Annotated in this window: 59 protein-coding genes, 1 pseudogene and 1 other annotated feature (1 of these 61 cut by a window edge); of the genes and pseudogenes, 33 read left to right on the plus strand and 27 right to left on the minus strand. The window is 44.8% G+C overall.

Annotated features, from left to right (window positions below):
• Positions 1-300: the beginning of a catalase/peroxidase HPI gene (gene katG / locus EYS00_RS15000; RefSeq protein WP_373995576.1), read on the minus strand. It extends 1950 nt beyond the left edge of the window; the window shows 300 of its 2250 coding nt (coding positions 1-300); the start codon lies at positions 298-300; its stop codon lies off the left edge, out of view.
• A gap of 292 nt (positions 301-592) precedes the next feature.
• A complete protein-coding gene (locus EYS00_RS15005) occupies positions 593-1579 on the minus strand; it encodes a LysR family transcriptional regulator (RefSeq protein ID WP_130638044.1) in 987 nt (328 codons plus the stop codon).
• A 432-nt stretch (positions 1580-2011) separates the two neighbouring features.
• Here EYS00_RS15005 and EYS00_RS15010 point away from each other — a divergent pair, with 432 nt between their 5' ends.
• From EYS00_RS15010 to EYS00_RS15020, 3 genes are all read left to right on the plus strand, one after another.
• Entirely contained in the window at positions 2012-4642 is a 2631-nt protein-coding gene (locus EYS00_RS15010; protein ID WP_130638046.1) for a TonB-dependent siderophore receptor, read from the plus strand.
• Between the two features lie 120 nt (positions 4643-4762).
• Positions 4763-5584, plus strand: coding sequence for a sulfite exporter TauE/SafE family protein (locus EYS00_RS15015; protein WP_130638048.1), 822 nt, complete (start codon positions 4763-4765; stop codon positions 5582-5584).
• A 32-nt stretch (positions 5585-5616) separates the two neighbouring features.
• Positions 5617-6786 carry a histidinol-phosphate transaminase gene (locus EYS00_RS15020; protein WP_130638050.1) on the plus strand — a complete coding sequence of 390 codons (1170 nt, stop codon included), beginning with the start codon at positions 5617-5619 and terminating at the stop codon, positions 6784-6786.
• A 38-nt stretch (positions 6787-6824) separates the two neighbouring features.
• Here EYS00_RS15020 and EYS00_RS15025 read toward each other — a convergent pair whose 3' ends face one another.
• The gene (locus EYS00_RS15025) at positions 6825-7835 is read right to left on the minus strand and encodes an MBL fold metallo-hydrolase (protein WP_130638052.1); all 1011 of its coding nucleotides are present in this window, start codon (positions 7833-7835) and stop codon (positions 6825-6827) included.
• Positions 7836-7959: 124 nt separating this feature from the next.
• Between EYS00_RS15025 and EYS00_RS15030 the strand changes: the two genes are divergently transcribed.
• Both EYS00_RS15030 and EYS00_RS15035 read left to right on the plus strand, forming a co-directional pair.
• Positions 7960-10329 carry a DNA polymerase II gene (locus EYS00_RS15030; protein WP_242618787.1) on the plus strand — a complete coding sequence of 790 codons (2370 nt, stop codon included), beginning with the start codon at positions 7960-7962 and terminating at the stop codon, positions 10327-10329.
• A 190-nt stretch (positions 10330-10519) separates the two neighbouring features.
• Positions 10520-11341, plus strand: a complete 822-nt coding sequence (locus tag EYS00_RS15035) for a leishmanolysin-related zinc metalloendopeptidase (RefSeq protein ID WP_130638054.1) — start codon at positions 10520-10522, stop codon at positions 11339-11341.
• A 38-nt stretch (positions 11342-11379) separates the two neighbouring features.
• On the opposite strand, the gene EYS00_RS15040 is transcribed toward EYS00_RS15035, so the two are convergent.
• The 18 genes from EYS00_RS15040 to EYS00_RS15120 form a co-directional block, all read right to left on the minus strand.
• Entirely contained in the window at positions 11380-11916 is a 537-nt protein-coding gene (locus EYS00_RS15040) for a PH domain-containing protein (protein ID WP_130638055.1), read from the minus strand.
• 170 nt (positions 11917-12086) lie between these two features.
• Positions 12087-15095, minus strand: a complete 3009-nt coding sequence (locus EYS00_RS15045) for a hypothetical protein (protein ID WP_130638056.1) — start codon at positions 15093-15095, stop codon at positions 12087-12089.
• Positions 15092-18397, minus strand: a complete 3306-nt coding sequence (locus EYS00_RS15050; protein ID WP_130638057.1) for a phage tail protein — start codon at positions 18395-18397, stop codon at positions 15092-15094. Before EYS00_RS15050 ends, EYS00_RS15045 begins: the two co-directional genes overlap by 4 nt.
• Positions 18397-18804 carry a hypothetical protein gene (locus EYS00_RS15055; RefSeq protein WP_130638058.1) on the minus strand — a complete coding sequence of 136 codons (408 nt, stop codon included), beginning with the start codon at positions 18802-18804 and terminating at the stop codon, positions 18397-18399. The genes EYS00_RS15050 and EYS00_RS15055 overlap by 1 nt, the downstream gene beginning before the upstream one ends.
• Positions 18801-19409 carry a hypothetical protein gene (locus EYS00_RS15060; protein ID WP_130638059.1) on the minus strand — a complete coding sequence of 203 codons (609 nt, stop codon included), beginning with the start codon at positions 19407-19409 and terminating at the stop codon, positions 18801-18803. The genes EYS00_RS15055 and EYS00_RS15060 overlap by 4 nt, the downstream gene beginning before the upstream one ends.
• A complete protein-coding gene (locus EYS00_RS15065; RefSeq protein WP_130638061.1) occupies positions 19402-19998 on the minus strand; it encodes a hypothetical protein in 597 nt (198 codons plus the stop codon). The genes EYS00_RS15060 and EYS00_RS15065 overlap by 8 nt, the downstream gene beginning before the upstream one ends.
• Positions 19995-22763, minus strand: coding sequence for a tape measure protein (locus EYS00_RS15070; protein ID WP_130638063.1), 2769 nt, complete (start codon positions 22761-22763; stop codon positions 19995-19997). The genes EYS00_RS15065 and EYS00_RS15070 overlap by 4 nt, the downstream gene beginning before the upstream one ends.
• Entirely contained in the window at positions 22764-23120 is a 357-nt protein-coding gene (locus tag EYS00_RS15075; protein WP_130638065.1) for a DUF1799 domain-containing protein, read from the minus strand. It lies immediately after the preceding gene.
• The gene (locus EYS00_RS15080) at positions 23081-23398 is read right to left on the minus strand and encodes a hypothetical protein (RefSeq protein WP_130638067.1); all 318 of its coding nucleotides are present in this window, start codon (positions 23396-23398) and stop codon (positions 23081-23083) included. The genes EYS00_RS15075 and EYS00_RS15080 overlap by 40 nt, the downstream gene beginning before the upstream one ends.
• Positions 23399-23405: 7 nt before the next feature.
• Positions 23406-24326, minus strand: coding sequence for a hypothetical protein (locus tag EYS00_RS15085; protein WP_130638069.1), 921 nt, complete (start codon positions 24324-24326; stop codon positions 23406-23408).
• A complete protein-coding gene (locus EYS00_RS20575) occupies positions 24326-24481 on the minus strand; it encodes a hypothetical protein (protein ID WP_165399396.1) in 156 nt (51 codons plus the stop codon). The genes EYS00_RS15085 and EYS00_RS20575 overlap by 1 nt, the downstream gene beginning before the upstream one ends.
• Positions 24474-24929 (minus strand): hypothetical protein, encoded by a 456-nt coding sequence (locus tag EYS00_RS15090; protein ID WP_130638071.1) that lies wholly within the window; start codon positions 24927-24929, stop codon positions 24474-24476. The genes EYS00_RS20575 and EYS00_RS15090 overlap by 8 nt, the downstream gene beginning before the upstream one ends.
• Positions 24926-25369 carry a phage virion morphogenesis protein gene (locus EYS00_RS15095; RefSeq protein ID WP_130638073.1) on the minus strand — a complete coding sequence of 148 codons (444 nt, stop codon included), beginning with the start codon at positions 25367-25369 and terminating at the stop codon, positions 24926-24928. Before EYS00_RS15095 ends, EYS00_RS15090 begins: the two co-directional genes overlap by 4 nt.
• On the minus strand, positions 25366-25857 hold the full coding sequence (locus tag EYS00_RS15100; RefSeq protein ID WP_130638075.1) for a phage protein Gp36 family protein: 492 nt from the start codon (positions 25855-25857) through the stop codon (positions 25366-25368). The genes EYS00_RS15095 and EYS00_RS15100 overlap by 4 nt, the downstream gene beginning before the upstream one ends.
• Positions 25857-26204 carry a hypothetical protein gene (locus EYS00_RS15105; RefSeq protein ID WP_130638077.1) on the minus strand — a complete coding sequence of 116 codons (348 nt, stop codon included), beginning with the start codon at positions 26202-26204 and terminating at the stop codon, positions 25857-25859. The genes EYS00_RS15100 and EYS00_RS15105 overlap by 1 nt, the downstream gene beginning before the upstream one ends.
• A gap of 70 nt (positions 26205-26274) precedes the next feature.
• Positions 26275-26335: a sequence feature (23S ribosomal RNA rRNA prediction is too short), on the minus strand.
• Positions 26336-26344: 9 nt separating this feature from the next.
• Positions 26345-27274, minus strand: a complete 930-nt coding sequence (locus EYS00_RS15110) for a hypothetical protein (RefSeq protein WP_130638079.1) — start codon at positions 27272-27274, stop codon at positions 26345-26347.
• Between the two features lie 10 nt (positions 27275-27284).
• A complete protein-coding gene (locus tag EYS00_RS15115) occupies positions 27285-27641 on the minus strand; it encodes a capsid cement protein (RefSeq protein ID WP_130638081.1) in 357 nt (118 codons plus the stop codon).
• Positions 27642-27643: 2 nt separating this feature from the next.
• Entirely contained in the window at positions 27644-28834 is a 1191-nt protein-coding gene (locus EYS00_RS15120; protein WP_130638083.1) for a hypothetical protein, read from the minus strand.
• A 189-nt stretch (positions 28835-29023) separates the two neighbouring features.
• Between EYS00_RS15120 and EYS00_RS15125 the strand changes: the two genes are divergently transcribed.
• A complete protein-coding gene (locus tag EYS00_RS15125; protein WP_130638085.1) occupies positions 29024-29257 on the plus strand; it encodes a hypothetical protein in 234 nt (77 codons plus the stop codon).
• A gap of 345 nt (positions 29258-29602) precedes the next feature.
• Here EYS00_RS15125 and EYS00_RS15130 read toward each other — a convergent pair whose 3' ends face one another.
• Both EYS00_RS15130 and EYS00_RS15135 read right to left on the minus strand, forming a co-directional pair.
• On the minus strand, positions 29603-30070 hold the full coding sequence (locus EYS00_RS15130) for an ImmA/IrrE family metallo-endopeptidase (RefSeq protein WP_130638087.1): 468 nt from the start codon (positions 30068-30070) through the stop codon (positions 29603-29605).
• 3 nt (positions 30071-30073) lie between these two features.
• Positions 30074-30442 carry a helix-turn-helix transcriptional regulator gene (locus EYS00_RS15135; protein WP_130638089.1) on the minus strand — a complete coding sequence of 123 codons (369 nt, stop codon included), beginning with the start codon at positions 30440-30442 and terminating at the stop codon, positions 30074-30076.
• Positions 30443-30637: 195 nt separating this feature from the next.
• On the opposite strand from EYS00_RS15135, the gene EYS00_RS15140 reads away from it, so the two are divergent.
• Together EYS00_RS15140 and EYS00_RS15145 are read left to right on the plus strand one after the other, a co-directional pair.
• Positions 30638-31204 carry a hypothetical protein gene (locus EYS00_RS15140; protein WP_130638091.1) on the plus strand — a complete coding sequence of 189 codons (567 nt, stop codon included), beginning with the start codon at positions 30638-30640 and terminating at the stop codon, positions 31202-31204.
• 24 nt (positions 31205-31228) lie between these two features.
• Positions 31229-31933 (plus strand): hypothetical protein, encoded by a 705-nt coding sequence (locus tag EYS00_RS15145; RefSeq protein ID WP_130638093.1) that lies wholly within the window; start codon positions 31229-31231, stop codon positions 31931-31933.
• Positions 31934-32046: 113 nt separating this feature from the next.
• Here EYS00_RS15145 and EYS00_RS15150 read toward each other — a convergent pair whose 3' ends face one another.
• A complete protein-coding gene (locus tag EYS00_RS15150; RefSeq protein ID WP_130638095.1) occupies positions 32047-32469 on the minus strand; it encodes a hypothetical protein in 423 nt (140 codons plus the stop codon).
• A 36-nt stretch (positions 32470-32505) separates the two neighbouring features.
• Positions 32506-32781 carry a hypothetical protein gene (locus EYS00_RS15155; RefSeq protein WP_130638097.1) on the minus strand — a complete coding sequence of 92 codons (276 nt, stop codon included), beginning with the start codon at positions 32779-32781 and terminating at the stop codon, positions 32506-32508.
• Between the two features lie 249 nt (positions 32782-33030).
• Here EYS00_RS15155 and EYS00_RS15160 point away from each other — a divergent pair, with 249 nt between their 5' ends.
• The 4 genes from EYS00_RS15160 (at position 33031) to EYS00_RS15175 (ending at position 34818) form a co-directional block, all read left to right on the plus strand.
• A complete protein-coding gene (locus tag EYS00_RS15160) occupies positions 33031-33291 on the plus strand; it encodes a helix-turn-helix domain-containing protein (protein WP_130638099.1) in 261 nt (86 codons plus the stop codon).
• Positions 33288-33995, plus strand: a complete 708-nt coding sequence (locus EYS00_RS15165) for a hypothetical protein (protein WP_130638101.1) — start codon at positions 33288-33290, stop codon at positions 33993-33995. The genes EYS00_RS15160 and EYS00_RS15165 overlap by 4 nt, the downstream gene beginning before the upstream one ends.
• Positions 33996-34080: 85 nt before the next feature.
• Positions 34081-34428 (plus strand): hypothetical protein, encoded by a 348-nt coding sequence (locus EYS00_RS15170; RefSeq protein WP_130638103.1) that lies wholly within the window; start codon positions 34081-34083, stop codon positions 34426-34428.
• Between the two features lie 180 nt (positions 34429-34608).
• Positions 34609-34818, plus strand: coding sequence for a hypothetical protein (locus EYS00_RS15175; RefSeq protein ID WP_130638105.1), 210 nt, complete (start codon positions 34609-34611; stop codon positions 34816-34818).
• Positions 34819-34850: 32 nt separating this feature from the next.
• On the opposite strand, the gene EYS00_RS15180 is transcribed toward EYS00_RS15175, so the two are convergent.
• On the minus strand, positions 34851-35228 hold the full coding sequence (locus tag EYS00_RS15180) for a helix-turn-helix domain-containing protein (RefSeq protein WP_130638107.1): 378 nt from the start codon (positions 35226-35228) through the stop codon (positions 34851-34853).
• A 127-nt stretch (positions 35229-35355) separates the two neighbouring features.
• Between EYS00_RS15180 and EYS00_RS15185 the strand changes: the two genes are divergently transcribed.
• Positions 35356-35622: a helix-turn-helix domain-containing protein gene (locus tag EYS00_RS15185; RefSeq protein ID WP_165399397.1), complete on the plus strand. Its 267-nt coding sequence runs from the start codon at positions 35356-35358 to the stop codon at positions 35620-35622.
• Positions 35623-35646: 24 nt separating this feature from the next.
• On the opposite strand, the gene EYS00_RS15190 is transcribed toward EYS00_RS15185, so the two are convergent.
• Entirely contained in the window at positions 35647-36024 is a 378-nt protein-coding gene (locus EYS00_RS15190) for a hypothetical protein (RefSeq protein WP_130638111.1), read from the minus strand.
• Between the two features lie 102 nt (positions 36025-36126).
• On the opposite strand from EYS00_RS15190, the gene EYS00_RS15195 reads away from it, so the two are divergent.
• From EYS00_RS15195 to EYS00_RS15285, 20 genes and pseudogenes are all read left to right on the plus strand, one after another.
• Entirely contained in the window at positions 36127-36573 is a 447-nt protein-coding gene (locus EYS00_RS15195; protein ID WP_130638113.1) for a hypothetical protein, read from the plus strand.
• Between the two features lie 4 nt (positions 36574-36577).
• Entirely contained in the window at positions 36578-37594 is a 1017-nt protein-coding gene (locus EYS00_RS15200) for a hypothetical protein (RefSeq protein WP_130638115.1), read from the plus strand.
• Complete coding sequence (locus tag EYS00_RS15205; protein WP_130638117.1) at positions 37594-39309, plus strand: Mu transposase C-terminal domain-containing protein; 1716 nt, start codon at positions 37594-37596, stop codon at positions 39307-39309. Before EYS00_RS15200 ends, EYS00_RS15205 begins: the two co-directional genes overlap by 1 nt.
• Positions 39299-40327 carry an AAA family ATPase gene (locus EYS00_RS15210; protein WP_130638119.1) on the plus strand — a complete coding sequence of 343 codons (1029 nt, stop codon included), beginning with the start codon at positions 39299-39301 and terminating at the stop codon, positions 40325-40327. Before EYS00_RS15205 ends, EYS00_RS15210 begins: the two co-directional genes overlap by 11 nt.
• A gap of 71 nt (positions 40328-40398) precedes the next feature.
• Positions 40399-41064 carry a DUF3164 family protein gene (locus tag EYS00_RS15215; RefSeq protein ID WP_130638121.1) on the plus strand — a complete coding sequence of 222 codons (666 nt, stop codon included), beginning with the start codon at positions 40399-40401 and terminating at the stop codon, positions 41062-41064.
• A 44-nt stretch (positions 41065-41108) separates the two neighbouring features.
• Positions 41109-41426 (plus strand): HU family DNA-binding protein, encoded by a 318-nt coding sequence (locus EYS00_RS15220; RefSeq protein WP_165399398.1) that lies wholly within the window; start codon positions 41109-41111, stop codon positions 41424-41426.
• Positions 41427-41469: 43 nt separating this feature from the next.
• Positions 41470-42162 (plus strand): DUF2786 domain-containing protein, encoded by a 693-nt coding sequence (locus EYS00_RS15225; protein WP_130638125.1) that lies wholly within the window; start codon positions 41470-41472, stop codon positions 42160-42162.
• A 9-nt stretch (positions 42163-42171) separates the two neighbouring features.
• Positions 42172-42396: a hypothetical protein gene (locus tag EYS00_RS15230; RefSeq protein WP_130638127.1), complete on the plus strand. Its 225-nt coding sequence runs from the start codon at positions 42172-42174 to the stop codon at positions 42394-42396.
• Positions 42374-42784, plus strand: a complete 411-nt coding sequence (locus tag EYS00_RS15235) for a hypothetical protein (protein WP_207301715.1) — start codon at positions 42374-42376, stop codon at positions 42782-42784. Before EYS00_RS15230 ends, EYS00_RS15235 begins: the two co-directional genes overlap by 23 nt.
• Positions 42785-43549, plus strand: coding sequence for a hypothetical protein (locus EYS00_RS15240; RefSeq protein WP_130638131.1), 765 nt, complete (start codon positions 42785-42787; stop codon positions 43547-43549).
• On the plus strand, positions 43546-43719 hold the full coding sequence (locus tag EYS00_RS20580; RefSeq protein ID WP_165399399.1) for a hypothetical protein: 174 nt from the start codon (positions 43546-43548) through the stop codon (positions 43717-43719). The genes EYS00_RS15240 and EYS00_RS20580 overlap by 4 nt, the downstream gene beginning before the upstream one ends.
• Positions 43720-43725: 6 nt before the next feature.
• The gene (locus tag EYS00_RS15245; protein ID WP_165399400.1) at positions 43726-44127 is read left to right on the plus strand and encodes a regulatory protein GemA; all 402 of its coding nucleotides are present in this window, start codon (positions 43726-43728) and stop codon (positions 44125-44127) included.
• Positions 44124-44528 (plus strand): Mor transcription activator family protein, encoded by a 405-nt coding sequence (locus tag EYS00_RS15250; protein ID WP_130638135.1) that lies wholly within the window; start codon positions 44124-44126, stop codon positions 44526-44528. The genes EYS00_RS15245 and EYS00_RS15250 overlap by 4 nt, the downstream gene beginning before the upstream one ends.
• Positions 44529-44617: 89 nt before the next feature.
• Positions 44618-44938, plus strand: a complete 321-nt coding sequence (locus tag EYS00_RS15255) for a hypothetical protein (protein WP_130638137.1) — start codon at positions 44618-44620, stop codon at positions 44936-44938.
• A complete protein-coding gene (locus EYS00_RS15260; RefSeq protein ID WP_130638139.1) occupies positions 44922-45365 on the plus strand; it encodes a M15 family peptidase in 444 nt (147 codons plus the stop codon). Before EYS00_RS15255 ends, EYS00_RS15260 begins: the two co-directional genes overlap by 17 nt.
• Positions 45353-45880: a hypothetical protein gene (locus EYS00_RS15265; RefSeq protein ID WP_130638141.1), complete on the plus strand. Its 528-nt coding sequence runs from the start codon at positions 45353-45355 to the stop codon at positions 45878-45880. The genes EYS00_RS15260 and EYS00_RS15265 overlap by 13 nt, the downstream gene beginning before the upstream one ends.
• Positions 45873-46091, plus strand: a complete 219-nt coding sequence (locus tag EYS00_RS15270) for a hypothetical protein (protein WP_130638143.1) — start codon at positions 45873-45875, stop codon at positions 46089-46091. The genes EYS00_RS15265 and EYS00_RS15270 overlap by 8 nt, the downstream gene beginning before the upstream one ends.
• On the plus strand, positions 46092-46589 hold the full coding sequence (locus tag EYS00_RS15275) for a DUF1804 family protein (RefSeq protein ID WP_130638145.1): 498 nt from the start codon (positions 46092-46094) through the stop codon (positions 46587-46589). It begins immediately after the preceding gene.
• Positions 46582-48213, plus strand: coding sequence for a phage terminase large subunit (terL, locus tag EYS00_RS15280; RefSeq protein ID WP_130638147.1), 1632 nt, complete (start codon positions 46582-46584; stop codon positions 48211-48213). Before EYS00_RS15275 ends, terL begins: the two co-directional genes overlap by 8 nt.
• Positions 48203-48752 (plus strand): annotated as a pseudogene (locus EYS00_RS15285) (hypothetical protein); the annotation flags it as partial. The gene terL and the pseudogene EYS00_RS15285, both read left to right, overlap by 11 nt.

Genomic DNA, 48752 nt, shown 5'->3' on the forward strand with positions numbered 1-48752 from the left:
GAAAGGTCCATAGTTACCATAGTCTGCTGGCCACCAATCTTGAGATGTGGTTAGCAGTGTATTCAAGTCTGCTTTCACAGCGTCTAGGTCAAGGCTGGCAAAGGCTTCTGCGTAGTTGAAGTCCTCTCCAAGAGGGTTAGAGCGAGCATCATGGTCACGAAGCGGAGAGAGATCGAGTTGATTAGGCCACCAGAATTGGTTGGATTTAGCTTGGAATGGTTGAACATTTCCACTACCCACTGCACCGGATGGTTTACTTATTTCATCGTTAGCTATTGCACCCGTTGCACCAAGCAACATGGCGATAGCACTGGCTACTACGGTTTTTTTAATACTCGTCATTGTTGTGTCCTATGTTAGTTGTCTGTGTGGTACGTACAAAAAAGCACGACCTGACCAACCGCTTCGTTAACATTTTGATAACGTTGGCTTGAACACAAAGATAGACCTAGGGCGTAAAATTCGACAGTGAATAAATTGAATGAAGGTGATAGGAATTTTTCATTAAAAAAAGTGATCGATAAGCTAAGCGATCAATCTTGCGATGAGAAACTTATCCTAGACAAAGCGTGTAGCAGAACTAAAGTAGGTGTTACCCCGTCGCTAGTCCGCTCATTGAGGCTGTATTTATGGCAGATAGCGAACCTCTCCAGTGCGAAAGCGCCTGTTCCTTTTTCACCGTTGTCTGAATAATTCTTAGCATTCTTAGCACAGAATCACCCAAAGGAGATGTCTTGTTAGTTGCGGCAATAACAAGCCTTTGCATTTGAGGTTCGATAATTCTAATCGATTTTAACAAGCCAGCCTCTTCGAGGTGAAAAACAGCGGATGATGGCAATATCATGACACCTTCCCCTTGCATCACTTGGCGCAACCCAGTCATTAACTGTCCCGAGTATGCCTTATCATGTTTAAGACTGACGCCAGTGGATGTCTCATATTGAGCAATGAGCTTACCTAGTGCATCTTTTGTCCCAGGAGAAAGTAACGGCAACTGGCTCAATTCCCAAAAAGCAATTTGCTCTCGTCCATGCAAAACGTCGTATCCTTCACTGATTGCGTTTGGGGAATAGACCAAATGAAGGTCCTCGTTGATGAGTGGCGTTACGGTCATAAAACGAGAATCAATATCTTGTTCGTAAGTAAGAGCAATATCGACCTGTTTGCTCTCTAACCACCCCTTGACAGAATATGACGGCCCAGTGCTGATTTCTAACTTCAATTTAGCACCTTGCTGATTAACCTCCTCAATGAGAGGCATTGAGAGTACATTGCCAATCGACGGCAACATAGCAACTTTCACCACGCCAGTTTTTTGTGCCCAGAAAGGTTGCATCGCTGACTTTGCTAGGTTCATCGCTTCTATAAGATTAGTTGCGTGACTAAAAAAGACTTCACCAGCGGGAGTAAGAGATACACCCGAAAAGCTTCTTTCCAGAAGCTTTGCGCCCATCTCTCGCTCAAGTGTTGCCAGTTGTTGGCTTACTGCAGGTTGTGCAATGTCCATTTCTCTTGCTGCAGAAGCGATGCTGCCTTTGTGCACCGTCGTAAGAAAATACTGCAATTGCTTCGAATTCACGCCCCATGCCCCTCATTAAATTGTGAATACTTTGCTAGCCGCTAATTAATCACTGAAATTTAGAGAATAAAAAATAAAATCAGCAAGTTACATGCCACTGAATTTAAAATTTAAAAGTTTTAATGTGACCATTTTGTAAACAAACAACGCGTAATTTTTTTTAATTTTTCTAAAAAATTTCAAAAACCCAATAAAATTAAGGCACTGACCACAGGGTCAACATTTTCCTTATACCCCTAAATATTCTTTTTTCTTCCGCTGGCGCTCAAGACTTTTTAGCCTGAACAGGAGCATAGGTACTTCCATAACTCCAACAATAAGGTGCAGATTGCATCAAGGTAGTGCTTGTGTGCGCCATGAACGCCGGCGAGACACAACCCTCGCAATACACTGGAAAACAAAAATCTAAATTGCACGTATTAGGGAACACCCATGAAGAAAAACAAACTTTACACCGCCATAGCATCGGTTCTTACCGGTTTATCCTTGTCGTGTGCAGTGCCTGTAGCATTTGCGCAAGAAACAGAAACTCCTGACGAAGCTAATGTTGAAAAAATCGCCGTTGTTGGTGCCCGTGGTGCACCTCGCTCGGTAACCAGCTCACCGGTTCCGGTTGACGTATTAAGTGCTGAGGACCTAGCCGCAGTTGCCTCGGCAGACATGAACGACATCATGATGACTTTGGTTCCTTCGTACACACTAAGCCGTCAGCCAATTTCTGATGGTGGCACGTTTATTCGTCCAGCACAGTTACGTGGCCTACCTACTGACAAAACACTCGTACTTGTGAACGGTAAACGCCGTCACCGTGCAGCACTCGTTCAAATCGGCGGTTCAGGTACTCAAGGTCCTGACTTAGCTACAATTCCCGCTTCAGCGCTTGGTAGTGTTGAGGTACTGCGAGACGGTGCTGCCGCGCAATACGGTTCTGATGCGATTGCTGGGGTTATCAACTTTCAGCTGAAAAATAACGCAGAGGGCGGTACTGTTACAGTCGATATGGGTCAGTATTATGAAGGCGACGGCACATCTTATAATATCAGCGGTAACAAAGGCTTTACCCTTGGTGACGATGGTTGGTTGAGTATTTCAGCGGAGATCAATGAAACCGATGCCACTCTTCGCGGTGAACAGTACTGTGAAAGCTGGGCGTGTGTAGATCCAAATGACCCTCGTTTCCTTTCAGGTGGTAGTTTTGATACAACGCTAGCCGCCTATGATGAAGATGAATTTATCGCCGGTTTAGCGAGCGCGAACATTGGCTTTGGCGACGTGGTGCAACCGTGGGGACAACCCAACTATTCTGCAGTTAAGACCTTCTTCAACGCGGGTTATGCCCTAGGTAGTGATATGGAATTGTATGCCTACGGTAACTACATGGAGAGTGAAGGTGATGGCTCTTTCTTCTATCGTTACCCAGGTAACGGCACAATCGAAGACCTTCGTGAAATAGACGGCACTATTTATAGCCCGCTAGATAAATTCCCTGGTGGTTTTACACCGCGCTTTTTCGGTGAAATTACCGATTACTCTTTCGCTACCGGCCTTAAAGGTATGAGTGGTGATTTGGGATATGATCTTAGCGCTCGTTATGGATACAACGAAATCGACTACACCTTAAGTAACACTGTTAACCCGTCTTTGGGCTCTGCGTCTCCAACATCATTTAAACCTGGTTCCTTGGCCAATGACGAATTCCAAATCCAAGCTGACTTTACCTACGACCTTTCTGAATACATTTTTGCCTTCGGTCTTAGCTATATGGATGAGTCTTATGAGATAAGCCCTGGAGACGAGGCGTCGTATTCTGACGGACCGCACGCTTACCAAGACCCTTTCGGTCTGTGTTCTAGAGAAGATGCCTATGGATTTGGTTTAGCCACTGACGCTCAACTGGCAACTGCAATTGCTAACGGATTAGACTGTGATGACGCTAACGATCCTGTTTATCGTACTGTAGGTGTTGGCTCCAACGGCTTCCCAGGATATGGTCCTCTGGCTGTGGGTACTTACTCACGTGACTCAGTTGCGATTTACGGCGATGTTTCTGGTGACATTACTGAAGACTTCTTCGCTCAAGCCGCTGTCCGTTACGAAGATTACTCAGACATGGGTTCAGAGCTTGTATACAAAGTTGCTGGTATCTACACATTAACCGAAGAAGTCGCTCTTCGTGGTTCTTATGGTACTGGGTTCCGTGCACCTACACCAGGTCAGCAAGGTACTACAAATATTTCTACACGTTTACCAAATGGTTTCCCTGTAGCAACAGGTTTATTCCCAGCAAGTGGTGCAGTAGCGCAAGCACTAGGTGCAACCGACCTCAAGCCAGAAACATCAACTAACATTACGTTTGGTTTGACTGCTGAAATAGATGACCTAACGTTAACAATCGATTACTACCGCATCGCCTTAGAAGATCGCTTCAACGCTATCTCTACATTAGATGTTTCAACTGACCCAGATAGTGGTGACGCATATTCAAGATACCTTGCGCTCGTTGATGCAGGGGTTGACGGCGCTAACTCTATCGGTGGTGTTTTCTACTTCACCAATGCGTTTGACTCTATTACTCAAGGTGTAGATGTTGTTGCAACCTACAGCATGGAATCTACGTACGGCGATACAGTGTTTACGGCGTCAATGAACTACGGCACAAATAAATTTGACGGCGCTGTAGATGAGGATCTTTTCAACGCCGAAGCTCAATTTGATTTCGAAAATGCAAACCCTGAAACACGCGGCGTATTCTCAGTGAAACACTCTTATGATGATTTCTCGGTGTTGGCACGTCTAAACTACTACGGTGGTTATGAGAATGCTGATGGTGGTGGTACCGTGAGCGAAATTCAAGAGTTTGGCTCTGAGTTTATATTTGACCTAGAAGGTACGTATTACATCAACGAAACGTTAACGTTATCCGCAGGTGTACGTAACTTGTTTGACAACTATCCAGATGAAGACACCATTGGTGAAGCATGTTGTGGTCGTATTTACCGCTCTGACTCAATCGTTGATTGGCAAGGTGGTTTTTACTACGCCCGCTTAACGGCAAACTTCTAAAAAAACGTATATAAAACAAAGACACCGGTTTACGCCGGTGTCGGCGTTTCTGGGGTTTGATTTAATAAATTTAAAAGGTGTATTCATGTTTTCGGTAGTTGTTACTAAGGTGAGTCAGTTATGGAAATAGAACTGCTCTTGTTCGTATTAACCTTGTGTATTACTGGTGCTATCGCAGGTATAACTGCTGGACTATTTGGTAATGGTGGCGGATTCGTCGTCGTTCCAGCACTCACTGCGGTATTTCCATTCTTTACCCCACAATCAGAAGAACTTGTAAAAGTCGCAATCGGTACCTCCTTAGCTTCCATTGTTGTGTCTAGCGTTCGCTCTGTTATTGCTCACAAAGCAAAAGGAGCAGTAGATTTTGAAGTTCTGAAATCATGGAGCATATGGATAGTTCTCGGTGTGTTTGGTGGACTTTACATCGCGAATACTACCAGCGCATCTGGGCTAACTATCGTGTTTGCCGCAGGCGTTGCACTGTACTCAATTTACTTTCTATTCCCAGACATCGTACACAGACCAGGTCTATCACTAAATATGCCAACAGGCGCAGGAAAAGCCGTACTTGCCTTCGTCTTGGGCGGGTTCTCTGCCCTGCTAGGCATTGGTGGTGGTACACCAACGGTAATCACTATGGTGATGTGTAGAAGAACGATTCAACAAGCTGTGGCAACCGCAGCTGGCGTAGGCTTCCTGATTGGTTTACCTGGAGCGATAGGGTTCTTATTTATGAAGCACTCTGAAACTGCAGTTTTACCCTTCGGAACAATTGGATATATCAATATGCCCTCGCTAATTGCGATAAGCATTGGCTCAATAATGACAGCGCCGATTGGGGCAAAAATGGCGCATAACTTCAGCGAGAAAAAACTTAAGCGCCTCTTTGGCGTCTACTTAGTCATTGTATCTGCAACCATGTTCAACAAAGTGTTTTGATGCGGTGCTACGTATAACGAAAGGAAATAACCATGACACATAACCCTTCAAGAAGAATATTTCTAGGTGGTAGTCTAGCCGCATCTGCTGTTGGTGCCTCTGGATTAATGACAAGTGCGGGGTTGCAAGCAGCTCCCGCGGCTGCGAGTGATGTTCGCTACGGTCCGGCACCCGGCGTTGCCAAACTCAACGCTAACGAAAACCCATTTGGTCCAAGTCCAAAAGCGTTAGAGGCAATTGCTACCGCAGTTTCGCAAGGTGGCGCTTATTACGCCTACCCAGCAGCCATGTCACTACTTGATATGATAGCTGAGCGACACGGCATTACTCGCAAAAATATTTCTTTGAGTTCCGGTTCTAGCCCAATTCTTTCATATGCTGCGCTGGCTGCAAGCAAGAAAGGTAAAATTCTAGGACCTGATCTTTTTTGGGATACCACTTCTCGTGCGCCCGAAAAGCAAGGTGCACCGGAAATTGTACGCGTACCCAACACTGCTGATTTAGGCATAGACCTAGACGCAATGTATGCGGCAATAGATGACACTATTGGTATGGTTCACGTTACCAACCCTAACAACCCTACAGGTACGGTGTTAGATCCGGTTAAACTCAAAGAGTTCTGTATCAAAGCATCGAAGAAAACACTGGTACTTGTTGACGAAGCTTACAATGAGCTAACAGATGATCCACCTAAACATTCTATGATCCCACTGGTAAAAGCAGGTCATAATGTGATTGTTGCTAGAACATTCTCGAAAATCTACGGATTAGCGGGTCTGCGTGTGGGCTATATGATTGCATCTGAAGAAAATACTCAGTGGATCAACAACTACGGTATGGGTGGTTACACACTCAACCAAGCTGGATTAGCGGCGGCCATCGCTAGTTACGATGACTTCCCATTTTTAACCTTCACCAAAGATAAAATAATCGAGGCGAAAGGCATGGTCATGGATGCCTTGAAAGTTAACGGATTAACAGCGCTGGAATCATCGACTAATTTCATCTTCGTGAACCTGGGTGATGGTAATGCTGATGCATTCCGCCAAGCAATGGCAGACAAAGGTGTGCTCATCAGAGGTATTTACAGAGACTACACTAACTGGTCTCGTGTAAGTATGGGACGCATCTCCGACGTTCAACGTTATGTTGATGCTATTCCTGAAGCGCTAGAAACTATGTACAAAACGCAAAACAGCTAGCAAATCAAAAGTCATCAGTAGAGTGTGGCAGCAAAACGTCACACTCTGCTTTTGTAGTAATACTTATTGTCTTCACCCACACTTCTCGTTAACTTTCCTTCAGCCAATAAATAATTTAAATGTGACATGCATTCAGCAATCGCAAACATCTGTGTTCTTACGTTTAACTCTCGTTTGAATAACACGGGTAACAGTGACATAACGCAAGACGGTATCTCACATGCTTCAAGTAAACAACGCAACTGTTCGTGATGATGATTAATTAATTCTGACACCCTTTGCTGTATACCTATAAAAGGTTGTTTATGTGCAGGTAGCACGAGTGTGTCTGGGGGCAGTTCAGCAAAGACAGGTAGAGTATCAAGGTAGTCTTTTAGTGTGTTTCCTTCCGGCTCAGTGGAATAAACACCTATATTTGGTGTAATTGATGGCAAAATATGATCGCCAGAAATTAATACATTCAGTTTTTCGCAATACAAACACGCATGTTCAGGAGAGTGACCTCGACCTATCATGACCTTCCAAGTATTTCCGTTTATGCTCAAACACGAACCTTGCCGTAATCTTTGATAAGCAACAGGAACTGGGGTGACAACACTGCCGAATCCTTTTCCACCAGATGTTAGCATCTCTATGTGTTCTGGCGGTAATCCTGCTCGTTCAAAATAAATCTTGTCTGGTAATGATGAAGCGCCGTTTCTTCCAGCAACCAAACTCCTCGCCATAAAGTATTCCAATTGGGAAATATATAGCGGTACTCTATATTTTTCAGTAAGCCACCCCGCCAACCCTATATGGTCTGGGTGTAGATGTGTTACCACAACCCCAACAACAGGCTTTTCCAAGCGTCCAATGATTTGGTCCCAAAGTGCTTTCGTTTTACTGGTACCCAACCCCGTATCGACGATATACCACCCATTGGAATCTTCGAGTAAATACAGATTGATATGATCGAGTTCGAAAGGCAACGGCATCCTAACCCAGTAAACGCCGGGAGCAACTACTGTCCAATTTCCTTCATCGGGTAACGGTAGATCGGGGTAATGCATACATTCCCACCTGTAGGCTGATATACTTCAACGTTTTATACCTCTGCAAATGAAATAACAAACTCATCTGTTTAATGTTTATCTATACACAAAATCAATGTGAACAATATGAGTAAACCTACGCGTGATTAAGCAAGGCTATGTCCTCAGTAAAAGGGTCATTCAGCACTCCCAAGATCTGTTTGTTGAACTTTGGGTCGTAACAGACGACGGCCCTTTTCGGTTGCTCTCTGAAAAACAAAGACCCACGTGTTTTGTCGCTTCAGAACAGGTGGAAAATCTTCAATACCTTGCACAAAAAACGGCATTGCACATTGATGTATTTGACGATGACATTAAAACATTAGAACAAGTAGCGGTATCAACCTTAAAAACTCACACCGAAGTCGAGCATCGTTTACTCAGAAATCTAGCTGAAGATAACAACATTACCCTGTATGAGGCAGACGTTCGATTGGCAGACCGATTCTTAATGGAGAGGTTTATTTATGGTAGTTTAGAGTTTTTATGTCCCTCATCTAATACGAAAATAATCGATAATGCTAAGGTGCGTCCTGCAGTTTATTCGCCATCATTTACGACCGTTAGTCTGGATATAGAGTGTGATGAACTAGAGAACTTATACAGTATAGCGTTAGCAACAACCGATACACGTATTGTCTATTTTGTTCGTCACTCATCGCACGCCCACTTGCATTCCCAAACGATACTTAATGATGATAAAGCCTTTGAGCTGAAAATCTTGGATGACGAAACGTCTCTTTTGAAGGCTTTAGAGACTGGTATTGCAGCGCTAGACCCTGACATTATTTTAGGTTGGAACATAAAGCAGTTCGATTTTTCTGTGTTGCATCGACGAGCAAAAGCTAACGGCCTAAGGCTAAAGCTGGGGCGAGAAAACGCAGAGTTGAATGTCAGGGAATGGGAAACTCAAACCCTAGTTGAAATACCGGGTAGAGCCATAGTAGATGGTATTGAATCATTAAAAACAATGACCTATCAGTTCGATAGTTTTGCATTGGACAGTGTAGCTAACGAGTTATTGAAAGACAGCAAGCTTATTCAATCTGAAAATAAACTAGAAGCTATCAAAGCAATGTACGTTGATGATCCTATCCAATTAGCCATGTACAACATTAAAGACTGCGACTTAGTTAATGATATTGCAACGACTACCAAGTTCATCGACTTTTTAAGGCTGAGGGGTACATTAACAGGCTTGGACCTCGGTCGACCCGGAGGCTCAGTAGCAGCATTTCTCAATGTGTACCTTCCCCATATGCATCGAGCCAATTATGTAAGTGGTGTACGACCAGAAAACGGCGGTCTTGCTAGCCCAGGTGGCTATGTTATGCGCTCGCTTCCCGGGCTTTATGACAATGTTCTCGTTTTGGATTTCAAGAGCCTGTATCCCTCGATAATACGCACTTTTAAGATTGATCCCGTAGGGCTAGCAGAGGGTTTGATTGATAAAGAAAGTGCCGTAGAGGGCTTCAAAGGTGCATACTTTAGTCGTGATATTAACTTTCTACCTAAGATCATCGCCGATCTTTGGAACGCTCGAGATGAAGCAAAGAAAGCAGGCGACACTGCCAGATCTCAAGCCATCAAGATTCTTATGAATTCATTTTATGGTGTACTCGGAAGCGGTGGCTGTCCTCTTTACGACACTAGATTAGCAAGTTCTATTACTTTACGCGGACACGAGATCATGCAGAGAACCGCAGAGTGGATAGAGTCAAAGGGATATAGCGTCATATACGGTGATACTGATTCTACCTTTGTTCACATTGGTAATAACACTAAGCTGGGATCGCCAAAAGAGACAGGTGAATATTTAGCGGAACAAATTAACGTATTTTGGAAAAAAGAATTACAAAGTGTATTCAACGTAGATTGTTTCTTGGAAATTGAATTTGAACAACACTTTGATAAGTTTTTTATGCCCACAATACGAGGGTCATCTGTAGGAAGTAAAAAGCGGTATGCTGGCCTAGTAGTGCGCGATAATAGCCATAAATTAGTATTTAAAGGATTAGAAAATGTACGCTCCGATTGGACTCGTCTTGCGAAAGATTTTCAGTACAAGCTTTATGAAAAGGTGTTTACTAATCAACCCGTTGGTGAGTTTATCAAGCAAACGACCCATGACTTACTAGCAGGCAGATTAGACGAGGATCTCGCTTACGCTAAACGGTTGAGAAAACCCGTTGAGTCATACATCAAAACTATGCCGCCCCATGTAAAAGCAGCGAAGCATGGCAATCAAGTTAACAGGCAATCACTGAATAGCAAACGCTATGGAAAAGGCTCGACGGTGAAGTACGTTATCACCATGGCAGGGGCACAACCTATTGACCTTATCTCAGCAAAAATTGACTATCAACATTACATAGAAAAGCAAATCGCGCCCATTGCAGACAGCATATTGCCGTTGTTGAACACAAGCTTCGATGAAATAATGGAAAGACAATTATCGTTGTTCAACAACTAGCCCGTAGCTGTCTTTAGAATACGTAAAATAAGCAACGAATGCTTAAGGCTCAATTAAGTGTCAATTAACTTTACAGTTACCTATATAAGTAACCATTCATGTTTTTACCTTTTGTTTTTCTTAGCATTTGTTACACAGGTGTAAATCTTGCATAGTTGTCCGACGCATTCTCATTATTTATAGAATTAAAATGTATAAACGCCTCATTCTTTGCCTCGTGACTGCACTGCTGATCCCACTGCAAGCAAACGCGGGGCTGTTCAGTATTAGTCTTGATTACGACTCAGATGGTGATGGTACTGACAACGTAGACGCCATCTATCAATCCGTTTTCAACGATGCTGTAGACTTTTGGGAATCAGTGTTAATTGGTACTCAGGACAATATTGATATTAACCTTGTCATCGACGCCGAAGTTACAGCTATCGATGGAAACTTCGGTATATTAGGTAGTGCTACCAACTTTCGAGCTTCTGCAGAGTCAGCAACTAGTGACTATCTTTACGCGACAGACGGTTTCATGAACTTTGACTCGGCAGATGTTAGTCGTCTCAATAACAACGGTACGCTCTACGATGTAATTTTACACGAAATGGCCCATGTTATTGGTTTCGGTACACTCTGGAATGCAGATCGCTTCGGTTTGTCAGGGCTGTTTCAAGATATCTATACCGACGGTAGTGGAGAATATACTGGTGCTTACGCTGTAAGTATTTACGAAGACACATTTAACACTAACGACGGATACATTCCTATCGAGTTAGATGGTGGCAGTGGTACGGCGGATGCTCACTGGGATGAAAATTGGGAGGCAGGTTCTGGCGAAATTATGACAGGTTACTTATCCAGTAATGCCTTTGTCAGTGACATTACGCTGGCATCGTTTGCAGATATTGGCTACATAGTGCAGCTATCAGATGGCACGCTACTGGGAGCTAGCGTTGTATCTGCACCGACTACTGTGTTCTTCGGAATGCTTTCAATGTTATTCATTGTAGCAAGACGTAGGTAAATCAGTATGGAAGCGGAATTACACCGCTTCCTTACAATTCAGCTTTTCTCAGTTACAAGCTTTTCTAAAAGCGCCTCTATCCGTTTTACGCTCTGTGTCAATTCTTCTATACCGCTAGTACTCTCTTTAGATATTTTAGTCTGAGAGTCTATGACTCCAGACACAGCATCCTTTTGAGCGAGTATTGTTTCTCTAAATACTGAAGCGTCAACAATTCCTATTAAAGACACTAGTGCACCAGCCCCGGATTGTCCTGCGGTTTCAAAACTTAAGCGGTGTAAGTCAAATGCTCGCATCAATGGACCCTGACTCATTGCTACATCAGTGATCTTTTCTAGCGGGATCGACTTTTCTACCTTGAATAGAATACCTCGCTTTACAACGAGCTTACGCTCGGTAAGTTCTGCAGACATTGCATTGAGCATGCGTCCGCTAAATAAGAGAAAAAGAGGGATAGAAATAATAAGTAAAGGTATTCCCACTAATGTGAGCATAGATACAAGGACCCAACTTACCAACCAATAAAGCTTAACTGCAGGGTTAAAGCTCGCACTGAGGAGTGTCTTATCTGCCATTGAACATTCGTCCGTTTAATCCACCAGACGTTAAAGTATCACATTTATTGTTAGCTATATTGAAAAAACAACAAACTGTAGCGCGGCGATAGATTTTGAAAAATTTAATAATAGGTTTTAAAATCAAATCTATCAATGCAAACATAGCAGTCATAAGTGATAGAAGTTGTTCATCTTGTTTGTACCACTGCATTAAATATGATGACGTCCCATACGCCATCTTCGTTGCACTCCATAAGTATCTCTGCGAAAGGGTCTAGCGTTTCGAAATATAAATAGTCTTCCATCGTATACCCGCGAACTGTGTCGTTTGTATCTGGCCTCACTCTCATCTCAACTGGGTCGCCATTTGCTTTATAAGCTACCGAGCGAAAGTAAAACTCTAAGCCTCGAATAGCCTCTGGCAGATTTGCAGCTCTATCAACTTGCAACCCTTCGTTTGTAACAGTTGCACCGTTATCGTAAAGCGTTAGCGCCGTTCGCTCTGCCGTATAAATGACGGATGCTTGAGCTGACGGCGCAGCAGGTGTCTCGCCTTCACGATACCAGTCTCCCTCGATGTCAGCGAGACTCCACACCCCAGTCTGAACACACTCTAGCGTCATTCTTGCGCCAAGGTATGGCGCATAAAAGTACCGCCCCAGATTTAACCCATTAATCCTATCTGTTGCGTCTGGACGAACGCGCAGTTCATGAGGTGCGTTAGGCTCAATAGACGTGTTCTCAAAGTGGAAAATTAACCCGACTATGGCTGACGGTAGATTAACGGCTCTATCCACTCCAACGCCAGTGTTTGTCACTCGCGCCCCATTATCTTCAACAACTAATGTAGTTCTGTCCAATGTACTGATGTCAGACGGAGCAGGCTCTGGTAACGCTTCTTGCCATGTACCGGCCTGAGATATCACGTCCCAAATACCGGCTTCTATGCACTTCACTTTGAGGGCAGCTCTAACCGTCGAGCTAAATAGAAATGCGCCCGTTGCTGTCCCTCTAAACCCTTCGGTCTCTTTCGGTTGCAAACGGAACTCTAAGTTGCTTGTGTGGCTATTAGTAGCTGTGTATTCAACGCCAGGTATCGCTGTTGGAAGGTATACCGTTGACGTTCCACTGGCATCTGAGTTTCTAACAACACATCCCGAATCGCTGTGCTGCAAATAGCGCTTTTCCATCACGCCGTAGAGTTTTTCAGTATTCACGCCAGTACAACTGCTCGGAGTAAGCTCTAGCTTATATAACGAGGCTTCTTTGACGTTTGCGTCCGTGTAATTTTTATCAATGGTGACTGAGTCAGCGTTCGCTCTAGAGCCATCCAACCTCACCACTTTTGACCTAATGTGAGGAAAATTACTCTGGGCTAACTTGAGTTCATTATCCTTTATATCCACCGCGCCCAAGTCATTTCTATCACTTGCAACAAACCATAGCGTTGTTACCGCGCCAGTTACGAAAGCATAATCCACGCTTTTGTGCAGATGAAGCTGATTCCCTGTAATCTGAACATCATCAATATCACCTTTATAGGTGCCAAATTTCACGAAGAAGAAATCCTTGAGTGATACCTGGTTGCCGATGCCGAAACAACGGTTATGCTCTATCGCGATACCTTCTCCGCACATCGTGCTCGTGATAGCGATAGCGCATAGAGGCTCGATGATGTTGTTGCGATGGACCCACACGTTGCGTTCGTAAACGTCATCTAACTTGATACAGTGGTGCGTAAAACCTTCGAACGTATTATCGTGAGCATTAACATCGCTAGCAGAAATAAAAAGACCTGTCGTGTTGGCTCTGGCTCCAACCAGTGTGTTGTTACAGACCTCGATGTTGTACCCGCCTGGAGCAGCGATACTGCTTCTGTCGTTGCCCTTTATTGCAATAAAACCCTCTTCTGTGCCAGCATCCGTCAGTATATTTCCTGCCACTCTACCGAAGCGAATTTTGGTGTATATGCCCTCACAGTCATCCGCTTTGTAATTTGCAATGTCGGTTATGATGTTATCAGCAACCGTTGCTTTTCTGCCGCGCACGTCTATACCATTGCAGCCATCAACAGTATCCCGAGGGTCGTATATGTGCTCTATTGTGTTGTGATACACATGAATGTTTTCCATATCATCTTGCGTTTCGTATGCGTCGTTCGCAAACTCCAGCGCTGACCCACCCAGCCAACGCATTTCATTGTGACCGCAGTCTACCGATGTGAATGGGCCAAAGAACACAAAGCCTTTTGAAAACAGGCCTGCGTCGTACAGCGCTTTGTTATTGATTTCGTTGTGCTTGATAACAATTTTTGCGATGCGACTTGGAACCGTCTTCCAAGTTAACTCTCGTTGTCCGGCGTATCTCACATTTGAGAATTTACAATTTGTAATTGATACCAGGTCGATGTCGGGAGCTGCTTCAGGAATAACCACCACATCTCGAAACCCCTCGAACATTATGTTGTCGAGTTCGATAGCGCCGCTACAGTGCAGAAAATCTCTTTCAACGTTGGTGCAACGAATCTTTGATTTGTTTAACGACTTAATACTGACTTTGTGTGTGCTCGTGACTGTTGACCAATCGCCAGCTTCATAAGTCTCGGCGCGAAGTGAGATAACTTCTTTCGCTGCTGCCTGCCTTGCCAGCGCTGTTGTAATTGCGTTGGCTGAAGGTGAATGCAATTGTTCTGGGATGATTTCACCACGAGTCACAAGGCGACCAACTTTGCCGTTTGAGAAAGCGATATCCCCTGGTAGTGCTGTGGTTGTTTCGGCATTGATGGCAAATGTGGCCGACGACAAATCAGCGACAGCGACAATAGCTCCGGTGGCTACTGACGCGTTTATATCTAAGGCATCAAGTGAAACATAGTTTCCTGCGTCTCTGTTCAGCATCTCCAACAGTAACGACATCAATTGCTGATTTTGATTGAGTGATTCGGAAAGACTTCCGTTTGCCGCATTAGGCGTAATACGAGCCGGTGCATTAACCACATCACCTTGTAGCCAAGCCTCACTAAGCGTTAGCACTCGTGTTTGTGTGTCAAAACTATCGATTGAGACGGGTAATTTTGATGCAATAAATAGCTGACTATTCTTAATGACACCAAATCCCGACTCGCTACTATTAACAGTTGCGAACAACTCACCGTCATTAATTGTGATGTCAGCTAGAGAAATGGTAAACGACATCATGAGGTTTGCCCTTCGAAGCTATTGACGGTCAGGTTCTGAGTCCTGATAAACTGTTGCGCGTGGTAGCGTGTTTGATTTGATACTACTGCGCGATAGCCGAATGTGTCGCCTACAGTTGGGTCATTGTCAGTAAATGTGAATGACTTATTGACACTCTCGTAGATATAGCAAATCCAGCCTTGTGAACTTAGTTCTGGCTCAAACAACTCTTGCTGCGCAACAGTCTCGCTAATGCTGTATGTTTGAAGAGTAACCCACTCGCCGTTACCAATTTTTCGTTGAATTGTGAGTGTGCAACTCGGTTGTACTGGAGCGATATCACATACGCCTTCGTAACTGCTATTACCTAACCACATCAATGTGCATGTAATGACCTTCGGATTACCATTCGTGTCAAACGGCCCAATTTCTATAGATGTGTTTAGTGCCAGCGACGAGTTTGTTCGAGTTGTGTTGAAAACGCCCGAAGAAACACCTTGCGCAAAGTAAGCAGCGCCGTAGATGTCCTTCCATTCAAACGTTGCATTAGCTTTTGAAAGACTATCAACATCAGCCTCTCCATTCAGGGTTAGCACAGGCGCACCGCGCCAGTAGATAAGGTCGCTATTTTCACCGAAGCCACCGATATCTTCGACTTCCATCACATGCTCTCGCACGTTGACTTTGCGAGCGTTCGATAACGTGCCTTTGATAATAGTGTCTGCGCCTATAACGAAATCGCCAGTAACATTATCAACACTAAGAAAAATCTTGCCTGACTTAGAGCCGATTTTGAGCCTATCTGCGTACAGATGTATATCCGAGTTGTCACCGCCTCCGAGAATTTCGACACCTGTAAAAAGTTCATTCTCATCGACGATACCTAAGTAAATAGTGCCTTGCAGTTCACCGATTTCGTTTTCTAAAGCCTCAAAGTATTCGATAACGCTCAGTGATTCTTCACCCCGTGATATCTTAATTTCGTTAAACGAACGGGCGAGTGGTGCGCCGACTATCCAGTCACCATTCGCATTTTCGTAGCCGATTTGAACAGTGTTGTTTTGCGCAATTTGTGCTTGTACAGAGGTAGAACCGACTAGTGATTTAACAGCAATAATATCAAGCGCATTCACTTGATTAGCTGCAACGACTTCGGTGACGTTGTAAATCAACGATGAGTAGTTTGCACCTAGTTCTGATTGCTGCTCAGACCATTGTTGAAGGTCATTCAGTACTGCGCCAATCGTCTCACCAAGCGTTGCGGGTAATCCACCCCACTGTATTGTAGAAAACGTCTCTGCATCGAAAACTTCAACGTTAATACCTATCAAGTTAGGCACGGCCAATGCGATCCAGTTCGGGTCAGCATTGTCGCCAACCACGAGCCGGTACCATACGTACAATGTCGCACCATGTGGGGTGTTTAAAACGGTTAAAACAGGATTTAAACCACCGTTAAATGCGTTTAAAAAATCGTCCGAATAGGCGTAATTCCATTCATAAGTCGCCGCTGAATGGGGCAAGGTTGGCCCAGTTAAAATCACTTGACCAGGAAGGATATCAACACGCAATTCACCCACCGGTGTTGAGGGTACATCAACGTTGAAATTGTGGGCTATGGCTTCAGATGGCTTATCAAACGTATTTGTCGCATAAACGTACGCAGTATAAAAATCACTGTCTAATGGAGCCAAACCCGAAACATTAAAGTAAGGCTCTAGTGTTCTTTCTCGCAGCAGCAACGTGTCGCCGTGGTTGATAACAACCACATACTCTTTAACACTTTGTTGAGCTGCATGCGTCCAGGTTAAAACACCGTCTCGGTAGCTATCCTCTGGTGTAACGCTGTATGTCAAATTTGCGATAGGCGAAATGTAGCCAGTGTTCAGATGAAAGTTTGGTGTAACGTCGTGGCCTGGTATGTTTTGTAACTGATTGTACATATCAGCGCTGGTTTCTGTGGCGACAATAGAATAATGAAAGGTTTTATCATCAAGCTCTGCACTGTCGATTTCATACAACCCTTGAATAAGGTGATTTGGTAAATCAACGTACACCACACTGCTTGCAATGAGTTCAGCATAGCAACGCTTTAGCTCTAAGTTCAGTGTATCCCCAGCCGCATTTCTAAGTAGTGCAAGAACAGCAAGGCGCTGAGTCATGCTATCTGTCTGCGTAAAATGTAATTGCAAGCTATCTTCATACTCAGTACCGGCATCACGATCATTGATTAGTGATTCCGACCGAATAGGGGTCATGTCGGCGGCTTGGTAGAATGCATTTTTTGATATGAATTCAGCTCGTAACACGTTCACACGAGACGTTAGAGGCCGAAATGGCTTGCGCTTGGGGTTTGATGCTAGGTGAGCCTCAGTGATAGTAAACAGTGCTGGGCCACGATACGCGGCAACTTTTAAGCGCCATTGGCCAGCGCTTTCAACCCAACGACCTGCACAGCTAGCTAACAGTTTATCTTCATTAGCTTCATAGCCATCGGTTAAATTAATGATTCCATTGCATGTATAACGAGCTTCAGTAGTTTGCTCACCTTCTGCGTTGGTAACCGTCACTTGTTCATCACAAATATTCGCTTCAGACGCTATGTTGTCCATGCTAAAAGCATCGTCATCAAGTACGATGTCGCCTTTCCACTTTTTCCACCAGAAGTTGATTAGTGCTGGGTTATCAGACCATTCCCAAGTGCTCTCATCATTTAGCCGGTGTAAGCCATCGCCACCTACAGTAGAGTCTTTTCGAGGATCATATACGCGTATGCCTTTGACTAGGAACTTAAGATCATTCACTCCGGAGGGGTATACTTCAGAGTCATTTACAAACTCGCAGTACACGTCAGTTGTGTTGTAACCAATAAACGATTCGTCTATGTTCCTCATGTGATTCATAGATCTAGATACGGGTGCAGTCTGGTCACCTAAACGTGGCTCAATGTAGTGATTTTCGCTCTGCATTTCAGTCGTTTGCTCACCTGCAATCTGATATATCGATACACTTTCTGAGCGATGCTGTAACAAACATACATAAAAGAGGTGCCACTTCTTATCGTCAAATTCTGGGTTGTCGTACTTCACAATTGCGCCAGATAAAACGCTTTCACCGACGACGACCCTGGGTATGGGTTTACCGACTTGAAGACTTTGGTTGGTTTCAGCATCAGCTGATACCGACGCAACCATCAATTCTTTCATAACAAGGTGTGTAGCCGCCGCAGTTGCAATACCTATTGCTACTGCTGTGAACACAGTTAGCGTAGTGCCAACGCTAACCACAAAACCAACAACAACACCGACAGCAACAGCAGGCATTACCCAACCCTCCAACACGCTACTACCGATGAACGTTCAACCGCTTTTAAGCCGTCGATATTCGCGTTCAAGAATTTTTCAGAGTAATACAGTGCTACGCCATGGCGTTCACCATCACAGACCAAGGCGATATCACCACGTTGCAACGTTAAGATAGGGCAAGGCTCGCCGAATATGTCACACAACGTGTTAAACAAATCGCCTTGGCCATATCGTTTTAATGCACGAGCAGCCCCCAGCTCTGTGGAGTACTTCCCTCTGAAGCGTTGTGCGAAATCAATACCTGTGATTAGTTTTGCAGCGTTGGCTGCAAACAAGCAGCAGTCATGCTCGCCCCACGCGAACGGCGCATTAGCAACAGATTCAATGTATTCTGCAAGTTCAATATCCCAGTTTGGTAATCTCATGCGCTCTTGTACCTTGGGCCACCGCCCTTTGGAATGCTTCCACCAGTCCCGACTTTATTGCTTCCTGATTCGTTAGGTAACCCCGAAGCCGCTAGCGCTTCAATATCGTCGCAGTAACTGTCATCAGGGTATTTCTGTCGCCACGCTGCGGGTGAATAACGTAGATGATTGGTAGAGTTACGAAAGCGGGCTCGAGCCGTATCTGCTGTAATAGTAATGTTGTGTATTGCACCAGTTTCTGTATTCACATCGTTGATAAAGCGATAAATCGTTAGCTCAGCAGCTGCAATGCGACGATGTTCATCTAAACATGCCAGGTAGACTTTAACGGCTCTGCCGATCGCGTCGTCTCGTGTTGCGTCACTCACTATGCCCAAGTCAGTCGTCGACAGTGACATATTCACTTGACCAGGCTTTGCTGCGCTAGACGCTTTTCCAATCGAGCCAAGTGCACCTACGCCCGTCCAAATCTGGCCGTCCCAATACTTTTCACCGATGCGCGAATGCATCCGTACCGGTGCAGTTGGCCAGTCGATGTAAACTAGATTTAGTAAGCTAGACACATCGTTTTGAAGTGCATTTAAAATGAGTGGATGACTAATCACGAATACTCTCCCGAAACTTGAACTTAAAGTCAGTGAGCAAAGCTTTTTTCGTGGTTGCCGATGGTGCTTTTTGCTTAGGTTCTAGCATGCATTTACAACGCGGATTGTCGGTAATTATTGAGGCGTTATTTGCAGGTATAAAGCGAATTTCAGGAAGAAACTCTATGTCGACCAACCCTGTACTGCCTACCTGAGCATCGGTGGTTAACTCATAGAGGAAATCGCCAAGTTGGAACCTGTCACCGGCACGCAGAATAATGTTCGGCGTTAACCCCTTAACGCTGAGCAATGCACCATCTTGATTACTGCCATCAACGACAGGTGTTCCAGCCCAGGTTGAACGCTGCTTATGTGTTATATCGGAAAACCAAAACTGACCGACAGGGCCACGTAGCCGGTTTATCCATACACGCAAATCATTTGTTTGCTCCTGGTCTAAATTTTTGTACTCCAGTTCACCTGTCCAGTAATCGTCCAAGTCTGTGACAACTACACGCGCATTAAATGGGTTGTCTTCAGCGGTGCTCATTGGCGTGAGTGTAAACAGGCTAGATGCAGGGCTTTTACCCGAGTACATATCGTAAATCATGCTGCTGCTAACCTCGCGGCGTTAAAATAGTCTCCGGTACCGGAGTGCATTTCCTGAATCAAAGAAGCACGGAATTTTTGGAACGAGGCCATTAGATAGTTGTCTAGTTTTGCCATATTTTCGTCGGAAGAATCTGACAGGTTCACTTGAGGGTTGAAATGGAACATTAACGTGCGACTGCCAGCCGATTCACCTTTGTTGATTTTGTCGACGGCACTGGTCAGCGCCACGTTTTGACGAGGACTAACGATACGCTCGCCTTTTTGAATTAGTGCGGTTTGTTCTGCCCCGACATAATCAACGCCACCGTGGTATGCGGCTTGATACTGTTGGTTTTTGATTGAATTAACTTGTGCTAAACCAAACGCAACTGCCGCTGCCGCTGCGGCCGCTCCGAGCGCTGGTCCAACATACGGAATACTGGCTAGCGCATTGAATGCACCCGTGGCCATTTCATAGGTGTTAATCACTGCTTTGGTGATAGCAAAAGCTTTGTACAGCGCAAAGGCTTTCTTGCTTTGTCCAGCCATTTGCTTGAAGCCAAACTCACCAATCGACAACACTGCATTTGTTTTTTCAAGCTCGTTCTTACGCTCCCATTCGGCTTGACTAAACAATAAATTTCGCACTTGACCGGTACGACTTGCTTGAGCATCAAGCAGTGCTTCTTGCCTAGAATGCTCATCTTTTTCAGATTGACTAGCAAATCCCTGTGCTTCTAATATTCTTTGCTGGTTTCGTGCGTCAGCAACACGCTTATCTTGCTGATACTGAAGCAGCGCTTTTCTGTCTTCAAAACCCTGGATGATCGCCAGTTCGTTTTCGTAAGACTCTTCTAATTGACGCAAGCGTGCCTGCTCAGCTTCTCGAGCACGCTCTTGTTGCTTTCTGATAGACTCTTGTTGAATGTCGGAAAGGTCTTGGTCTCGACGCAACTCTAATGCAGTAGAAAGCTCGTTATAGCGCTGTTCGCTGATTGACTTAGCTGCAAGGGCGTTATCGAGCATGGATTGACGTTTTTCATAACTTACCGCAATACGTTCTTCGCGAGTTCGAAGAAAGTTTTCAATATCAGCTAATGGCTTCTCGTATTGCGTTGAAGCGCCTTGTTGGCCGGTAGGTTCTTGCCAATCTATAGGGAGTGTAGAGTCAAAGAGTGCAGACTTCTTTGTCGCGAGCTCGTTGAGTAATGCTTCAGCTTCGTTCACGTCTTGCTGCAAACGCTCTAGTGAACGCGCATTTTGCATTGATGGATCGATAAAATCGTTCACACCGGATGGGCCAGCAACCGTCAAGGGTTTCTGCATTTCTTCACGCAAACGCGCCTGTAATGCAATTAAGTTTTCTCTGGCGGCAGTTTCTTGCTCTGTTAGCTTTCTGAGCTGAAGCGCACGGCCCTCATCATTGAGTTCTCTATATGAATCAACAAGATTATCAACCTCTTCTTTTAATTCAGACGTTTCAACTGTCGCATCGTTTGCTGCTGTTGCGAAATAGCCGATGGCTATTGCGGCAGTGACTGCTAAACCAACTGGCCCACCTAATATGCCTAGCGCTGTGTTTTTGGCCGTAATTGCTACACTGGCAGCTCGTTCAGCAGCGGTTTGTGCGGCCACCGCAGCGGTATAGCGCGTAGTAAGCGCAGATGCTTGGGCCATTAAAGCAGATTTGGTTTGCAAGCTTTGTGCAGACCGCATCATCGCGGCAACAGACTGCAACTCCAACCGAATTTGATTTGTTGTTGCAGTGGCTTTAAGCAACGCCGCTTGATTGTTGCGATACATTGCAACGGTATCAGCTGCTGTAGCGCTCACTTTTGCCGCAATAGATCCTACGAGTCGCCCTGCGATAACAGCACTTAGCAAAATCGCGCTATCAGCCATAGTGTCGAGTATTTCAATGTTGTCACCCAACAGGCGCAATGCGTCATTTGCGGTATTGATTAGGGGTACGACAGCAGAATTGATTGGAGCAGATATCTTTTTGGTAAAAAGATCGTATGTCGTTAAAAAATCATTGGTAGCGCCAGAAATTGTTCCCGCTGCGGCTTCAGCTGCACCTTCATAGTCTTGCAGTGCTGTGATTAGATAATTTTTAAACATACCACTGGTGACTTCACCAGCAATCACCATTTTTCTAAAGCCGCCAGCAGCAGTGCCCGCCGCTTTATCGAGTGCTTGCAGTAAACCAGGTAAAGGCTCAGTTACTTGATTCAGTTCCTGGGCTTGAACACGGCCTTGGGTTAACGCTTGAGTCATTCCATACATTGACTGGCTAACTTGTACGTTAGTTGCCCCCAATGTTTTGGCAACATTCGTCATGCCCTCGAGTATTTGGCGAGATTCAACAGAGGACAACGTACGCTGACGCTCTAACACCAATAAACGTGTATAGCTGTCGGCAAGCACATTGTAACGTACATTTAAGTTATCAGCTGTTTGCGCTAAGTAGTGCTGTGCTTCTTGGTTCTGCTCGTAGCTGGTTGTGAGGTTATCTAATCGCAGTTGTAACAACTCGGCATTCGACGCGCCCTTTACAAGCCCTATACCGGCCAAGCCAGCTGCATACAAACTCACTGCACCGGACAATGCGGTATAGCTCGTGCGCAACATATTGTTTTGCTGAGATGTGATAAGACTGGCACGGCCCTGGTTGTAGGTGGCCGTTTGTAACTGTTTTAAATCGGCAGCATTGCGGGTAGCGCCAGCAGATACGGCTTGCCCGTTGTATCCTACGCGTAGTGCTACGTTGTAATTCGCTGCCATTTAAACCGACTCTCTTACACATCGCTCAAGATGTTGAACTTTTCTAAAGTCATCACCTTCAACGTTCATATTGAGTTTCTGCCACGCGATTTCCGCATTCTGATAATTCAATGCGAATTTGCGACCTTTGTTATCGAGTACCCACTGTGTTTGTGCTGCATTAAATGCCACAAACGCTAGCCAGTTATCTGGGTGAATAAAGAAGTCCGTTTCTTCCTGCTCCATTTGTTTTGGATCACCACCGAAAAAGGCGATGTCGTCACACACTTCTTTACTTGTTTGGTTTTCTCCGGCCATCCATGCTTGAATGGCCTCGGTTAGTTTTTTATTGCAGCGTCGTGCTGTGCGCCAACGCATTCCATTGCTATTGCAGTGATAATCGCTGGGGCAAACTCACCGGCTTCAAAATCCGCAAGTAGTGCATCTAGACCAAGCTCCTTGCCTTTTTCATCTTGATAACCTGTGAGTTTCTTCACAAAGCCTTTCACCGTCTCAGCATCTGAGCCTCTAGCGACAATGGCTTCACCGTCCTTTTTTGAAAATATTTGAATGTCGACGGTTACACTCGATTCACCGGCTAACTTTACCGTTCTTGTTACAACCCAATTTGTTAAACTTCCGCGCTTAAACGCCATACGTCACCTAATCAAACATTAATGAAAATTCGTCGTTACCAGCATTTGGTAGCAACACGAAATCTATGTCGTAGCCCACGTTGCCGCTATCAAGCTTTGTGTAGACCGGCTTTTTAATCTGCACATTCGGGCAAGCTACCGTGGCTCGACTGCCGACTGGGCCATGTGAAATAGAAAGAGGACCATGCGAGCGATCGCTTGCACGTTCAAAGAAATTGATAACGTCGAGCGTTGGCGCTTCAATTTGCCCTTTGCCTGAGCCGTTTCGACCTGAGAACAGAATTTCTGCCGTCGTAAGGCTCTCGTCGTAAACTGGTTCGTTGCCAGGGTTCAAGCTCAAGCTAAACGGCTTCACGCTTTGACCATGTAAGCTGGCATTAGTCGTGCGCCCTGGGCCAGTGGGTACAAAGTTCAACCATGGCGAGTTATCAACAGCAGGCATTGCCGCAGCTGTGTGTGAAGGTGCTTGCCATAGTCCTTTAAACTGCCAACTTAGCTTCGGCACCCCTTTTTCGAACACGATTTCAACCATGCCTCGCATGCCTGCGATTTCATGCAAGTTATTGCCAATACGAACAGTGGCAGCAGCCGAGCCTCCCATGTCAGATGCAAGCACGTAAGTTACGCTTACGCCTGGGTCAATCACTTCCGCTAATCGGCATGCCAACAGTGCTGAGGCAAACGGTGGGGGCGTCCCTGCGGTACCACTTCCAAATAAGTGTGTTTTGTAACTAATACTGACGTGTTCTCCATGAGGAATAGACTCGAACGCACCTTCATAGCCACGTTCAGCTTCGTCGGTGATTTCTTCACCTTCGGGGGTTATGTTCAAGTCAAACACGCGTTGATAATTCGCTGAACTCAAGCTTGCGCCAGTGCCATACGTTGCCTCCTCAGCAAGCAAGATAACTTTCTCATTGAAACGCATTAGGCTTTCTCCTCTGGTGCAGTTTCACTTGCATTTTTTACTGACTTCACCTGGTTTCCTGAAACCACGTAGCGACCACCTTTAATGCCTTTCTGGGCGGCGACTAGCGCCTTAGCATTCGGCGCTGGAGTTGATGTAGCTGGCTTTTTACTCATCGACATTCCTCACGTTACTCACTACCGTTTGCGATGTGGCAAACTGCAGCTGATACAATATGTTTTGTTTCTCTGTGTTCATTTCGACGAGCTTTCCTGCTTCAAAAGTTATTGCATCGAAATTACTGACCACCACGCCAACCAACGCGGTTTTGACGTTTTCACGCCACTCTTGAAGCGCATTTTTCTGGCTGGTACCGGATTTATCGCCTATTGACTTAAACGCCCCTACAACTGCAAACCGCTCCATAGTGCGCTGCTGAACATCAATGCCACCAATTTCATCAGGCTGCTCTGCAAGCTCATCGAGTGGCAATACAAAGGTCTTGTTTGATTGCAGCGACTTTTTCAACAACGCGGGCATAGACAACGCTGGGTCAACCCTTAAACCCGAATCGGTTAACACGGTTTCAATCACGTTTAAATCCAAGTTAAAGCGCAAGCTCATTTAAACCACCCATCCACAAATCGAAGTGTCATCTTGTCAATACGGGCTTGCTGCTTTGCTGCAATACCAATGATTTTCCGCTTCGGTATCGTTACTCGCTTACCGCGTCCTGCTTTACCTCCAAATTGGTGAATAGCAGCGTACTTTTCCGTAAGACCATGCATAAGGTCTTGGCCAAGAACATCGTGCGTTACACCTTTCATAAGCAATGTCTTATCGATAAGCGTTTGACCACCTTCAGCCGCTGCTCGCTGTGACACCAACCACTTGTTACCTTCCGGCGTCTCACCGTCATAAAACCGCTTGGTAACATCGCTGTCTAGGTACGCACCAATTTCATCCAACAAAGGGGCTGGTGCCTGGCTAGTCGCAGCAACGCTGTGAAACAGGCTAAACACCTCACTGCCTGACACGTTGATTTCAATAAACGTACCGCTCATCGGCCAAATCCACCCCAGTCAAAACGACTTGTACTTTGCGCGGTAGTAATCGCCTTTGATGTCGTTTTTGCTGGGTCGCTGGTACCTAGGCTAATTAAGCCGTTTGCGATATCTCTTAGCTCAGTCATTGCATACTTTTTGTTTGCCCGGGTGTCGTCATCGGCCTCCACCATTAGCTCGTATTTCACAAGCTTTTGGGCAATATTGGGTAACGGACTGTCTTCAATTTCAGCAGCTGTTAACCCATTTGGATAACGCTTGGTGATATACCCGTTTATCTGTCGCTGTGCGCTAGTGATAGCCAGTTCAACACGCGTTACCGCTGCGCTGGCCACTTCAACTAATTCAACAGCAAAATCGCCAGTAGGCTCACTATTCACTACTGCAAGAAATACATCGGCATCGAGGTCGCCTTCGACACGGCCCAGCAAAATATCAACGATATTGCCAAGGCCGACATGCTCAACAACACTCGATACCGTAATCATTATTCAGTGCCTTGTGCGGCTTGATAGGCAGACCATGCTTCGTTTCTTAGCTCTGCCGATACATCAAAACCTACAGCTTCCGTTAATGCTGCCGTTGATGGTGCGCCGGTACCGGTGAGGTTATCTTTGTTGCTGATAACATCGGGAATGACCGCAAGCACTTTTTCGAGTTCAGTAAGTTCTGGCTCAGACGTTTCTATGCCAAGCGCAGGAACGGCAATGGCGTTACAGTTCAGTAATGATTTCGCCTCTTTTTGTGATAACCAAATAGGCTGATCAGGCAACACACGTACACCGTTGTGTTTGACAGGGTCGACACAAACGTATTCTTTTAAATCTTTACTCATCACACTCTCCACAGGTTGGGGCATCCAAGCCCCTTCAGTCATCCCTGTTGCTTTGGTGGTGGTTATAAGGTTTGCCGGTGAGCTATTACGCTTTCTTTAAAGGATGGCTGCTTCTAAGCCGACCTCCCGACATAATGGCACTACTCAGCAACAACGTTTTTCAATAAGAACCCTGACTCGATACCGGTTAACAGTGGCGCACGTTCGTACTCGACCCCTGAAATCCAGCTTTTCACAGACTTGTCAAACCACGTTTTCTCAACGCTAGGGTGGCCTGTTCGGCGGTAGGTATAACCAAACGATGGCATTGCTCGTGTCGTAATAGTCTCAGGCACAACGGCTAAGATGACGTCCACTCCCCATAAGTCTTCAAAGTTGTCGCTATCGTCCACTACAACTGAACCAGCAATGACCACTTTTTTAATATCGAAGATGCGCTGATAATCCTCTACTGTGAGTATTTTCATCTTCGAGTCACTGAGCTTGGCGAGCATCACTGGATGCTCACACAGCGCGTTATGCACCAGGGCTGGAATAACCATTTTGTTTGGGTATCGCCCTGTTTTTGACCGAATCGCTTCTTTTTTGTCTTTCACATCTTTGATGGGATTGGAGCTCTCGTAATCACTCCATTGGTCGGCTCCAGACAAGGTTTCTTTGTTATTAATGCTGTAATTGTCTGCATTACGGGCAAGGCTAGATTGTTCAAACTCAAGGTGGTTGAGTTCTATTTGCATTACTGTTTCAACAGACTGACGGCGCAGGTTGATGCCAGGCACTTGCTTTTCATCGTCAAGCCACTCTTTAGGAATAACTGCATCTAAACCATTGTTAGTCAAGCTGTAGTTACCGGCCTCAAAGCCAACTGTGACACGTTTTGTTTGCGTACCTGGGGCACGACGCGTGTTAATTAAACGAAACGCAGATTTATCAAACTGAATGATTTTTCCCGATGCTGCATCTACATTGACATGAGGAAACAACTCGTGGCCAACAAGACCTGGTACCGCAAAACCCAATGCAATTTTTGAAAGTACCGTATCTACTACGCGAATATGTGAACGTTCCATTTACGTCTCCTTAGCTAGTCGCAGGTAAAATGAAGCCTTGGAACGTCGCACCATCACCGCTTGCCGCAGTAATGGCTCGCGCAACGGGCTTACCAGTGTTAAGAGGGATGAATTTGCCGTCGGTACCAACCTCAACAAGGCTATCTTCTGGGATAGCTGCGCCTGCGGTCATTGGTACTTGACCCAAACAGTCAACCGCCAGTTCGCACCCAGATTTACCATCAACAAACGTTGTGCCGTACATGTGCGAACCAGCCGCCGGATAGCTACCATCTTTCGTTACTGCTCTTCGCTGAAGCACGTCAGCAGCTGCCATTACGGTCAGCGTCAGAATGGCCACACGGCCTTCGTCTCTATAGTTCGCCATGATTAAGCTCCTCCACTTACGGCTACAGCAGCGTCGGCGTATGAGCAATTGTGCTCTTTCATATACTCCTCAGCCTTTGCATCCAAATCGTTGCTGCTGTGGTCTAGCAGCTCATTGTCGTCATCGCCCAGCGGCGACTTTGTACCAAGGCCATCAACAAAGGCTTTTGCAAAGTCGAACTGGCTTTGCTCCTCCGTTTTATCCGCTTTGCTGAAGCTAAACGTTTGAGCGTTATCGCCTTGCGGTAGGCTTGCCATAAATTCGGCTAGGCCCGTTGCTTGGGCAGGTGTTAATGCACCGGTTTGCACCTTTGCATCAACAATGGCTTGGCAGTCAGCAACGCGTTGGTTAAACGCCTGACTTTCAAGTTTTTCTTCAGCATTGGCAGCACGATTGTTGGCATCATCCAGCTTCGCGCTAAACTCTGCCTTTGTGGCATCAACTGCCTTTTTAATGGCAGCATCTAGCTGCTCCTGGGTGATTTCAGACACATCGTTCTCCTTTGAGTCTGGTTTATTGAAAAGGGGATCGTCTTCAAGCTGCTTATTCTCTTCAGCTTGTTCTTTTGCAAGTTGCTCACGCTGGTAATTCAGCTCCCGCTCTGGAATTACGCGGTTTGCATCTTCCAGTGAAAACTTGTCGATAATGAAATCGCGCATCGCGCCAAACATGTCGATGAACGAGCGATTTGTTTGTGTTTCAAGGCTAAATTCAATGGTTTCCGGAGTAAGACTATCGTCTACAGAGAATTGCCAGCCCAATCCTTCTAAAGCTGGAGGAACCGCGCCCAAATATCCCACATGGTTTAAGGTCAAGCCTTTATCCGTTCTCACCAGTGAAATGCTGCGATTGGGGTACGCTTTCGCCGCAACAGCTTTGGCAAAGTCGACATTGACGTGGTCGGCTTTCATTTCTAAACGGTCATCACCGGTTAAACGCAGGCCACTGACCCAGCCGTGTGCCGGTGCATTGGTTTTTGGATGGCCGATCACCAGCGGCGCTTTTTCAGCGGCGAAATTATCAACAACCTCTTGCAAATCTGCACGAGAGTATGTGCGCGCTTTGCCTTTGTTATCGGTGTGTGTTCCGGCATAAAACACATCGTGCCAGCCAAACTCCGTCACCGTAGTTGCTGCATCAGCAACAACATCAGCAATGGGCGTTTTTTTGAATGTGGGGGTCTTTGTTTTCATAGTGCCAGCATGACACTGGCCGAAAACTGCATCCGCCCGAAGTGAGCTTCGGGGGATATCGCAGGGGGATTATTAATACGCTAACAACGCTGTGAGAGAAGTGCAACTGCGTTTTCTAACAGTATGTAAATGTGTTCCCTTTGCCCTGTTTACACAGGGCTTTTTTAACCTGGTTAAGTGAGAAACACTATGAAGCAAGTATGGGTTCTAGAACTAGCTAACGAGCATTCACACCGTTTTGGTTATGAAACACGTTTCTTCGGTGGAAGAACCGGCTCGAATATACCGTTTGTGGTGAACCAGGAGCGAGCTCTTCACTATAAAACCGAACATGCGGCCAACAGTGTGCTAACGACCGATATGAAATTTGAAGGATGGGTGGCGAAGCGGCTTGCTTTGCCCAATGGTAAGGTTCCAGAATAAAAAGCCCGCATTAATGCAGGCTTTTAACCACTACTTTTTACACACAGGACAGTGTGGAATTACTAAACAGCGTTTACCTTTGCGAGGTCTAATTACCTTGCCGTCACGAACTACGTGACTAACAAAGGTAACCTCACAGGTGCTTTTGCACTTTGGACAATATCCACTTGGCATAGCGTTTCCCTCCATAAGCTACGAGAGAACCTTGCCTTTCAGCAGTAAAAGTCTATAATCACAAAGCTTAAACATTGATTTTGACCCTTGATTATCTCTTGGTTGAAATTATCCCTAACTAGGTGGCAGCCTAGCAGGGGGCGGAAACCCTATCCCTTCGATAGGGTTTTTTTATGCGATAAAATCGAAACTCATTTGCTTAGTGGTATACCCCATATACTCTAGAATCACTCTAGCAAACTCATCTGCTTGCCACTCTGCATCCTCTTCTTTCTGCGGAGCCGAAGAAGAATGGTGCAATATTGCCCTATGCGCTAAAAATACATGTCCCATTTCATGCAGCATAACTGACAATGCCTCTTTCTCTCCCTGGCAAGCTAGTGTGTATATCGAATTGGGAACAGAAATCGTCATAGTATTGGGGTCGAAATGCCCTCTCGTTAAAAAATTCCACTCCTTATCTTCGTAGACGTTGAGCGTGACGGAGAAGTCAATTAACATCTCGAAGGACTTATCAAGACGCTTTCTATTACGCCTATTAATGTTAAAGGCTTGTGCGACTTTCAACGCCATAAATTCAATACTCTTCTGGTCGAGGGGCTGCACTCTATTACCCCTCAACTGGTACGGTTCACTCATCTTTTACCTCTCAGCGCTCTTATCTTTGGTGATTGATTCTAAAAACGCTGCAAACTTCTTAAGCTCTTCTGGTTTAAATGGAGAGCTCGCGAAACCCGCAACTAACATTTGTTGTTGATGTGACAGCCCACTTAATGAAACTGACTCGTTAGATACGTCTGCTAAGTCGCTTAGCTTAGGGATTGGATGCCCTTGTTTGTTGAAAAAGTTGTTAATTTTCTCAACCCACTCCTTTGATATCTTTTTTCTGCCTGTTTCCATACCACTCAGAAAAGCTGCAGACGTGTTAAGTTCGCTGGCCATAGTCTTTAACGTATGCGACGTATCGACCCTAGCTTTACGAACTGCTTTCCCAAACTCTGTGATTGCCATCTTGTCCTCTGATCTTGTCTTTTTGAACCACAACCAATATACACCATGCAGGTTTTAAAATTCAACCAATTTGGTTAAATTATTTTTTGTTTGAGGTTTTTGGGAAGGTTGCCTTCAATACGCGATGACTATTGAAAGTATGATTAATCGTGTTACTTTTGTTCCTTACAAACTGTTACTTCTAAAGGTATATTCATGGATGGGATCCCTTCTACCGCTTTCATTGGAATTGGCGCGATTGTCGCCGCAGTCATTACTGGCACTGTTGCATTACTTAGTGTCGTCATCGCGAAGGATCAAAAAACTTCTGAATTTCGGCAAAACTGGATTGATAGTTTGCGAATAGATGTCGCTGACTATTTAGGTTACTTTATGCAGTTGCAGGCTGTCCGTTTGAACTGCAAAGCTACTGGCCAAAACTTTGAAGACTTCGGTGGTCCAGGACCAGAACTTTATCAAAGATTGCATGCCTTATTTATAAGAATAAATCTTAGGCTAAACCCATCTGAACATTCTAAGCTAGCTTCAAAACTAAAAGAATTAGACCTCATCGCCGAATCAAATAATTCATTGGAGCAAGCTCAAAACGTTATTGATTTACATGCGGAAATCATGGTTCTCACTCACGGTGTTTTAAGCGATGAGTGGAAAAGAGTAAAAAGTGGAGAAAGTTGGTACGTCTTCATCAGATACCTGATCCTTATGGTCACCTTCCTGTTTGCAACTGTTTTTCCAGTCATATACATGAATTATGTTGGCTAATTATTGTGTGAGAAGCTTGGACAAATGAAAAAACTAATAGACTTAGCTCATCAACAACTCGTGCTCTTGTTGAAAAAATTAATCGTTATTGTACCTCTGTTGTTTTGCACCTTAATGTTTTTGTTACCGATCATTTTTTATATTTCGAAATTTGGACTAGGACTTTGGGATGATCATCAATCTTGGGCTGAGCTTGGTTCATTTTTCTCCGGTATATACTCTCCAATTATCGCTTTGATTGCTTTAATTATCCTCGGTGCGCAGTGGAGAGCGCAGCTCAACTATTCTAGATATCAGACTGATGTCGAAACTATAAAAATGTTTAGAGACAATATTGATTTCTACCTCTCAAAACTAGAGGAGGAACTCAAGTTTATACCCAAGAGGGATATAAGCATGTCTGAAAAGCTGAGAAATCTAAATGTACAAATGACAGCTGAGGATCTTAAAACTCAATTTACCATTGACTCGATTAAAAAGCTTAAACAAGAAAACCGCTTGGTGTTTGATCTTTGGCTGTCAATTATTCCAGAGCTAAAAGGGTTGAATGCTATTGACTCACCCATTTTTAGTCACGCGCTAACAGCAAGTAAACTGAGACTGGCAGTTGTTTTATCTCACAAGGTCTGTGTATCGCTTGATATGTGCACATACAGTCTTATGAAAAATGTAAAAAAAGAGGACCTATATTTTTGGGGAAGAGATTTAGATCAAAAAGACTGGACTTAGAAGCTGTTTTAAAACCGTTTTAAAAACGATTTACTGGCGATTTAGTTCACCCTCTAGCGTGATTATCCCAACAAAAGTAAAAATCACGCCACAGGGCGTTACAGAGCGATTTTCTAAAATGACGTAAAAACGTTATCACTGGCTCTGATAACTTCACCGTTATAGCCAGTTTCTTGTAGTTCACCATTAACAAATATTGCGGGAGTGTATCCTCTGACATAACCGCCGTAATCATTGGTAGCTTGATAGTTGAATTTATAACACCAATAACCGTAGTCGTACTTTGGGGTTACGTTATCTGAGAATTCCATATTGCTTGCGTAACACTTGAAGCTCTCTGTGATTACTAGGTTCTTTAACGAGTCGGGATCTTTTAAATACATTCTTATGAAGGGGTCGGCCAACGCAAGAACGTGAGCGTCTGAGGGCTTGGGATCATATTTTAAGTTGTTGGCCATAACAGCAACCTCTTCAGGAGTTGCCATACAACCGGTAAGAAGAACTGCTAACGCAGCGACAGGCATTAACTTAGCCATAATCAATATCCTTATTTAAATTGAGTTTTAAAACGCTTAGTTTTTGGGTTTGTCTTTTATTCCGAAAAACTCAGCCATTGTCATATCCTGTAACTCCGGCAATGCTTCAACACACAGACCAATAAAATCCGCACCAGGATTAGCACGGTTTTTATTAATACGGTTCATGAATGTCTGTACTTCTTTTTGCGAACCTTCGCGTTTGTATACCAAGCGAAACAATGCAGCCCCTTTTCTGTCGCGTTTGATCATCTCACACGCTCTAACCGCATATTTTTTCTGTTCGGTCTTCTTAGGCACTTTATTGTTCACGTATACAAAACTCCAGCTACATTACATTGCACAAAATTAAATATCAAAAATGATATATAAATCATCAACTTTGATTAAATTAATTATCAAAGATGATAATTACACTATAGTTTAATTTCGATGCATGTAAAATATGCGTTGTACGATTTTAATACAGCGCAAAATGTGGTTTAGTAATTAAGCGGTTTAGTGAGAGAAAAGCGTAGTTATCTGCACTCGCTAGATGCGAACAAAAGGATTGATGCAGTAATGGCAAAGTTAGGACTTGAATTCGACGGTAGCGAGCTTAAAAAGCTTCGAACGGATGCGAAACTTACTCAGGAAGAAATGGCTGAATTACTCGGGCTAAGCCGTATCACGATTGTGAAAATAGAAAAAAATAACCCTTCCACAATGAAAGCACTCAGCTGGAAAACGATCACTGAGTGGCAAGCGCTATGTCTAGACCGCGTAGGTGAAGAGCGTAAGCGTTCGTTTAAACAATACTTAAAACGAATACTTCACTTATGATTGTTAAAGCTTACCTTCCTAGATTACTTAAAATAAGCGCATTTTCATTTTGTGCTGCGCTAGGAATATTAAGCTACGACAAGCCTGTTTTTTTCTCTCTCGTTCAAATTGCTACCCTTGTTACGTTAACCATCATCTGCTTTAGAAACATCAATATTACTGGTGTTTGCATAATACTTCTGTTCACTCAGTTCGCCATAGATAGCTTTTTCACACTGATGCAAAACAATCTTGCTTATAAGCTAATTGCTTATGGCATAACAGCTTACGTGCTGTATTACTTATCTGGAGACATCGTACAGCGCATTGTAGTTGCGTTCTTTGTGGCAACTTCATGCGCTGAAGTATATTGGGCCGTCACCAGTTACAACGCACCAAACGTTTTCTTTTACTTCTATAAAGCAGCAATCTACATGCTGTGCCGGTTCTTACTATTCTATCGCGCCCATTTCACAACGCTAAAGCTAAAACGTCGTGCCAAGGTAACTCTGCTTGATAACCATCTGGTTAAGCTTCACGGCCACGTTGCGCTATTACAGTGCGCTATGATCCTCGAATACCTGATACGCCATTTAACACCGCTTCAGCCGCTACTCGTATATTCTATTTATGAGTATGTGATGCATGCATATGCGTTGGTTGTCTTGTGGTATGTTATTAGCGACTGCATCAACGACAAAGCAAGAAGAATACTTCAAGCATAAAGCTTCCCCCTTATACTTTTGTCTACTCCGTCGATAATTAAATTGGATGTTTCATCCAACTTAATTAACTACGGAGAAAGTAAAAATGAAAAAGGTATTTTTAGCTGTATGTATGTTATGTGTGAGTGCGTTTTCCACGCTAACATTTGCTTCCAACGAAGAAGTACTCACCACTGAAGTTATTGAGGCCGTTGAAGTAGAGCAAGCCATTGAACTCGCAACTAACGGTACAAAAACAGATCCCAAAGACAAATCAAAGAGCACTACCTCCAGCAAGTCACTACTACCCAACTCATTTAAAATACTACTGGCAACCAATGGAACAAAGACGCCACCGAAGAAACCACCAACAACTAATACCTCAAGGCCGATTGTGCTTCCTTGGATAATCACCTTACAAAGTGACGACAGCACCTTAAGTCGAGCAGCTTAGTTAACACACACTTTAATACATATAAAACAAAAGCTGGCTTATGCCAGCTTTTTTGTTTTCAATTCTTCTTAATGCAAAAGAATTATAAAAAAATGCAAAATGTAAATTTGAAGATACAGACATTGATTAACTGCGGCACTACGATAACGACTCTTTAGACTAAAGTATGAAGGAATATATATGTTATCTAAGCAAATCATTGTAAAAGCCAACCTAGCTAGGAATATTTTGGAAAATATGCTTTTCAACACTCCTCACGATAAAGAGATAGTTCTTACCGATCAAGATAAGCAAGACTTGACACTAGTATTGCGAAGTTGCGAAGAGCTTGCCGACTTGGGGAAAACGGTTGAAGAAATGGTTCAAGAGACCGTTTCAGCAATACGTTGAATTCTATTTGCTGCTCCTATTAGGAGCAGCGCCTAAATACCAGCAGATGCTATGATTTCAATCACATCTTTCAGATGTTCATCCGTAAAAAGTGCACCCTCTACATCGTCACAATCTTTTTTAATTAGCATTTTGATTAATTGAGCTTTTTGTTTAGCAGCCAAAACAGTATTTGACTCTTCAACTTTAAGTATTAATTCAACAATACGATCTAAGTTATATGACCGCTTACCAGTAACTACGTACTGAATATCGAAATCTAGCTCCGCCAACAGGCTTAATTTGTCTGAAGGAATAGGAGAACCGCCCTCCCAGCGAGTATAGGTTGCCCTACTGACATCGATACTCGCCTGCACATGAGCAGCGCTTAGCCCCAACCTTTTCCGCTCTTTCTGCAAAAAATTACTCATTATTTAGCCCAAAACATATTGACAGCATCAAATATGAGCACTAACCTAAACATATGACTCACTCCTAAGTCTTTTTGCTCACCGACCAAGACGAAACAAAAAGATGAAACACAAAGGTAAATTTACTATGACACCCACTGAAATCAAAGCCGAACTTAACCAAAGAGGCTATTCAATTGCCTTACTTGCCGAAGTTCTCAACAAAACGCCCGTAGCCGTTGGCGCAGTTATCAACAGAAAACTGGTTGCTAAACCAACAGCAGAATCTATATCTAAAGCTATTGGTAAAGACGTAAGTGAAGTTTTCCCCGACGTCCCCAGCTACCACACACCTTGCAGAGCAGCAACTCGCGAGCAAAAAAAAATCGAGCTTCAAAAGCAGCTAAGTGCGTGAGGGTTTTACCAATGAAACAGACTCTCATAACTCTCGCTTGGCCAATTGATGGCGACTTAGGTCGCAGAGCAGTTGGGCGACCAGGTGTTCTATATTTCGAACGCCGCCAGATATTGGCAGTGCCTTCAGACATATTGATTGAACTTCAACGCGTAGCAGCGCCAGAAACACTAAATGAGCACGATTGGGCATTGCATCTAGCTTTGTGTAATGGTCATTACCCGCCTGTAACAACCACAGTACTGAAGACATTGGTGGCAACACCCGAAGCATTGCCCTCGCACCAAAGGTTAGCCACAAGCCATGCAACTGCTCCACATCGTGTGGCAACAGCAACGCCATTAATTCACGCTTTTTATCACTTTGTGCGTGTTGGATTTGTTGAATATTTTCAGCAGTCATTTCGACGCTCTCGATTGATGAAACGTGTTTCTAGCGTAGGAAAATGCGAGACCTGCGTCACTGGTAAAACAACAACAAATAATTACTAGTAAGGGGAACCCCATGTCTCAGAACGACTTATTCGAACAATTAGACCTTGGTTTATTGAACAGCGACAACGCCCCCATTCTGGACGTAGAGGTAGAAGTTATTGCATCCATTAAGTACTGGGAACGTCGAACAGGATTGGGTCGTGAACGCTTTCTAGACCGCATTAACCTGTGCCTTCGCGACACTGACAAAGCGGTGACAAAAAACCAACTCAATAAGTGGTTATCACCTAGCCAAGAGAACACGGTACCAGCTTGGGTAATGCCAGCCATTTGCTGGGCGCTGCAAACGGTAGAACCGTTAGAAACGTTGCTCAAACCTATCGGCTTCAAAACCGCTGGCGTGGCTTCAGAAATACTGCGTCAAAAAGCGCAAGCCGACATTCAAGCGAAAAAGTATTACCAAGAAAGTAAGCAGCTTGATAACGCTATTAGCCAAATGCTTAAAGGTAGAGGTTAAGTGAATGAGTAAAAAAGCACTAACCACTCAACCTAATGCCATTGTAAGTCAGCTTGTTGCGCGCATTGGCGAGGAAGATTTAACACTGCCTTCTGACGCTAATGAGCTGTGGAGCCTAGTTGAAAACAGCGAAGCGTATGCGTGTTTGTATCAGATTAAAGCAGGGTTAGCGTATAAAGCGCTAAAAGCACAACTGCCACATGGTGAGTTTGAAAAAGAATTGAAGCAAAGAGGTCTTGCTCTTCGAAATGCGCAAAACAAAATCGCAGTTGCAGAGCTGGTACTAAATTGCCCAGCGCTAAAAACGCAGACGTCTGCGTTTTTAAAAGATGGAAAGTCAAATCGGCAGACGTCTGCCGAATTAGAAAGTGAACAAACTATCAATCTGGAATCGTTTAATTTCAGTCAGTTAAACGAGCTAACGCGTCTTCCTGAAGAAAAAATTCAGAATATTCAGCCTAAAGAGCTTGAAGAACTGAGCAAGTTACCGGTGCGCGCACTCAAAGCCACCGTTAAACAAATCAACTTTGATTTCGACCAACAGCATAAGCTTGAAGCAGAAAACGCAAACTTGAAGAAAACCACTACAGAGCTAAATAACCAGTTAGCCGAGGCCATTAATGAACTTGGCCACGAGAAGTTGAAAAAGGCTCCCGAGGCGCTGTTTGGTTTACCGCCACTGGTTGCCCACATTAAGCAAGAAGCTCCTCAAGTTAGCCAACAGTTGCACGAGTACAGTTTGCAGGTTGTTAATTTGGTAGAGCGAGTGATTGTGCCTGGGCTTGACCAAGAACAAGCAGAAATGGCTGCCGCCGCTATTTATCACTGGGTGACTGCGCCAATGATGCAGCTATCTACCGCGCTTAACCGTTTAAAAGATCACTTTGGCGAAGCCGTGATACACGAAGACGCTCCACTACCCAGCTATGGCGAGAACGAGTGGCTGGAAGCCGAGCAGCGTAGACAAGCAATTGTGTCGTTTCATCAAGGCGCGAAAAAACAGCGCAAGGGGCGCAAGTAATGCACCCTGCTGTGTACCAATATAACCAGCTGGTTTCCGAAGGGCTAATTACCCAAGACCCATGGGAGCAAGCTACCGGTAAAGCCAAAGCTACTGCAAATTATCGCTTACTGATTGTAGAGCACGTGCGTGTAAAACAAGCGCATTTAAACATGCAAAATGCCATTAAAGAGGTTTTACAGCTTTGTGAAAGCGGTGCTGCCTCAGACGGATTAACGGCGGCTTACAATACGTTGAATAACCCAAAAGCAGGCAGTATTCGGCTATGGGTAAAGGCGTTTGAAGAAAGCGGTAAAAGTGGATTACTTCCTAAGTATTCTGGCACCAACCGCACACAATACGGCTGGGAGGTACGCGTACTAGAGCTGTACCACAGACCGCAAAAACCAAGCATAAGCAAAGTTGCGCGTGACTTGCGTGAAATGTATGGCTTTAGAAACGCACAAGACCACAACGTTCGTTACTTTTTCAATACTCTGCCAGCAGATTTGCAAAGTAAGTCCCCCTGGCGTATGGGGCGCAAACAATACAATGATGCACTGCGTGAGCATGTATCACGCACTACCGAAAATTTACCCGTAGGTGTTTTGTTTCAGGGCGATGGCCACACCGTCGACCAATACATTAAACACCCTCGCACCGGCAAAATTTGGCGACCAGAGCTTACCGTGTTCATGGATGTTCGAAGCCGATTTATTCCAGGCTGGTACCTAAGTGTAGCTGAGAGCAGCGTAAGCACCATGGCGGCATTAAGTCATGGTATGGGGACACACAATCATGTGCCAGCACTGGTACATGTTGATAACGGCTCCGGTTTTAAATCAAAAATAATGAATGCCGAAACAACGGGCTTTTACGCCTCGTTTGGAATAGAGCCCATCTTTGCGTTACCAGGTAATGCAAAAGCCAAAAATGTCGAGCGTTTCTTTAGAACAATGGAAGACGACTTTGGCAAAGACTTTGATACGTACTGCGGCTATGACATGAGTCCAGATGCATCCCGAGTTTTCTCCAGTGCAGACAAAGCGCAGAAAGCAGAGGCAGCAGGTAAAATACATATTCCTACCGTTGAGGAATGGGTAGAAGCGTTTACCGAATGGCTAGAACGCTACCACAACAGACCACACCCCGAATTTCCCAACACTACGCCAGCGCTACTATGGGCAGAGCTAGAACGTACTCCAGTAGTTGATCACAACTTACTGGTAAAACCGCGTGAAAAAGTAAAAGTCAGTCGCTCGTTAGTCACATTGCACAAGCGCAAATACACATGCGATTACATCTACCAGCTTGAAGGCAAAGAACTGATCGCAGAGTACGACTTACACGACGATTCAACGATACGACTGTTTGATTTAGATGGTCGCTGGTTAACTACGGCGCAGCTGAAATCGAAGAAAGACTACATCAATGTGTCTCGCATTAAAGACGCAGAACGCAAGCGTCTACTTGCTCAAGAAAAGCGCTTTCACAACAAAATGGAAGAAAAGCGCGCGCAAGCTGGCGAGCACACGCCTTTGCATGTTGAGCAAGCCGACCAACTCGACTCACTTGAACAAAGCATTCAAGAGCTAGTTGAAGACCAACAACCCATAAACGACGAATTTAATTTAGACAGTGCGATGGAAAGCCTGCTGAAAAGCGCTGCGCCTGTTGAACAGCCAACCGACGATTTTGAACCTTTAGACCTATACGGAGAAACCCATGGCCGCTAAAAAAATAGAAATACCTGCGTCTTTCAACAGTAATTACAGCGAGAAAGATATCGCTGATGTTACAAGCATCATCAAATGGATGAACGAGAGCCTTCAACGTTCAAACCGCTGGCTATCACGTTGCTGCGGCGTGAGTGACGCGTATATTTCAACGCTACTTACCGGTAAACACAACGGTAAACCAGAAGACCTAATCGCCAAAATACTTCCCATCATGGAAGACAGTGAAACCCAAAGACAACCTGGTGAATTTGTAGAAACCACTACGTGGAACATTGTTAATTACGCTTGCAAGATGGCACGAGCGGAAGGCGGCTTTGCGATTATCGCGGGTTCACCAGGCGTAGGTAAAACCGAAAGCCTCGAAGAATATACAAGACGTGTTCCTAGCACGATTTACATGCGCGGCAGTGAGGTAACTAACAGCACTACTGTTATCGACAAGTTAGTAAAAGCACTCGACATACGCATTGGTGGCCAGTACCGCAAAAGCGCCAAAGTAGATGCCATTGTCGAAAAGCTAAAAAACTCCAAGCGCCTAATCATTTTAGACGAAACCGACAAGTGCCATGTAGACACGCCCGACCCACTTCGCACCATTTCTGACGACACCGGTTGCGGCGTTATTTTGGCGGGTAACACAAACCTTCGCAACATGGTAGCGATGGGCGATAACCGCTACGACTTGATTGAAAGCCGTGTTGTGTTTTGGCCGGAAATCATCAACAGGATATCTCCTGAAGACGTTAAAAACCTGATGAAGCCTTACATATCCGAGGACATGATTTCGAAGTACGACACCTTTGACGAGGTAGTTAAGTATGCCGGTGAATTGGTGAAAGGCAGTGCCAGAAAGCTCGTTAAAAGTCTGTTAAAGAACCTTTTAATGCTTCATGAGAGCAGTAAGAAAGACCCAAATTACCAAGGCATAAGCCGAGAAATGATGGCCAAAGTGGCCAAGTCATTCATGGGGGTTGCACACCCGCCTGCAATATCAAGAAAGAACAGTTCGGTTTAACACATTTACACACTAAGAAAAGCAATAGCACTTTTTTCGCTTTACCAACTAACCCGTAGAGGAACAACTAAATGAGCGAGATCCAAATACCTGAAGGCTACACCATGCGCGCTAATGGCGACTTGGTAAAGCTAGATAACCTAACCGCGCTAGAACGTGAAGAAGACGCACTGGTAAAAGCTTTGATGCCCGAAGCACAGCGCTTACACCGTGAGCTGGCTGAGTTCAAATATAAAGTTATGCACTGGGTAGAAGAAACGATTTCACGGTGTATTAGAGAGCACGGTATTAAACGCTTTGAAAAAATCAAAGGCAATGTGGCGTTTACCACTGTTGATGGCAACTACCGCGTAGAACGTGCTATCAGCGACAAGATAGAAGCCAATTCTTCTATTGAGGCGGCACGTCAACTGTTCGAGCAATATGCCCTAGTGTTGGAAAAACAAAGCGGTGAAGATGCTAAGGAGTTTATTCACTCTTCATTTCGCTTGAACAAAGACCAGTACGTTACCAGTCGCCTGGTTAACCTACTTAACAAAAATCTAAATCACCCACTGTACAAACAAGCCAAGACAGCATTGCAAGAGGCACTGTTTGTGAGTTCATCAAAAGCCTACGTGCGCTTTTACATTCGCAACACCAAAGACGACAGCTGGACAGCCATGCCGCTGCAATTTAGCAGTATAGCAATGGCAGAGCCAAGCTCAGAGAAATCCGCTAATGAAGAAGACGAGTAATCGCCTTCGGCAACAGCGACACCTTTGGCGCTTTTACCAGCGCCATGTACCAACGGGCCAAAGCCCACAACAAAAGAGAAACAACAATGAATAAATCACAATTAATCGACCAAATTGCTGGCGCAGCAGAACTTTCAAAAGCAGATGCTACACGTGCCTTAGACGCTATAACCAGCACGATCACTTCTGAATTGGCCAATGGAGGCAAGGTCGAAATAGTCGGCTTCGGTAAGTTTGAAGCCAAACAGCGCGCTGCTCGAACAGGGCGCAATCCTGCAACCGGTGAACCATTAGAAATTGCCGCTAGTGTTCAACCTTCCTTCAAGGCAGGTAAAGCACTAAAAGACGCCTGCAACCAATAACACTGACAAAGGGCGGTGTATTCCGCCCTTCTGGAGACTTCATATGTCAGACAAAATTTTAATACGTATTAAAAAGTTGCTAGCAATGGCAAAGAGTGGGAACCCTCATGAAGCTGCCAATGCATTGAGTCGTGCGCAAAAGCTTATGCAACAACACGGTATAGACGAGACAGCTATTGCGTTAAGCGAAGTTGAAAAAAGTGAATCTTTATTGCTCGGTGCCAGTAAGCCTCAGTTTTATGAGGCCATGCTTGCCAACCTCATAAAACGAGCATTTGCTGTCGAGCCAGTGGTGAATTACGCACTCGATAAAAACTTCAATTTAAAGAGTCAATTTTGGTTCTGTGGTATCTCGCCCAGCAATGAGTTGGCTGCATATTGCTTTGATGTTCTGTATCGCCAACTTAAGCGCGCTCGCGCTGATTTCACCAAAACGCTGAACAATAACTGTAAGCGCTCGACCAAAACTAGCCGAGCCAATGCCTTCTGTGTTGGTTGGATTAACACTGTTAGTAAGCAAGTTAGTGAACTTAGTTTAGCTGAACCACAGAAACAACTTGTTCATAGCTTTATCAGCAAGTCGTTGGGTAGCACCGAAACAAAGAGTGTTGAACAAAACCGCTCGGGTAAAGAACGCTATGCCGACTACGAACGCGGCGCTATTGCGGCAGATGGTGTTGTTCTAAACCCTGGTGTTAACGGCACATCCCAACCAGCACTTAACCAAGCGCTGTAGGAGTTAAAAGTGAAAACACATTTATTTTCAGCCTTCGGGACAAGCTACAAAAAAGCCGTTGGCGTGGTGTTATCAAGAGTCGTCTTTTTTGAGCCATGTTCAAGCCTCGGTAGAACAGGTACCGAGCTGCATATGGATGACGGCTCAGAAGTAATGGTGAATGAAACTGTTGATCAAGTGCAGCAAGTACTAAATGCGCAGGAGGTGTCAAATGAACCTGTTTCGCAAGCCTGATTTGGTGATTGGCAATGACTACCTATGCCGTTGGTATGTGATACCACGCAATCCGTGGTTCAACATCTACTTGCATAAGTTTACCGGTAGCGACATCGATACAGCGCTACACGATCACCCATGGTGGAGCTGCTCATTCTTGCTTAAAGGCGAAGCAGTAGAACACACCCAGGATGGCTCACATATGTTGCCTCGCTTCATACCAGTGCTGCGCAGTGCACGGTTCGCCCATCGAATAGAGCTTGTGAAAGGGCCGGTATGGACGCTGTTTGTAACAGGGCCACGCGTTCGAGAATGGGGTTTTTATTGCCCAAAAGGCTGGAAACACTGGACGAAATTCACCAATCAAACCGGCGATAAAGTTGGTGCTGGATGCGGAGAAGACTAAATGGGGTTAAACGTACTAGGCCACAACATAACTCAGCCGACGTTGAACTACTTTTTGCAAAACAAAAGGTCGAACAACAGGAAGCGGCTAGTTGAAGTCACTGGATGTTCTGAGGAAGTCGTTAATGAGGTGATTAGACTGATTGACGAGGAAGATCTGCGGGTAGTTCCTGAATTACATCAATTTATTTATGGCGGTAAAAAACAGCAAAAAAGAGAGGCTACTATGTCACAAAATTCATCCACTAAAGATTCAGTACTCAAAGTATTGGCTGGAGCCAGTACACAAATGCTACCTGGCACTGTGGTAAAGCAAACAAAAAAGCCTGACCCAGACGTTAAAAGCATTTTAAAAGCGCTAAAACGAGACGGGCTAGCGCTATACAAAAGCTGTGGACACTACACCATTTCTGAAAAAGGCATAAGCCTAGCAAAAAGCAAAGGCTTTGAAGTGCACTCTTCAACGTCTGCGCGCATCGACAACTTTCTAAAGTCACAAATAGAAAAAGGGGAACCGCTTACACCAAAGGTAGCCAAAGTGAAGCCTTCCGCTATTGCACAACAGCCTAGCGAAGACAGCGATACTCCTATGGACGAACTGTTTGGAACCATTGAGCTTTCATTGCGCGGTTCAAAGCTACTGTTTCAACTAGTCCAAAGCTTGAATGAAGGGCATTTGGTTAACGCAGGTTTTTCGCCAAAAGATATTGAGGATTTCAGCGGCGTTTACCACACCATCAAATACCAGGCACAGGGGGCTTTATGAACGAGCGAATGAATCAGCTAGTTGATGAAAACCAGTTGTTGAAAAAGCAAATACAAGGCTTGGAGGAGTCTTTAGATAAAGCTGATGACCTACTGAGTAAAATCTACGAATCTGGAGTTCATTTACAAGAACTAGAAGCAGAAGTTCATCACTATTTGGTGCTTGGGTGAATGGCTATGCATGATCCACTACGCCGCCAAATCAAAGCCGCTCAAACCGCTATAAACATGAGCCAAGAGGACTACAAAGCCATGTTGATGCGCGTTACCGGTAAACACAGCAGTACTGACCTTAGTCGCAACCAGATATACGCAGTGCTTGATGAATTCAAACGCCTTGGCTGGAAGCCAAACGCCAAAAACGGGAGGTTGATCAAAACTATTCAGTTTTTGTGGATGCGATTGGGCGAGGAGAATTGTTTAGAAACGCCAACCAAAAAAGCCATGGAAGCCTTTTGCAATAAGTATGTGGAAACTCGAACGTTTTACAGCGCTCCCAGGGGGCAACTTCAACACTTAGTTGAGGTGCTCAAAAAATGGTGTGAGCGCGAGAACATTTCAACGGGAAGCATAAAATGACTCTCTCTATTGACCACTTTAGTAATTCAGGAAAAATCATTGCTCGCGCGGTAGGCCCAGCTGCGGCATATAAACTGCTGGAGCAATTTGGTGGTCAAAGTTTTTATATTAGCCGTAACCCCACAGCTAAACATGTTGCCAGTAAAAAACTTGGGCTTGCAGTACACCAAGCCCTTGCAGACCTTTGGCCAGATCAAGAATTTGAATTACCCCTAAAAACGTTTGTTGATAAACGCGTTCGTAACGATGCTATTCGTGCCGATGCGACCCGTTTATCAATGCGCGAACTCGTAGCAAAATACACGTTATCACGTGGCCAAATTCAAGAAATAATTCGTGGCCATCAAATGTCAGATAACACTCACCTAGAAATTCAACAGTTGAAATTGTTCGAATTTTAGTTAAGCATATAACCCGCATTCCTTCTCTACATTCGCCCGAGTAAAGCTTCGGGTAATCCACCTAATAACAATGCTGCATGCTGTGGGCTATGAGACCTACAGCGCTAATCGACCTCGCGGTAAGAATAGTCCGCACTAAAGACAGATTTCGTCGCACTGAATTGTTCAATTCATGCCCGAGCCATCTGCAAGATCTCTTACGCTCAAATATCACCATTATTGTTGAACAATTCAAAGCAAAACAGCGCGCTAAACAGAATCGCCGTAGTGAGAACTCATACAGCTACAAGTTCCAACCTTTACCCGCGGAAACCAGAAAAATTACCACGGCACTGAATGCCAAATTAGGTAACGCCAGATGCGCTGAAATTCGAGAGCGATTAAGGGGGAACAATGCATCCGCTAGGTAAAACATCGTCACATCGTTTAAGCAGCTGTCACAGCGACTGGAAGGTCATTTGTGAAGCATTGTGTAACTGGGTTAACTATTCCGTTTTTTGTGGCCACAGAGGCGAGCTGGCGCAGAATCAAGCGTTTTTCAACGGCACCAGTGAGCTTGAATGGCCCAACTCAAAACACAACAGTTTACCTAGCCTAGCAATTGACATGGGGCCGTACTTCAGCGAACTGAAAAATACCGACTGGGAGGATGCGAACGCATTCGCAATGTTCGCTGGCATGGTGCTTCTGGTAGCTAAACAGCTTTATGTACAAGGCAAAATTTCACACCAGGTCATTTGGGGCGGTGATTGGGACTCCGATGGCCGTACGTCTGACCATAAGTTCCGTGATTTCCCTCACTTTGAACTTACAAAGGAGAACGTATGGAACCTGTAAGCATTGCTCTGGCGTTAGCAAAACTAGCCGGTGTTGACGAGTGGCTGAAGGACAAAGTTGGCGGTGTAGTGTCTAGCAAGGTCGCAACTAGGGTAATTGATATAGCCCAGCAAGTTGCTGGTGTTACTTCACCGGATGAAGCCCTTGAAAAAATTGGTGAAAACGCACGTTTGGCTAGTGAACTCAAAATCCAGCTGATGAACAACGAGCAAGAACTGCGGCTAGCGGCTTATCAAGACCGTAAAGACGCTCGAGCAACCTACCGCGTGCATCCTCAGCAAGCCGATAAACTGGCATCGTTCATCTTCAAATTTAACCTGCCCTGCATTATTGCACTGGTGATTATCAACTGCGTGGTCTTGCACTTTTTTCGCGACAATGCGGGTTTGTTGGCGAGCATTTGTAATGTTGTTGGTATGGCAATTAAGTCGCTGTTTGACGAGAGAAAAGAAGTAACAGGTTTTTACTACGGCGGCTCAATGGACGCCAGCGAGAAAAGGCATAGTGATGGATGATCAAACCAAAAAAGAGCTGTTTATCCAGCTCGGTGAAATGAATGCCAAGCTAGATGGCTTGAAAGAAGACAACACGACTCAATGGAACAAAATGGACGCTATGGATACTCGATTGCGTAAGCAAGAGGTACGTGCAGCCGGAATTGCAGCAAGCGTATCCGCTTTTTTTGCAATGGGTATCGACGCGATTAAAAAAGGACTTGGTGCATAAATGGCGCATTCATCCCAAAAGCAACTTGATGTGCGTAGCAGCTACGTCAACGAGCAGCTTGATTTAAAAGCGGCAGCGGCTTTTCATGGGGTGAGCTATGGCACTGCACGCAATTGGAAAAAGAGAGCGCTAGACGAGGGCGATAACTGGGATACGGCACGTACCGCTTTATTATTAACAAATAGTGGCAATAAAGAGTTCATTAACCAAGTAATTCAACGCTTCTATATTCAAAGCGAGCGTATTTTTGAATCTATTGAAAATACTACAAATCTAGACCCAAATCAGATGGTTGAGCTGATGGCAAAATGGGCGGATTCAGTCTCAAAGATATCTAAACACTTAGGGACGAACAATGACTTCAACCGCATCGGTTTTGCTTTGGAGCTTTTGCAACTACTGAGCACCTTTATTCGCGAGCAATACCCTCAACACGCGCAAGCCTTCCTAGAAATACTGGAGCCATTTGGCCGTGAGGTCACGAAAACCTATGGCTAAAACCAGTGTTAATCAGTTTTTAAAAGAACTTAACCAGCTAGGGGATGAGATTCGACTTCAGATTGAAAACGAGGTTGAAGGCTTTTCTGCTGACGAAAAGGCTAGGCAAGAACGCATTGATAAAACCCATGATCCTATTGATGGTTTTCGTTTCTTTTGTAAGACGTATTTCCCGCATTACATCGATAAAACAGAGTCGGTATTGCATAAGTACCTCTATAGTCGACTACCTGAAATTTCCGCTTCTAAGAAGCGTGTAAGAGAAGCAATCATTGCGCCACGGGGAGAGGCAAAATCAACTATCGCCACTCAGCTTCATACTATTTGGGAGATTATTACAGGAAAAACTCATTTTACCGTGATAATTATGGATGCTTTCGAGTCTCAAGCTGCCCCAATGCTGGAAGCTATACAAGCCGAGCTAGATTCAAACCCCAGATTGATACAAGACTATCCTGACATTGCTGGTAGAGGCCCCATATGGCGAGTAGGAACAATCGTTACCCGCAACGCTATAAAAGTACAAGCATTTGGTGCTGGACAAAAAGTACGTGGTATTCGTCACGGTGCTCATAGACCTGATCGCATAAAGCTTGATGATATAGAAAACGACGAAAACGTTAAAAGCCCAGAGCAGCGCGATAAGATTTTTAAATGGCTTAAAAAAGCAGTTTTAAAGTTGGGGCCACCCGATGGCTCAATGAAAGTTTTCTATATTGGAACGCTTCTCCATTATGATTCTGTTCTTGCTCGCACTATTAAGTTACCGACGTGGCTACACAAAAAATTCAAGTCAATTATTCGTATGCCAGACAACATGGATTTATGGGAAGAATGGGAAGAAATATTCCGTAATGAAGGTGAAGAAGTAGCAGACGAATTTTATTACTCACGAAAGAAGAAAATGGACAAAGGCTCCATTGTGAGTTGGCCTGAAACACGTCCGCTTTTGTTCTTGATGCAGGAGCGTGCTGAGGATCACCATTCATTTGATTGCGAATACCAAAACGACCCCACCAATGAAGAAGAGGCCACTTTTACTGGCATTAAGTTTTGGGTGCATATGGAAGGCCGTTGGGTGTACTACGGTGCATGCGATCCCTCTTTAGGCAAAAAGAATCGAAAGCGTGACCCGAGTGCGATTTTGGTCGGCGGCTACGACAGGCAGAAAGGCAAACTACACGTTGTAGAAGCGAGTATTAAACGCCGCGTGCCCAATCTCATCATAGACAACGTTATCGATTTTCAGCGTGAATACAACTGTTTGGTGTGGGGAATAGAAGCAGTACAGTTTCAAGAGTTCATGCGCACACGCTTAATGGAGCGCGGCAAAGAACGGCGTATACCGGTTCCTACACGGGCAATAATACCTAATACCGATAAAGACCTGCGCATTGAAAGCTTAGAGCCCTACATATCAAATGCAGAAATCCTTTTGCACCATTCTCAAACCGTACTCTACGACCAGTTACGTCACTGGCCAGAAGCAGACCATGACGACGGCCCCGACTGCTTGCATATGCTTTGGATGTTAGCAGCAAGCGGTGCAGGCGGTGTTCCTAAAGTCGCTTCAGCAGGTCGAAGGGGAGCTACAAAATTTGGAGGTTTCGGTTATGGCGGATAAAGTCATCAATAAACATGCCGCATTAACAGATTCTAGCGTTATTGAAAACCTGCTGGATCATCAATTACTCGACTTACTCAACGAGCTACCCGACCCAGACGTAATATTGCGTAAAGCCGGTATTGATTACGATGTGTATAACGAAATTATGGCTGACCCTCATGTCATTGGCGAGGTGCGCAGTATTCGCTCTGGACTGTTAGGGCTTAAATCAGAGATTAAAGCTGGCGACGACTCAGATAGTGCGCTGAAAGCCAAAGAACTCTGTGAATCAATATTTAAATCACCACCGCATGCATCTATGCGCTGGCCTGATTTAACCTGGTCTATTGGTAAGTGTGTATTGGTAGGACGTAGGGTTCATCATGTTAAATGGAAGGTAGAAAGCAATCAGCTACTACCTGAAACGCTTTTTGATATTAGTCACCATTCGTTTGCCTTCAATCACGATGGCGGTCTGTTGATACGCACTATGCAAAACCCCGCAGGCGAAACACCAGAAGACATGCGCTGGCTGGTTACAAGGCACACAGGGGATA

The sequence above is a fragment of the Alteromonas sp. KUL49 genome (genome assembly GCF_006538345.1).
Lineage (GTDB): Bacteria > Pseudomonadota > Gammaproteobacteria > Enterobacterales > Alteromonadaceae > Alteromonas.

Coding starts and splice junctions, on each gene's coding strand:
- EYS00_RS15105 (WP_130638077.1), bottom strand. CDS start 26,204: ATGAGTAAAGATTTAAAAGAATACGTTTGTGTCGACCCTGTCAAACAC.
- EYS00_RS15245 (WP_165399400.1), top strand. CDS start 43,726: ATGCATGATCCACTACGCCGCCAAATCAAAGCCGCTCAAACCGCTATA.
- terL (WP_130638147.1), top strand. CDS start 46,582: ATGGCTAAAACCAGTGTTAATCAGTTTTTAAAAGAACTTAACCAGCTA.
- EYS00_RS15200 (WP_130638115.1), top strand. CDS start 36,578: ATGAGTAAAAAAGCACTAACCACTCAACCTAATGCCATTGTAAGTCAG.
- EYS00_RS15125 (WP_130638085.1), top strand. CDS start 29,024: ATGAAGCAAGTATGGGTTCTAGAACTAGCTAACGAGCATTCACACCGT.
- EYS00_RS15270 (WP_130638143.1), top strand. CDS start 45,873: ATGGATGATCAAACCAAAAAAGAGCTGTTTATCCAGCTCGGTGAAATG.
- EYS00_RS15040 (WP_130638055.1), bottom strand. CDS start 11,916: ATGGCAGATAAGACACTCCTCAGTGCGAGCTTTAACCCTGCAGTTAAG.
- EYS00_RS15265 (WP_130638141.1), top strand. CDS start 45,353: ATGGAACCTGTAAGCATTGCTCTGGCGTTAGCAAAACTAGCCGGTGTT.
- EYS00_RS15035 (WP_130638054.1), top strand. CDS start 10,520: ATGTATAAACGCCTCATTCTTTGCCTCGTGACTGCACTGCTGATCCCA.
- EYS00_RS15220 (WP_165399398.1), top strand. CDS start 41,109: ATGTACCAACGGGCCAAAGCCCACAACAAAAGAGAAACAACAATGAAT.
- EYS00_RS15190 (WP_130638111.1), bottom strand. CDS start 36,024: ATGACTGCTGAAAATATTCAACAAATCCAACACGCACAAAGTGATAAA.
- EYS00_RS15185 (WP_165399397.1), top strand. CDS start 35,356: ATGACACCCACTGAAATCAAAGCCGAACTTAACCAAAGAGGCTATTCA.
- EYS00_RS15100 (WP_130638075.1), bottom strand. CDS start 25,857: ATGATTACGGTATCGAGTGTTGTTGAGCATGTCGGCCTTGGCAATATC.
- EYS00_RS15240 (WP_130638131.1), top strand. CDS start 42,785: ATGGGGTTAAACGTACTAGGCCACAACATAACTCAGCCGACGTTGAAC.
- EYS00_RS15120 (WP_130638083.1), bottom strand. CDS start 28,834: ATGAAAACAAAGACCCCCACATTCAAAAAAACGCCCATTGCTGATGTT.
- EYS00_RS15140 (WP_130638091.1), top strand. CDS start 30,638: ATGGATGGGATCCCTTCTACCGCTTTCATTGGAATTGGCGCGATTGTC.
- EYS00_RS15225 (WP_130638125.1), top strand. CDS start 41,470: ATGTCAGACAAAATTTTAATACGTATTAAAAAGTTGCTAGCAATGGCA.
- EYS00_RS15065 (WP_130638061.1), bottom strand. CDS start 19,998: ATGATTTACGATATGTACTCGGGTAAAAGCCCTGCATCTAGCCTGTTT.
- EYS00_RS15095 (WP_130638073.1), bottom strand. CDS start 25,369: ATGAGCGGTACGTTTATTGAAATCAACGTGTCAGGCAGTGAGGTGTTT.
- EYS00_RS15195 (WP_130638113.1), top strand. CDS start 36,127: ATGTCTCAGAACGACTTATTCGAACAATTAGACCTTGGTTTATTGAAC.
- EYS00_RS15010 (WP_130638046.1), top strand. CDS start 2,012: ATGAAGAAAAACAAACTTTACACCGCCATAGCATCGGTTCTTACCGGT.
- EYS00_RS15055 (WP_130638058.1), bottom strand. CDS start 18,804: ATGAGATTACCAAACTGGGATATTGAACTTGCAGAATACATTGAATCT.
- EYS00_RS15175 (WP_130638105.1), top strand. CDS start 34,609: ATGTTATCTAAGCAAATCATTGTAAAAGCCAACCTAGCTAGGAATATT.
- EYS00_RS15085 (WP_130638069.1), bottom strand. CDS start 24,326: ATGCGTTTCAATGAGAAAGTTATCTTGCTTGCTGAGGAGGCAACGTAT.
- EYS00_RS15275 (WP_130638145.1), top strand. CDS start 46,092: ATGGCGCATTCATCCCAAAAGCAACTTGATGTGCGTAGCAGCTACGTC.
- EYS00_RS15250 (WP_130638135.1), top strand. CDS start 44,124: ATGACTCTCTCTATTGACCACTTTAGTAATTCAGGAAAAATCATTGCT.
- EYS00_RS15020 (WP_130638050.1), top strand. CDS start 5,617: ATGACACATAACCCTTCAAGAAGAATATTTCTAGGTGGTAGTCTAGCC.
- EYS00_RS15115 (WP_130638081.1), bottom strand. CDS start 27,641: ATGGCGAACTATAGAGACGAAGGCCGTGTGGCCATTCTGACGCTGACC.
- EYS00_RS15090 (WP_130638071.1), bottom strand. CDS start 24,929: ATGAGCTTGCGCTTTAACTTGGATTTAAACGTGATTGAAACCGTGTTA.
- EYS00_RS15050 (WP_130638057.1), bottom strand. CDS start 18,397: ATGCCTGCTGTTGCTGTCGGTGTTGTTGTTGGTTTTGTGGTTAGCGTT.
- EYS00_RS15045 (WP_130638056.1), bottom strand. CDS start 15,095: ATGATGTCGTTTACCATTTCTCTAGCTGACATCACAATTAATGACGGT.
- EYS00_RS15205 (WP_130638117.1), top strand. CDS start 37,594: ATGCACCCTGCTGTGTACCAATATAACCAGCTGGTTTCCGAAGGGCTA.
- EYS00_RS15160 (WP_130638099.1), top strand. CDS start 33,031: ATGGCAAAGTTAGGACTTGAATTCGACGGTAGCGAGCTTAAAAAGCTT.
- EYS00_RS15145 (WP_130638093.1), top strand. CDS start 31,229: ATGAAAAAACTAATAGACTTAGCTCATCAACAACTCGTGCTCTTGTTG.
- EYS00_RS15235 (WP_207301715.1), top strand. CDS start 42,374: ATGAACCTGTTTCGCAAGCCTGATTTGGTGATTGGCAATGACTACCTA.
- EYS00_RS15255 (WP_130638137.1), top strand. CDS start 44,618: ATGAGACCTACAGCGCTAATCGACCTCGCGGTAAGAATAGTCCGCACT.
- EYS00_RS15080 (WP_130638067.1), bottom strand. CDS start 23,398: ATGGCGTTTAAGCGCGGAAGTTTAACAAATTGGGTTGTAACAAGAACG.
- EYS00_RS15025 (WP_130638052.1), bottom strand. CDS start 7,835: ATGCATTACCCCGATCTACCGTTACCCGATGAAGGAAATTGGACAGTA.
- EYS00_RS15130 (WP_130638087.1), bottom strand. CDS start 30,070: ATGAGTGAACCGTACCAGTTGAGGGGTAATAGAGTGCAGCCCCTCGAC.
- EYS00_RS15070 (WP_130638063.1), bottom strand. CDS start 22,763: ATGGCAGCGAATTACAACGTAGCACTACGCGTAGGATACAACGGGCAA.
- EYS00_RS15015 (WP_130638048.1), top strand. CDS start 4,763: ATGGAAATAGAACTGCTCTTGTTCGTATTAACCTTGTGTATTACTGGT.
- EYS00_RS15135 (WP_130638089.1), bottom strand. CDS start 30,442: ATGGCAATCACAGAGTTTGGGAAAGCAGTTCGTAAAGCTAGGGTCGAT.
- EYS00_RS15170 (WP_130638103.1), top strand. CDS start 34,081: ATGAAAAAGGTATTTTTAGCTGTATGTATGTTATGTGTGAGTGCGTTT.
- EYS00_RS15075 (WP_130638065.1), bottom strand. CDS start 23,120: ATGCGTTGGCGCACAGCACGACGCTGCAATAAAAAACTAACCGAGGCC.
- EYS00_RS20580 (WP_165399399.1), top strand. CDS start 43,546: ATGAACGAGCGAATGAATCAGCTAGTTGATGAAAACCAGTTGTTGAAA.
- EYS00_RS15180 (WP_130638107.1), bottom strand. CDS start 35,228: ATGAGTAATTTTTTGCAGAAAGAGCGGAAAAGGTTGGGGCTAAGCGCT.
- EYS00_RS20575 (WP_165399396.1), bottom strand. CDS start 24,481: ATGAGTAAAAAGCCAGCTACATCAACTCCAGCGCCGAATGCTAAGGCG.
- EYS00_RS15215 (WP_130638121.1), top strand. CDS start 40,399: ATGAGCGAGATCCAAATACCTGAAGGCTACACCATGCGCGCTAATGGC.
- EYS00_RS15260 (WP_130638139.1), top strand. CDS start 44,922: ATGCATCCGCTAGGTAAAACATCGTCACATCGTTTAAGCAGCTGTCAC.
- EYS00_RS15110 (WP_130638079.1), bottom strand. CDS start 27,274: ATGGAACGTTCACATATTCGCGTAGTAGATACGGTACTTTCAAAAATT.
- EYS00_RS15210 (WP_130638119.1), top strand. CDS start 39,299: ATGGCCGCTAAAAAAATAGAAATACCTGCGTCTTTCAACAGTAATTAC.
- EYS00_RS15165 (WP_130638101.1), top strand. CDS start 33,288: ATGATTGTTAAAGCTTACCTTCCTAGATTACTTAAAATAAGCGCATTT.
- EYS00_RS15150 (WP_130638095.1), bottom strand. CDS start 32,469: ATGGCTAAGTTAATGCCTGTCGCTGCGTTAGCAGTTCTTCTTACCGGT.